Consider the following 55,784-nt stretch of genomic DNA (forward strand, 5'->3'; position numbering starts at 1 on the left):
ATCGATCTTGCGAAGCAGATGATCAGCCGGAACCAGCTGATCCAACGTCACCATCTCAAGCGCGGTCTGTTCGGGGGCGGGTCGCTTCAACATGACCCAGTGAATCAAAAACCCCCGGCTAACGCCAGGGGTTTGTCAGCAGTCTGAGCCCCGGCACGCCGGGGCTTTTCTTTTTCGGGCAAGGAGAAGCCACGAGGAGCCCGGCATAATCGTCGCGGCGAAAGGGAATAATCCCACCGCCGCGCCCGTTAACGTCCAGTGCAATTCCAGGAAAAGTGTCGAACGGTTTTCCGTCCGGAATTGCGCAAACAAGGAGATAGAGCAATTCGCTGTGAAACGGTGAAATGCTCTAGTCGCGAACTCTCTTCACCATGGAGCCAATTGAATGAGAAAGCTTGTCCTCGCCATCTCTATGCTCGCTCTTGCCGGTTCGGCCGCCTTCGCCGATCCGATCCAGGATCGCCAGGCCCTGATGAAGGAGCGCGGCAAGCTGGCCGGCCAGTTGTCGAAGGTCGTCAAAGGCGAGGAGGATTTCGACGCGGCCGCCGTGCTGACGACGCTGAAGGCCCTGCAGGCCAATGCCGAGAAGTTCGATACCGAAAAGCTTTTCCCGGCCGGCTCGGACCAGGGCGACACGACGGCCGCGCCGAAGATCTGGGAAGATATGGCCGGCTTCAAGGCTGCCGAGGACAAGTTCCTGACCAACGCCAAGGAAGCGGTAGCCTCCCCGCCGGGCGATGTCGATGGTCTGAAGGCGCAGCTCAACACCCTTGGCGGCGATTGCGGCGCCTGCCATCAAAGCTACAGGGTCAAGAAGGGCTGATCGCCCGAGATGGCCTGGCTGAAGAAGCTCGTCGGCGCCGTCATCGTGCTTGGCGGCGCCGCGGCGACGGCCGGCTGGGTCCTGTCGGCGCCGGCCAGGCTTGACGCTGCGGCCGTCGCCCAGCTCGGCCCCGGCGACGCCGCCAAAGGCAAGCGCATCTTCTACGCCGGGGGCTGCACCTCCTGCCATGCCAAGCCGGGCGCCCAGGGCGACGCCCGCCTTGAACTCGTCGGCGGCCTGGAGCTCAAGACGCCGTTCGGCACCTTCGTGCCGCCCAACATCTCACAGGATCGGAAGGACGGCATCGGCGCCTGGAGCGAGGAGGACTTCGCCAACGCCATGCTGAAAGGCGTGTCGCCTTCCGGCGAGCATTTCTACCCGGCCTTTCCCTATGCGTCCTACGCGCGCATGAAGCCGGCCGACATCGCCGATCTTTACGCCTTCATGAAGACGCTGCCGGCGGTTGCCGGCAAGGCGCCGGACCACAGGCTTTCCTTTCCCTTCACCATCCGCCGCGGGATCGGCCTGTGGAAGCGTCTCTATCTCAGCCCCGAGCCGGTGATAGCGCTGCCCGACGGCACGCCGGACAAGCTGCTGGCCGGGCGTTATCTGGTCGAGGGGCCCGGCCATTGCGGCGAATGCCACACGCCGCGCGATTTCGCCGGCGGTATCAAGAAGGGCGAGTGGCTGGCGGGCGCCGTGGCCGCCGAAGGCTCGGGCGTCGTGCCCAACGTCACCCCGGACGGGAAGAGCATCAAGGACTGGTCCGAGGCCGACATCGCCAACTATCTCGAGACCGGCTTCACGCCCGAGTTCGATTCCGTCGGCGGCGCCATGGTCGATGTGCAGAAAAACATGGCGCAGCTGACGGCCGACGACCGCGCCGCGATCGCCGCCTATCTCAAGGCCGTCCCGCCGCATCCGAATGGCTACCCGGCGCGCAAGCCGGCGAGTTGACCTCGCTTACGCTGCCGCTACCCCATTTTTACAGGTGGCGGTCGCCCAGGAAATCGAAGCCGTCTTCGAAGAAGTGGTTGTAGTTGCAGGTCAGTTCCTCGCCTGGCGCGATGTCGCGCAGCGCGTAGGTCTCCTCGGGCGAGGAGACGTCGCAGTTCGGATTGTCGTCGTGGTTCATGTAGCGCGCGTCGTCGGCCTCGAAGACGATGAAGCTCGGATCGTGCCGGTCCGGGTAGGAATAGCGGTCGAGATAGGATTTCACCGGGCCGATCTGGGCCTCGTAGGTGTCGACTGGGATCCGGCGGTCGAACCTTGGGTCGAGCTTCCAGACCAGCGTACCCTTGGCGATGTGGCTCCTGGCGAAGACGCCGATGCCCTGGATGGCGGATTTGTCGAGATACGTGTCGACGAGCAGCATGAGGATCCTTGCGAGTGAATGGTCGCGGCCGGGAGAAGCCATGTCGAAAAAGGGCGGCATTGGGTAGCGCGCGCCCTTGCCGATTGCGAGTGGAAAATCAGGCCTTGCCGGTCACTTTCAAGGCATAGGCGTAAATGTAGGCGATCTCCTCCAGCCGCGAGAAGCGGCCCGACGCGCCGGCATGGCCGGACTCCATGTTGATCTTGAACAGCACCGGATTGCCGCCTGCCTTGCGTTCACGCAGCCGCGCCACCCATTTCGCCGGCTCCCAATAGGTGACGCGCGGATCGGTCAGGCCCGCCAGCGCCAGGATGGGCGGGTAGTCGTGCCCCGCGACATTGTCATAGGGCGAATAGGCCGCGATCGTCTCGTAGTCGGCGGCTGACGCGATCGGGTTGCCCCATTCCGGCCATTCCGGCGGCGTCAGCGGCAGGCTGGCGTCGAGCATGGTGGTGAGCACGTCGACGAACGGCACCTCCGCCACGATGGCGCCGAAATGTTCCGGCGCCATGTTGGCGACCGCTCCCATCAGCATGCCGCCGGCGGAGCCGCCCTGCGCCACGATGCGGTCGTGTTTTGTGTAGCGCTCGGCGACGAGATGGCGGGCGCAGGCGATGAAATCGGTGAAGGTGTTCATCTTCTTCGCCCGCTTGCCGTCGTCGTACCAGCCATAGCCCTTGTCCTTGCCGCCGCGCACATGCGCGATGGCATAGACGAAGCCGCGGTCGACCAGCGACAGGCAGTTGGTGTTGAAGGCGGAAGGAACGGTGATGCCGTAGGAGCCGTAGCCGTAAAGAAGGCAGGGCGCCGAACCGTCCAGCGGCGTGTCGCGATGATAGAGCAGCGAGATCGGCACCAGCTCGCCATCGGCGGCGGGCGCCATCAGCCGGCGCGTGACATAGTGCTCGGGATCGTGGCCGGAGGGCACTTCCTGCGTCTTCAGGAGCACGCGCTCGCGGCTGCGCATGTTGTAGTCGAACACCTGCGCCGGGGTCGTCATCGACGAATAGGTGAAGCGCATCACGTCGGTGTCGTATTCGTAGGAGCCGGAAAGGCCGAGCGAGAAAGCCTCCTCGTCGAAGGAGATGAAATGCTCCTCGCCGCTGGCGCGCTCGCGCACGACGATGCGCGGCAGGCCGTCCTTGCGCTCGAGCCGCACCATATGATGCTTGAAGCCGAGCACCGAGAGGATCAGCCGTCCCGGCTCGTGCGGCACCAGTTCCTGCCAGTTGGCGCGCACCGGGTTGCCGACCGGCGCGGTCATGATCTTGAAGTCCTTGGCGCCGTCGGCATTGGTCAGGACGAAGAAGATGTCGCCGCCTTCTTCCAGGTCGTATTGCAGGCCGGTCTCGCGCACCGCCACCAGCTTCGGCTCGGCCGATGGATCATTGGCGGGCAGCAGGCGGTATTCCGACGTCTCATGGTCGTTGATGCCGATCATGATCCAGTCGTTGGCGCGCGTGCCGCCGACATCCATGAAGAAGCCCGGATCGGTCTCCTCGTAGATCAGGCGGTCGTTCTCGGGTCTGTCGCCGAGCGCGTGGAAGAACACTTTCGACGGGCGGTGGTTGTTGTCGAGACGGGTATAGAAGAAGCCGCCATCGCCGGCGTCCCATACCCCGCCGCCGCCCGTATCCGGGATCTGGTCGGCAAGTTCCGTGGCGCTGGCAAGATCGCGCACGCGCAGCGTAAAGAACTCCGAACCCTTGTCGTCGAAGGCCCACAGCAGCTTCCTGTGGTCGGCCGAATGGTCGACGCCGCCGAGCCTGAAATAGGCCTTGCCCTCGGCTTCCGCGTCGCCGTCGAGCAAGATCTCCTCGGCGCCGCCGTCGCGCGGCGTGCGGAAATAGCGCGGCTGCTCGCCGCCGAGCTTGAATGACGAGCCATAGGCATAGGGGCCGTCTTTCATGGGCACCGTCGAGTCATCCTCCTTGATGCGCCCCTTCATCTCGGCAAACAGCTTGCCGCGCAGGTCCGCGGTGCCGGCCATCAGCGCGGCCTGATAGGCGTTCTCGGCCTCGAGATGGGCGCGGATGCGGCCGTCGAGCAGGGAAGGGTCCCGGAACACGGCCTGCCAGTTGTCGGCCCGCATCCAGGCATAGTCGTCGCTGCGGGTGATGCCGTGATGCGTGTCGGAAACCGGGTTTTTCTCAGGGGTCGGCGGGTTGGCGGCCGGGAAGGCGGAAGTCAAGGCAGAAGCTGTGGTCATTACGTCTCGCTGCGGAATTTGCTTGAATGACGAATGAACACGCCGCTCGGCGGCGGTTCAAGGGGCGCGGTTCAAGGTGGTCTACGGAAGCTAAGCTGAAGGGGGAAAGATGAAATCCTGTGTTTCTACCGCAATGACTGTTGCCGTCGTCGCGGCAGGTCTGGCTTTTTCCAGCCAGTCTCATGCAACCGTCTTTGCCGCCTGGCAAGTGGCGGGCGTGCCGTTCGGCGATACGCTCACTGCGCGAAAGTATCCGTCCAACGCATCGCAGAAACAGGCGGCGTATCCGAAAGGCACCGTATTGCAGATGACCGGTCGCTGCACCGGCGGCGTAAACCTGCTCGATATCGCCCGCCAGCCGCAATGGAAGCAGCGCCAGGCGATCCGCTATCGCTGGTGCGAGATCTGGCACGACCCGGCGCAGAATGGCCATTTCGCCACTGGCTGGGTCTACGGCAAATATATCGCGCCTTACTGAGAGACCGGTCGCGCCGCCTTGTCGGGCCCGGCCGGCAAGGCTGCGTCCTTGGGCGCTGTGGCGCACAGGATTCATCGTGCCGGCGCAACAGGCATCCAAGCATTGGCCAAGCATTGAGTGCCGTGTCGAGTGGCCATCGGATGTCTAACATATGGATGACCCAACGTCACGCTATGCTGGTCCGGTCAGAAAAATCTCGCGAAGTTACACGGTGCACGAATTTTTGAAGCTGAATCAGCAATATTTGATGAATATCGGCGAATATAAGTCAACATTCGAATTGACTTACTTGCAATGCGGCGTCATTAAGATAAGGCGATGCGAATCGCAGGCTTTCCTGCATGAAATTCGCGCGATGCCCGATCCCAGAAAAAAAGGGCGCAGTTTTAGAAACAACTCTCGTTGGGGCCTTAGCACTATGGAAATCGTCGAAACACCTTCGAAAAACGGTGATGCGCTGATCGAGCTGACCGCCGATGTCGTCGCCGCCTATGTCAGCAACAACCCGGTGCCGGTTGGGGAACTGCCGAACCTCATCGCCGACGTCCATGCAGCGTTGGGCCGCGTCGGCGGCTCGCCGGAGCAGCCGTCGGCCGAGAAGCAGAAGCCGGCCGTCAATCCGAAGCGCTCCGTCCATGACGACTACATCGTCTGCCTTGAGGACGGCAAGAAGTTCAAGTCGCTGAAGCGGCACCTGATGACCCACTACAATCTCACGCCGGAAGAGTACCGCGAGAAGTGGGGCCTGGACGCCAACTATCCGATGGTCGCCCCCAATTACGCGGCCGCCCGCTCACAGCTCGCCAAGAAAATGGGCTTGGGGCGCAAGCGCAAGGGCCGTTGACAGGTCTCAGCTCGTCAAGCAGTTCGACGGCGCCCTCGCGGCGCCGTTTTGCTTTTTGGTGGGAGCGATATCGGCCGGATCAGGCCGTCTGCTTCAACGCCGCTTCGGCGTCGCGCTTGATGCGCTTGACCATCGAGCGCAGGCCGTTGGCGCGCTGCGGCGACAGATGCTCGTCGAGGCCGAGTTCCTTCAGCGTCGCTTCGGCGTCGGTGTTCTGGATTTCGCTTGCATGCCTGCCGGAAAACAGCGCCAGCATGATGGCGACGAGGCCGCGCACGATATGGGCATCCGAATCGCCCTGGAAGCTGATCACCGGGTCGGCGCCCACTCCCTGCTCGGTGGTGAGCCACACCTGGCTCACGCAGCCAGGCACCTTGTTCGCGGCCGTGCGCTCCTCCTCCGGGAAAGGCGGCAGGCCCTCGCCGAGCTCGATCACATAGCGATAGCGGTCCTCCCACTCGTCGAGCAGGGAAAAGTCGTCGCGGATGGTCTGCATCGGGGTGGTCATTGCCCCGCATATAGTGACCCGGCCCGGCCGCGTCACGGAAAAAGAAAGACGCCGCGGGCGTCGAGAGGTCGGACGGGCCCGCGGCGTTAGAGCAATTCCAGGAAAAGTGCGTAGCGGTTTTCCGTTCGGAATTGCGTCGAAACCAAACACGGCAATTCCAGGAAAAGTGCGTAAGCGGTTTTCCGCCCGGAATTGCGCCAAAACGAAAAGAGAGCAATTCCAGGAAAAGTGCGTAGCGGTTTTCCGTCGTTGGGAATTGCGCCAAAACTGAACAGTCGAGCGAACGGCTGAAGAAGGTCTCAGTTCTTTGCCGTCAACATCACCGGAATGTTGACCTTGGCGGGCAGCACGATGTCCTCGGAGACGCTGCCGGTGGTCGTGACGGAGCCATCCGCGACCTTCGCCTCGGCCGCGCCTGCCTGCCCGGACTGCTGGTCGTCGATCATGGCTGCGGCGATCTTGGCCGTTTCCTTGGCGCGAACGGTAATGGTGTACATGGCCGATTTGCCGGTTTCGCAGACATCGGGCTTGCGCTCGCAGAGCCCGGCAATGTCGCCGACTGCCTCGCGCGCCGCAAACAGCGCCTGGATCGGTCCGACGCTCTGCTGGCCGTCCTCGCCCGGGCCGACGCCGAGCGGCAGCGCCAGGAGCACCAGCGAGAACCAGAAAGCCATCCTGATCAGAAAGCCCATCTTACTTGCCTCTCATCCGGGATGGATGACGCATCCATCCGTGACGGATCATGCATCCATCGGCATGACCTCTTTTATGGGCACGATAATGGCACGGTCACGCAAAGGACGGCTTGCATCGAAGCCGCGAATTTTCCTCAAATTTTAGGCAAGTTCGAAAGGAATTGGTTTTGAAACGGACTTGTCTCGAATCTCATCGACTTCATTAACTTTACGATAACCATATATCTCATTGTTATTAAACGGTTTTATTCATGGTAGATGTTAGCCGGGTCGAGTTTCGGTCCGTTTTGGCACAGGCCTCGCGGCTAACCCGCCGTTTACCATGGCGCCAACTCGGCGTGCTTTGCCGGCCCGGCGTCACAATATTTGCCCCGAGGCGGTCGCCGGCTTCGCCAGCCTTATCCATTCCTTAAACGCTGGATGCCAGTTTCAAGCCAATTGATGAGTCACCTGCCAGGCAGGGCGTTTTTTACCACCGGGTACGCGTGCGTTGAGTTCTATTTCAGCCAGATACGTTCAATTGCCTGGCGCGGTTGCCGCCGGCTGCGAGCGCATGGTTCACCCGACCGTGACGGGTGAGGCCGAACGCCTGCGCCAGCGTCGCTTCATCGGCGTCATGCTCGCCGCGCCCTTTCTTGCCGCGGGTGCCGCGGTCACGCTCGTCACCGCGAGTCTTGGCGCCGCCGTCACGGTAGCGGCGATCTTTGCCGCTTTCGGCCTGTGCTGGTTCGCAGCGCTCCTGGTGGCGGCCACCGGCCACATGGCGCTCGCCGGCCGCATGGCGGTCGCGCTCGGCGGCCTCGCCCTTGCCGGTGCCATCGCGGCGGCGGGCGGATTGGCCTCGCCGGTCACGCTGCTTGCCGTCGCATTGCCGGTCGAAGCCTGGTGGGTCTCGGGGTCGCGGCGCGGCGCGCTGTCGGGAGCAGTGGCGGCGGTGGCCGCTATCGTGCTGCAGCCTTTTGCCGGGCAGTTCCTGCCGCTCGGCGAAATCGCCGCGTGGCATTGGCTGCTGCCGTTGGCCTGGGCGCTGATGCTGGTGCCGCGGGCCGCCGCCTTCACCAACCCGGCCGGCTTGCGGACGGCGGAGCCTGCCGGCGATCGTCTCGAGGACGTCATCGACGCTGTCGTGTTGCGCGCCGGCCGCCAGGGCGAAGTGCTCGACGCGTCCGCCAGGGCGCGTGCGACCCTCAAATTGGCGCCGGAGCTGCTGCTCGGCACCGGCCTTTTCGATCGCGTCCACCTTTCCGATCGCGTCGCCTATCTCACCGCTTTGGCCGACATGCGCGAGGGCGCGCCGAAGCGCCGGCTTGATCTGCGCATCCGCTTGCCGCGCGAGGGGTCTGGCGCGGCCGACAATTTCCGCCCGTTCAGCCTCGAGCTGCTGCGCGGCGAGGTCGACCGCGACGTCTTCACCCTGGTCCTGCGCGAAAACGACGATGTCGCGGCGCTGCGCGAGGAGCTTGCGGAAGCGCGGGACGCGGCCGCGGCCGCCGAAGTGGCCAAGGGCCGCTTCCTGGCGGTGGTTAGCCACGAGCTGCGCACGCCGCTCAACGCCATCATCGGCTTCTCCGACATGCTGCTGCATGAGATGTTCGGCGCCTTCAGGGATCCGCGCCAGAAGGAATATGTCGGCCTGGTGAGGGAATCCGGCCAGCATCTCCTGTCCGTCGTCACCTCGATCCTCGATGTCTCGCGCATCGAGGCTGGAGCCTACGCGACCGAGCTGGAGCCGTTCCGCTTCGTCGAGGCCGTCGACATGTGCCGTTCGATGATGCGGCCGCTGGCCGACGCCAAGAGCATAGTTCTTGCCACGCAGATCGCCCCGGATGCGGGCGAGATCAATGCCGACCGCCGCGCCATACAGCAAATCCTGATCAATCTCGCCTCGAACGCGGTGAAGTTCACGCCGGATGGCGGCTCAGTGGTGATCGGCGCCAAGCGCGTCGGCTCGCGCCTGCATTTCTGGGTGAGCGACACCGGCATCGGCATCGCCGAGGAGGACATGGCCAATCTCGGCAAGCCGTTCATGCAGATCCAGAACGACTACACGCGCCGTTTCGAGGGAACCGGGCTCGGCCTGTCGCTGGTCAAGGGTCTCGTGGCGCTGCACGAAGGCACGATGTCGATCGAGAGCGCGCCGGGAGAGGGCACCACGGTGACGATCGGCCTGCCGGTGAACGGGCCGAAGCGGCGTTCCGGCGCGCCATCCGGCGTGCTGGCCATGCCGGCGGCCAAGCCGAAGGGGGATGCAGATGGGGAGAGGAATGGCTCGCTCCGCAAAACGGCCTAAGGTGGTCGAACCCGAGCGCGGGGTCCTTGCCGAGGGCGCGGTGGCCGTCGGTCAGCTGATCGCGAGCAATCCGGTTCTGGTCGGCGGTTCGACCGCCTTCCTGGTGACGCTGTTCTATGTCTCGGCCAACGCGCTCTGGTATCAGCCTTTTCCGCACACCAGCGCTTTCTTCGCCACCCGAAGCATCGTGAATTTCCCGCATACCGTCTCCGACGAACCGGAAACCACCATCAACATCGTGCGTCAGGCGCCTGTGCAGCCTGCGCCCAAGCCGGATCCGGTCGTCCAGCAGGTGCAGGGCATTCTGAAGGACCTCAGCTTCTACGACGGCACGGTCGATGGTCTCACCGGGCCGGCCACGCGCAAAGCCATCCAGGCCTATCAGTTGAAAGTCGGGCTGCCGGGCTCGGGCGAGATCGACACGGCGCTGCTCGACCAGCTTGGCGCCCGCCAGACCACGGCTGCCATCCCGCACCCGGCGCCGCGCCCGACCGACACGGCGGCCGCAACGCCGTCGGCCAAGCCATCGGTCATTCCGGTCTCGGCGCCGGCCGGCGACCCCACATTGTCTCCCGACGCCCGCATCGTCAGGATCCAGGCCGGCCTTAAGGCTTTCGGCAACAATGACATGCAGCTCGACGGCAAGGTCGGCGCCCGCACCAAGTCCGCGATCAAGGAATTCCAGGCTCTCTTCGGTCTTCCCGAAACCGGCGAGCCGGACGAGGCCGTCTATGTCAAGATGCGCGAGATCGGCCTGACGAACTGAGCGTCGGCGTCCGAAAACTGGGTTACTCGAGCCAATGCTCGGGATCTCGCATCCCATGAACAATTGCTACTGCTAAGAGGCCGTAGTCCATGGGCTCGTAGATAACGACGTATCGACCCTCTAAGAGGACACGTGCAGTGGCGCTCAACTCTGGCCGGGCAACACCCATCTTTGGATGATTGCAGGCGAGTTCCAGCTTGTCGAAAATTCGCCCGATGAGGCTGTCCGCCGCCCGTTCGTTGTCGGTCGCAATACGGCGCCAGATGTTCTTGAGGTCTTGTTCCGCGCGAGGTGTAAGTCGGTAGCTAGCCACGTTCCGTGCGCTCGGCTTTCAGAGCGCGGAGGAAGGCGCGGCGATCGACTTCCTGGCCTTCGCCACTCGCCATTCCTTCGTCGTAGGCCTGCTTCATTTGTGCGAGTTCTAGCACGCGAAGCTCCTCGCGGTGCTCCCACAGCCTGAGGGCCTCTCTGACGATTTCGCTGTTCGAGGCATAGTCGCCACTCTCGACCGCATTCTGCAAACGGGCGGCCTGCTTCGGCGTTAGCGATATCGTGAGCGTGCGCATTGCTTGGCTTTTCATCACTCATTTATAGCGTTTCTCACAAATCCTAACAAGATTTGTTAAAAAAGCCTTCTCTCGCACCAAGCGCTCGCGTGCATAGCTGAATCTCGCTAGACAACCTGAATGCCATCCGGAACCTTGCCATGCGCGTGACCACCGATCTCTGGGTCTCGGCCCTTGTCCGCCGCGTCTTCGGCGCCGGCGGCTTTGCCGCTATCGTCAAGCGCGGCGCGACCGAAGCGGGCGCCGTCTTCGTGCTGTCGCGCGGGCGTCTGGGGGAGGTGACCTTCTACGGGCCAGCACCGCAGACCAGCTACGATTCGGCCAAGCCCGACGATCGCTTCTTCGCCGTGCTCGGCACGAGCGATGACAGCTCGGCCTTCGATGCGCGGCTGGAGCGGGAGAAGAAATTCGATCCCGACATCTGGGTGGTCGAGATCGAGTGCGGGACCGTTCCCGCCGAGGAGCTGCTTTCCGTGAAGGCGGAGTGACCGCGTCAGGACGCCTTGAGGCCGGCGCTCGCCCCGTCGCTGTTCGAGGCTTCGCGGCTCTCCATGTCCACCGCATCGGCAGCATTGCCGCGGATCGCCCGTGAAAGCGCCTCGGCCTTCCAGGCGCGCACCTTGTCGAGCGCCGCCTCACGATGCAGCAGCCGATAGCGGTCGAGGAACAGGCGGATCGCCTGCGGATGCGGGAACTCGCCGGGATAGACCGCGACCGCGATCAGGAATGCCCTGTCTTCGCTGAGGTCGAGGGCCCGCAACGCCGCAAGCAATGCGGCATAGCTCGACTGCGCGGTCACCGAGCGGGCCGTCGCGAAGTCGATCTCCAGAGCGTCGGCCAACGCGGTCTGGAAGAAGGCCGCGTTCCCTGTCAGCGCCGTCTCACGCAACTTCACGTAGGCCGGCTGGCCGAGGAAGGTGTTGATGTCTGCGGTGTCACCGGTCGGGCGCATCATCGAACGCAGGCGGCGCCGCGCGTTCTCCGTAGCTTCGCCGGGCGCTGGGCGGTCGGCGTCCGCCTTGGCTATGGGCTCCGGTTTCGGCGCAAGCCTGGTGACCGTCTCCGGCGGCCGCGTCTTGACCAGCGTCGGTCTTTCCAACGCGCGGATCAGGTCGGCGATCGTCGGGTTGAGCTCCTTGCGGCGCGCGATGGCGCGTGCGTGCGGCAGCCCATGCCGGCCGATCAGCGCGATCAGATCGATGTCGCTCAGTGCGTCGGAGCGGGTGAGCAGGGGCGCTGCGATCTCGACCGGCTCTTCAGCCAGCCGCCGCACCAGGGCTGTCGGCGCGTAGTCGCATTCGGAAAGGGCGGCGGCGACATAGCGGCGCGACTCGACCGAGACCTCGTCGAACAGCGGCAGCGTCAGGTCCTCGAGCTGGGCGATCTCGCGGCGCGAAGGGCGCGTCAGCGAGCAGAAGGCGGACACGGCGGCGCGGAACAGCCTTTCGGCCTTTCCCGCTTCGGTCCGGATAGCGATTTGCCTGAAATCCGAAGATGACACGGAGGATACGCCCGATACTCGACACCATCCCGAACCCACGCAATCCGGCCCGGCCGGTTTCGCAACTCCAGGAAAAACAAACATCAAATTAGCCGCGATCCGTTAGCGCTCCGTTAACCCTCTAGCCCCCTTAATCAACTTTGGAGGCGTTGCGTTGTTGCTCCGGTCAAACCGAGAGGGAATGCGCGAACCATGGGCATGGTCCTGTCTTTTGTGCCGCGAGCGGCACCTGTAAATCGAGCAAGTCACGACACCAATACGGCGGCGGCGGTCATCATTTTCCCCGGCGTCCGTTATGAGTTGCATCCGCAGGCCGATGAGGCGCGGCGCGGTGATGGCGGTTCCGACAGGCCGGGCTCTCCGCCACCTGCCAAGCCACATCACTGATCGGCTCGCCTTCCTCAGTAGTCCTGTAATTCGCAGGCGCTCTGCTCGAGGAAGCGTGACACGATCGGCTTCCAGCTCTCGTCCGGCACGAAGGCGCGGACGACGAAGATGCCTTCCTCGATCGGCGCCTCGACGAAGATCGCGCCCTGCAGATCCTCCGGAAGGTCGCGCCGCACGTCGATCATCTGCGCCGGCGTCAGCACCACGGCATCGAGCTTCTCGCCATTGGCGTTGTGATCGTTGAAGGAATAGATGTTGTGGCCGTTGCGGTCATAGACCGAGGCCGACCAGAACGGCACGTCGCCAGGCGCCCTGATCCGGACCAGCCCGTCCGTGAGATCGAATCGGCAGGCGGCGGCATAAAACAGGGGGTCGACCGATTTCACCACCGGCGCGCCGCCGGCCTCGGCGTCGAGCCGCGTCATCTTGTAGAGGTCCGAAGCCATCGCCAGCCGCGACCAGGCATCGCGTTCGGAAAATTCCGGCACCAGGAACAGCACGACGATGTGCACGATGCCGGCGCCGAGCAGGCCAAGGATCAGGGCGTGCAGCAGGCTACGCATTGCAGCCCGCCTTCAGGATGCGCGGCAGCGTGACGTCCGAGAGGCCGGTGCTCGAGGCGATCGGCGTGTCATAGAAGGTCAGCACGAAATACATCTTGCCGGAGCCGCCGGTCAGCAGCCAATTGCCGGGAGCCGGGCGATTGCCGACGGAGATGACGACGGAATTGTCGGGCCGGCGCAGCACTTCGTAGGATTGCAGCGCCGACCGCCTCGCCTTGCCCGTGTCGATCACGCCAAGCGACTGGTCGGCGGCGTAGAGCGTCCAGAAGCGGGCGGTGGGATAACCGCCTTCGATCGTGTAGGCGCATTCGCGCTTCAGCGGGTCGCCGGCATCGTCGCGCTCGGCGACGAAGGCAAGCCCCTCGGCCTGGCCGAGCGCCAGCACGCCCTCGCGTGCCACGCGCGCCTTGGAGTAGGGGTCGGCGGCTAAAGTCCCGACTTCGGGGAAAGCGGTCCATTGGCCGATGCGGATCGCGCCGACGCCGTCCTGCGCGTTGAGCGCATACCAGACGCTGTAGCCGCCGAGCCCGATGGCCATGGCAAGCGAAAGCAGCGTCAGGATGGCGTTCTTGAGCATGAGAGCCGCAAACAGAGGAGGTTGCCCGGGATATCGCGACGCGGGGTGCCGTGGCAAGCCGGCTTCACGACACGGCGGTCTTAAAGCGCCGAAAGCGTCTCCGGCAGAGCGGGCGCATTGAGCACCGGCGCGGCCTGGAAAGTCTTGGTCATGTCGCGCAGCGTCTGGCTGGTGCGGCTGGAAAGCACTGGCGGGCGTTCGGCTTCGGCCTGCGCCGCCGCCGCGTCGGCTTCCTTCTTGGCCGCTTCCTCGGCCTTGGCCGCGACCTCCGGATCGATGAATGGATGATCGAGGCCGGGGATCGGCTTCAGGTCGATATTCTGGTGCGCGTAGACCATCAGCCGCTGCCAGACCATCGCCGGCAGCGAACCGCCGGTCATCTTGTTGGTCGCGGTGAAGTCGTCATTGCCCAGCCAGACGGCGGCCGTGTAATTGCCGGTGAAGCCGACGAACCAGGCATCACGATAGGATTGCGTCGTGCCGGTCTTGCCGGCAACGACGATGTTGGGCAACTGCGCGCGCCGCGCCGTGCCGATCACCGGCACCGCCGCCAGCATCGTATTCATGTATTTCAGCGCCTTTTCCGACAGCACGCGGTGCGGCGGCGGCGCGTCCTTGGCCCAGTCATAGACCACCTCGCCGGTGCGGGTGACAAGCTGGGTGATGCCGTGGCGTGAGCCTACGAAGCCGTTCTGGGCAAAGACGCTGTAGCCCGTCGCCTGGTCCATCACCGTCATGCCCGATGTGCCGAGCACCATGGTCTTATGCGCTTCCAATGGTGATTCCACGCCCATCGATTCCGCCATCGCCTTGATCGGACCGATGCCCAGGTAATCCTTGGCGAGCCGCACCGGCACGGTGTTGATCGACTTGGCGATCGCCGTGAGCAGCGTGACATTGCCGGCTGACCCGCCGCTGTAATTGTGCGGCGACCAAGTGCCCCAGCTGACCGCGCCGCCCGAGACCACCGAATCCGGGGTGAAGCCGTGCTCCATGGCGGTGGCGTAGACATAGGGCTTGAACGACGACCCGGTCTGGCGCAGCGCCTTGGTGGCGCGGTTGAACTGGCTGGCGCCGTAATCGCGGCCGCCGACAATGGCCCGCACCGCGCCGTTGGTCTCGATCACCACCACCGCGCCTTCGGTGACGTTGTATTCCTTGCCGAACTGGCGAAGATGGAACTCGACCGACTCTTCCGCCGCCTTCTGGATGTTGGCGTCGAAAGTGGTGTGGGCGACCAGCGAGTGCTGGCCTGGCTTGGCGATCTTCTTGACCTCGTCGAACGCCCAGTCGAGGAAATAATCCGGGCTCTTCAGCTCGCCGCGGTCGACGACGTCGGCCGGATGCAGCCGCGCCTGCAGCACCTGGCCCTCGGTCATGAAACCGGCGTCGACAAGGTTGGACAGAACGACATTGGCGCGGGCGCGGGCCGCCGGCAGGTTGATGTGCGGGGCGTATTTGGTCGGCGCCTTGAACAGGCCGGCCAGCATCGCCGCCTCGGCAAGGCTCAGGTCCTTGACGCTCTTGCCGAAATAGAAATCCGCCGCCGCCTCGATGCCGAAGGTGCCGCCACCCATATAGGCGCGGTCGAGATAGAGTTGCAGGATCTCTTTCTTGGAAAGGTTCGCTTCCAGCCATAGCGACAGGAAAGCTTCCTTGATCTTGCGCTCGAAGGTGCGCTCGTTGGACAGGAACAGGTTCTTGGCCAGCTGCTGCGTGATGCTGGAGCCGCCCTGGACCACGGAATTGGCGCGCACATTCTCGAAGATCGCGCGCGACAGGCCAAGCACATCGATGCCGTAATGCTCGAAGAAGCGCCGGTCCTCGGTCGCCAGCACCGCCTTGATGACGATGTCCGGCATCTCGTCGACCGGCACGGAATCGCGCTGGATGATGCCGCGCTGGCCGATTTCGTTGCCGTAGCGGTCGAGGAAGGTCACGGCGAAGTCGCCCTGGCTGCGCCAGTCGCCGGCGGTGATATCGAAGGCGGGCATGGCGAGCGCGAGCAGCACCACGAAGCCGCCGGCGCCCATGGTGAAGCCTTCGCTCAGCACCTCGATGATGGCGCGGCGCCAGCCATGCACGCGGAAACGACGGGAAAAGATGGTCGCCGCTTCCCAGAATTCGCGCGCCTTGAAACCGATCTCGTACAGCGAGGAATCGAGCCAGGCGTCCACGGCGAGCAGCGCCGACGCGATCCGGCCTCTTCTCTTGCTTGGTTTCGAAGGACTCGCCATTCCAGACTTCCGCCCCAATGCACTTTCGCCCGGAAACTGCATGGGCAGTTCCGAGCGCCACCCCTGCAAGACTAATCGACCATTTTAGCACTGCTCACAAGGGCAGCGAAGCAACAGCACAAGCTTTGTTGATTGGTGGCGCCCTCGCCGCCGCGAACGGCCGACTATATCACCGCGCCGCGATGAAGCGCATGAAATGCGCCACATCCGCCTCGCTCGGCTCCTGGCCGGTGAAGGAGCGCAGATAGGCGGCAAGATGGCTGACGCGCGCCTCGACCGGTTCCTTGAGGTCTAGCACGTAGTAGCCGATCTGCATGTAATAGAGGACGCGGGCGCGGATGAAGGCATCCTCGCCGTCATAGCCGTGCCGGCGGTACATATCGCGGATGGCGCTGAGGCGCTCGTCGTCGGCCCGGTCGATCATGCGCCGCACGTCGTCCGAGCGCCTTGCCCATTCGCGGACGGCGAAATCGAGCCGCGGGTCGAACAGGCGCTCGTCGGCCCAGCATTCGAAGACGTTCATCACGCCCATGATGATGGTATCGGCCGGGCGGCGGGCACGCTCGACGATCGCGGTGGTGTTGGTTTCGTGCCAACGCGCAAGCAACTGGTCGAGCAGGTCCTGCCGGCTTTCGAAATACCAGTAGAAGCTCGAACGCGAGACGCCGAGCTTCTGTCCCAGCGTCAGCACGCGCACGCTCTCGCTGCCGTCGGAAATCAGCGTCTGCAGCGCGAGATTGATCCAGTCGGCTCGGGTCACCTTGATATTGCCGGACGCCGGCTCGTCCGGGGGAACGGTCATGGTCATGACCGAACAAGTGGCACGGCGCGGAGCGGTGCGCAAGCTCTGGACAGAAGTGTCTAGACACATGTGTACGGGGCATGTATCTTGAGAGCCTCCAACGAGAGGGAGAGGCTCGTGAAATCGCATTACCGGGCAGTCGTCATCGGGGGAGGCGTGGTCGGCGCCTCGGTGCTCTACCATCTCACGCGGTTCGGCTGGAGCGATGTGGCGCTCATCGAGCGCGCCGAGCTGACGGCGGGCTCGACCTGGCACGCGGCGGCCGGGTTCCACGCGCTCAATGCCGATCCCAATGTCGCGGCGCTGCAGGATTACACGATCAAGCTCTACCGCGAGATCGAGGCCGAGTCCGGCCAGAATGCCGGGCTGCACATGACCGGCGGCGTCAACATGGCGAGCGACCCGCAGCGTTGGGAATGGCTGAAATCGGCCTGGGCGGTGTTCCAGTCGGTCGGCATCGAGACGGCCAGGCTGGTGACGCCCGAGGAGATCAAGGAGATCTGCCCGATCGTCGATGTCAGCGACGTGCTCGGCGGCCTCTATGATTCCAACGAGGGCCATCTCGACCCTTACGGCACCACGCACGCCTATGCCGGTGCTGCGAAGAAGCGCGGTGCCGAAATCATCCTGCGCAACCGCGTCGTCGAGCTGAAGCAACGCGCCGATGGCGGCTGGGACGTGGTCACCGAGAAGGGCACGATCGTCGCCGAGCATGTCGTCAATGCCGGCGGCCTCTGGGCCAAGCAGGTGGGGCTGATGGCCGGCGTCGACCTGCCGGTGACGCCGATGGAGCACCATTATTTCGTCACCGAGGACATTCCCGAAGTCGCCGCCCTCGACAAGGAGCTCGGCCTCGCCGTCGATCTCGGCGGCTTCTCCTATCTTCGCCAGGAGCGCAAAGGCGTGCTGCTCGGTGTCTACGAGCAGAACCCGAAACACTGGAACATGGACGGCGCGCCCTGGGATTACGGCATCGAGCTCATTCCCGAGGACATCGACCGCATCAGCCCGGAGCTTTCCAGGGCCTATCAGCGCTTCCCCTGCCTGGCGAAGGCCGGCATCCGCAAATGGGTCAACGGCGCCTTCACCTTCACGCCGGACGGCAATCCGCTGGTCGGCCCGGTGCGCGGCTTGAAGAACTACTGGGTCGCCTGTGGCGTCATGGCCGGCTTCAGCCAGGGCGGTGGCGTCGGCAAGTCGCTGGCCGAGTGGATGATCTACGGCGAGCCGCAAGCCGACATCTTCGGCATGGACATCAGCCGTTATGGCGCTTTCGCCGCCAACCGCGAGTATCTCAAGCAAACCACGGGCCAGTTCTATGCCCGCCGCTTCGTCATGACCTTCCCCAACGAACGACTGCCTGCCGGCCGGCCGCTGAAGCGTCCCGGCGCCTATGAGGGCATGAGCGCCGCCGGCGCCGAATGGACAGCGTCCTGGGGCCTGGAGATCCCGGCCTATTTCGCGCCGATGGGGTTCCGCGAGGAAACGACGCTGAAGCGCTCCAACGCGTTCGAGATCGTCGGCGACGAGGTGCTGCAGGTCCGCAGCGCCGCCGGCCTCGTCGATACCACGGCCTTCTCGCGCTATGCCGTGTCAGGCTCCGGCGCCGAGGCCTGGCTCGACCGGCTGCTTGCCTGCCGGCTGCCGAAGCCCGGCCGCGCGAAGCTGGCGCCGATGCTCGGCCATGACGGACGGCTGAAGGGCGATCTCACCGTGCTCAACTGGGGCGGCGGCGAATACTGGATCATGGGCTCTTACTATTTGCGCGAATTCCACATGCGCTGGTTCGAGGCGCACATCGCCAAAGGCGTCTCCATCACCGACATCTCGGACGCCATGTCCGGCTTCCTCGTCACCGGTCCGAACGCGCGCCGGATCGTCGAACGCACCACCCATCAGGACATCTCCGCCAAAGCCCTGCCGTTCATGGCTTGCGGCGCGTTCGACATCGGCATGGTGCGCGCCCGGGTGGCCAGGCTGTCCATCGCCGGCGAGCTCGGCTTCGAGATCAACTGCCCGGCCACACTGCATTCGACCCTGCGTGAGACGCTGCTTGCCGCCGGCGAAGACCTCGGCCTGGCCGAGATCGGCTACTACGCGCTGAATTCGCTCAGGCTGGAAAAGAGTTTCGGCATCTGGTCGCGCGAATTCACGCAAGGTTACACGCCCGGCCAGACCGGACTCGACCGCTTCATCGCTTTCGACAAGGGCGATTTCATCGGCCAACAGGCCGTGATCAAGGAGCGCGAGGCCGGCGTCTCGCGACGGATCGTGACGCTTGAGGTCGACGCGGTCGACGCCGATGCCAGCGGCTTCGAGCCGGTCTGGTCCAAGGGCCGGCGCGTCGGCTTCGTCACCTCCGGCGGCTACGGCCACACACTCGGCAAGAGCGTCGCCCTGGCGTTGCTCGATGACGATTTCGCCGGGGAGGGGACGGAGCTTTCCGTACACATTGTCGGGGTCGAACGGCCGGCGCGCGTCATCGCCGCCTCGCCTTACGACGCCGAAGGCAAGGCAATGCGGCAATGAGGAGGAACGGTCATGGTTGAGCAGGCCGCACGCGATCTCAGGCGGGAACGCCGCCGCGGACGCACCGGCGAGGCCGGCAGCGAGTCGAGCCGTCGCCCGAATTACCATTCGCTGAAGAACTCGTTCGCGCCGCAGCCGGTCTTTTCCGCCGACCAGGTCGCCGCGATCCACGATACGGCGCTGCGCGTGCTGGAGGAACTCGGCATCAAGGTGCTGCTGCCCGAGGCGCGCGCCATCCTTGCCCGGGCCGGCGCGCTGGTCGACGAGGACAGCCAGATGGTCAGGATCGGCCGCGATATCGTGACGGCAGCGCTTGCCTCGGCGCCGCGATCGATCCCGGCGCGGGCCGGCGACCGTTCCCGCGATCTTGATCTCGAGCTCGGTACCATGACGTTCCTCGCCGGCTGCGGCGCCCCCAATGTCACCGATCTCGAGCGCGGCCGGCGGCCGGGCACGCTTCAGGCCTTCGAGGACTTCATTCGGCTGGTGCAGCATTTCGATGTGCTGCATATGCTCGGCCCCTGCGTCGAGCCGCAGGACGTCGACACGCGTTTTCGCCACTATGCCACCGGCCGCGCGCAACTGACGCTGTCAGACAAGGTACCCTTCGTCTTTGCTCGCGGTACGCTGCAGGTCGAGGACAGTTTCGAGATGATCCGGCTGGCGCGCGGCCTGTCAGAAGATGAGTTTGCCAGCGGCGCCCATAGCTACACCGTCATCAACACCAACTCGCCGCGGCAGCTCGACATCCCGATGGCGCAGGGCATCATCGACTTCGCCCGCGCCGGCCAGATATCGATCATCACGCCCTTCTGCCTGGCAGGCGCCATGGCGCCGATCACGGTCGCTGGCGCGCTGACGCTGCAGCACGCCGAAGCGCTGGCCGGCCTGACGCTCGCCCAGGTCGCGCGCCCCGGCGCGCCGGTGGTCTATGGCTCCTTCTCCTCCAATGTCGACATGAAGTCGGGCGCGCCTGCCTTCGGCACGCCGGAGCATGTCAAGGCCACGCTCGGCGCAGGCCAGCTTGCGCGTTTCACCGGCCTGCCATGGCGCTCCGGCGGCGGCAGCGCCGCCAATATCTCCGACGCGCAGGCAGCACACGAGACGCAGTTCGCGCTGTGGGGCTCGGTGCTGGCCGGCGCGACCGTCTGCATCCATGCCGCCGGCTGGCTGGAAGGCGGCTTGAGCGTTTCCTTCGAGAAGCTGATCACCGACATCGAGGCCTTGCAGACGGTCGCCGAGCTTTGTGCGAAGACCCCGGGTGACGAGGATGCGATCGGCTTCGAGGCCATCGCCGAGGTGCAGCCCGGCGGCCATTTCTTCTCGGCGGCGCATACCATGACGCGCTACCGCACCGCCTTCTATGAACCGCTGGTGGCTGACTGGTCGAATTTCGGCAATTGGACGCAATCGGGTTCGAAGACGGCCACGGAGCGCGCCACCGGCATCTGGAAGCGGGTCCTTTCCGATTTCCAGCCGCCGGCCTCCGCTGCCGCCACCGCGGGCGTGCTCGACGCGTTCATTGCCAGGCGCACCGAAGAGGGCGGCGCGGCTCCGGTCTCATGATTTGACGAAAACGTAATAAATTCGAGACCTTCGCCATTCACGTTATAGTCAAAACGATTCGCGATCTGGCATCGGATCGCGAGCGCGGCTACGGTATCGGGCCGCAGCGCGGAGACATGTTGGTGATGGACGGTAGATGACGGCGCCTGGGGATTTGATGCAGGCCTTGTTTATGAGGCTGAAGACCGATGCGTCGTTATCGGCGCTGCTCGGTGGCGCCGGCTTGCTCGAGCAGGCGAGCGACAAGGCGGCCTTTCCACACGTGACCTACGGCCGCACCAGTGCCTTCAACCTCGACACCGGCGCCGACAATGATGGCGATCAATTGATCACCTTGCATGTCTGGTCGAAAGCTCAAGGCGAGGCCGAGACACGCCTCATCATGGACAGCATCAAGGCGCGCCTCGATGGCGCAGCACTGTCCATCGGCCCGCGCGGCCAGACGCGGCTGTCGCTGGAATTCGCCGAGGCGCGTTATGACGAGGACCTTGCGGTCCATCATGGACTGCTGCGCTTCCGCGCCTTGACGCAGGAAGCCGCCTGATCCGAACATGATCCCGAACCGAAGGTCAGCGCAGCAAAAAGTGGGAACCGGTTTCCGGAAAAGATCAGGCGCCAACAAAGAATCAAAGCTGTGCCTGGATGGCGGCCTTGTCGATGACCGACCAGACCTCGCGAATCCGCCGGTCGTGGAATTCGTAGAAGACGTTCTCGGCGAAGCTGATCCGTTTGCCGTGGACCGGCAGGCCGAACAGCACACCCTTGGGCCGGCAGTCGAAATGCAGCCGCGCCGCCACGCGCGGCGGCTCCGAAATCAGAAACTCGATGTTGAAACGCAGGTCGGGAATGGCCTCGAAATCGCCTTCCAGCATGCGGCGATAACCTGAGAGCCTGATCGTCTCGCCGTTGTACTGCACCTCCCCGCCGACGAAGCGGCCGAGATTGTCCCAATCCTGGTCGTTCAGGCAGGCGATGTAGCCCCGGTAGAGATCGGCAATTTCCTCGCGCGTCATCGCGTGCTCCCATGGTCGTCCGTCGTCCCTACACTAGCTAGGGCTGGATGGAGAATCCGCACCCGAAAAGCGTAGCGGGCCGATTGATTTTCCGGCTATGAATTTGCACCCGGGGGCCGAGGGGCCCGGGCGCCCAAACTGGCGCCCACAGGGGTGTATTCATTTGTCTCGCGCAAGGGGAATGGCGGGCATGGATTTTCGAGTGTTCACCGTTCATTTCACGTTCAGCCCGTATGCGTTAGAACCGTGATCATGAAAAACCTTGCCTCCCATCTTCGCAAAGCAGTGCTGGCGCTCGCCGGAGCCGGCCTCTTTGCGTCGCAGACGACGGCAATGCCGGTCATCGACCCGTCGGTCGATCAGCCGGTGGTGCTCGCCGCCGGCGATTGCTACGCCATTGGCCAGCAAGTCGCCGCGCAGAATGGCGGCACGCTCGCCAAGGCCTCGCAGGCGACGCGGGGCGGCCAGCAGGTCTGCGTCATTGTCGTGCTGGTCCCCGGTAAGGACGGCCAGCGTCCGCGTCGCTCGGAAATCGTCGTCCCGTTGGGCTGACTACACTCGTTTCCCCGGCCGGCGGAATCGGCCTATAGGTCTATCCAGCAACAGGTTTCAACCCATGCGCGTGCTCGTCGTCGAGGATGACAAGGATCTCAACCGGCAGCTGGCCGACGCGCTGGTCGACGCCGGCTATGTGGTCGACCGCGCCTATGACGGCGAGGAGGGGCACTTCCTCGGCGACACCGAGCCTTACGATGCCGTGGTGCTCGATATCGGCTTGCCGCAGATGGACGGCATCAGCGTCGTCGAGCGCTGGCGCCGCGGCGACCGCAAGATGCCGGTGCTGATCCTGACTGCGCGCGACCGCTGGAGCGACAAGGTGGCCGGCATCGACGCCGGCGCCGACGACTATGTGACCAAACCCTTCCACATCGAGGAGGTGCTGGCGCGGGTGCGGGCGCTGATCCGCCGCGCGGCGGGTCATGCTTCGTCCGAGCTCACCTGCGGGCCGCTGCGGCTTGACACCAAGGCGTCCAAGGCCGACGTCAATGGCGTGCCGCTCAAACTCACCTCGCACGAGTTCCGGCTGCTCGCCTATCTGATGCATCATATGGGCGAGGTGGTGTCGCGCACCGAGCTGGTCGAGCATCTCTATGACCAGGATTTCGACCGCGATTCCAACACGATCGAAGTGTTTGTCGGCCGGCTTCGCAAGAAGATGGGCATCGACATGATCGAAACCGTGCGTGGCATGGGCTATCGCATGCGTGAGCCGGAGGCGTGAGGCGGAACCGCTGAGGCCAACGATGGGAACGTGGCTTTCAAGGCTGCGGCTTTGGCCGCGCTCGCTGACCTTCCGCGTCATCGCCTTGTCCACCATCTGGGCGATCCTGACGCTGGTCGTCATCTTCACCCTCATCACCACGCTTTACCGCCAGGCCAGCGAACGCGGCTTCGACAGCCTGCTTTCGGCGCATCTGTTCAACCTGATCGGCTCCGTCGGCATTTCCGACAATGGCGCGCTGACCGGCTCGCCCGACCTCGGCGACCTGCGCTTTTCCGAGCCCAATTCCGGCTGGTACTGGTCGGTGGAGCCCGCCTCCGAAGGCGTGCATGGCGAAATCCATTCCTCCTCGATGACGACTTCACTCCTGTCGCCGAGCGTCGCGGAAGTGCCCTTCAACGCGAACTTCCAGCGCAGCTACTCGATGGAAGGCATCAAGGGCGAAAAGCTCGAAGTGTTCGAGAGCGAGTTCGTGCTGGACGCCAAGAACCGCGCGGCCCGCTTCCGCGTCATGGGCAATCACAGCGAGCTCGAGCAGGAGATCGCCAGCTTCCAGCGCCGCCTGCTCACCTACCTCTCCCTGTTCGGCGTCGGCATGATCGCCATCAACGCCATCGCCATCCTCTTGGGTCTTCAGCCTTTGCGCCGGGTCCGCAATGCGCTGGCCATGGTGCGCGAAGGCACCGCGCAGAGGCTCGACGGCAGCTTCCCGGCCGAGATCGAGCCGCTCGCCAACGAGACCAATGCGCTGATCGAGAACAACCGGCGCATCGTCGAGCGCTCGCGCACCCAGGTCGGCAACCTTGCCCATTCGCTGAAGACGCCTTTGGCCGTGCTGATCAACGAGGGCAGGGCGCTTGGCGGCGCCAAGGGCCAGTTGATCGCCGAGCAGGCCGCCTCGATGCAGAAGCAGGTCGACCACTATCTGCAGCGCGCCCGCGTCGCCGCGCAGCGCGACAGCGTCGTCTTCCGCACGCCGGTCTCGCCGCTGGTCGAGCGCATGGTGCGCGTGCTGCGGAAACTCAACCCGCAAACCAGGCTGACGCTTTCGCCGCCGCCGGCGGAGATCGTCTTTGCCGGCGAGCGCGAGGATCTCGAGGAACTGCTCGGCAATCTGCTCGACAATGCGATGAAATGGGCGAAAGGCACCGTCGCCGTGACGATCGCCACTATTGCGGGAAGCGGCAACCTGTTTGAAATCGTTATAGAGGATGACGGCCCGGGCATTCCCGAGGACAGCGCGCGGGAGGTGTTGAAGCGTGGCAAGAGACTGGACGAGACGAAGCCGGGAACGGGGCTCGGGCTCGCCATTGTCGCCGACCTCGTCAACGAGTATGGAGGCTCGCTGGCGCTGGAACGGTCCGGCATGGGCGGCTTGAGGGCGGTGGTGAGATTGCGGAGCCTTCAATGATGTTCTTTATCGATTTGCGAGCAGGGGCTGGCGGCCAAATTTCCGACAAATATCAACACTATGGCCTCGATATCCTCCCCGATAACGCAGCCCCCAGCTCACCCCGCTCAAGAGAACCGGTTGTTGGCATGAAGATCCGCGTCGCGCTCGTTTCCGCCCTGCTCGCCGTTTCCGGCTGCACGACACTGAGCAGGGGCGGTCCAACCTCTCCTGTCACGCCAGTTTCCACACCGCCAACCGGCGGCAAGGTCTCGACCGGCATCGTTTCGGCCATGAATGGCGGACTTATCGGTGGATCGATCGGCTCGGGCCTCAGCGACGCCGAAAAGCGCAAGGGCCTGGAAGCGGAGTACAAGGCGCTGGAATACAACACCAGCGGCCAGAAGGTGACGTGGAAGAGCGACAATTCCTCGCATTATGGCGAGGTCGTCGCCGCCCAGCCCTACCGGGTCGGTTCGCAGGATTGCCGCCAGTACACCCATACCGTCTATACCAGCGGCGCGGGCGTCACCGCGCGCGGCACCGCCTGCCGCAACGCCGATGGCAGCTGGACGCCGCTGACCTGATTTAGGCAACAGCCGGCCCGTTTGATATAGATCAAGGTAGACCGGGCCGACTGCCGTCAAAGCGTCGCAGCAAGCCTGTGTTGGCAGGGCAGGGCTCTGCCTTTATTGGAAGAACCATGCTGTTCTGGGTCATAGCCGCAATCCTCACGCTGGGCGCCAGCCTGGCGGTGCTGTTGCCGCTTACCGGCGGCATGAAGGGCGCGTCGCCTGCCGGCGACCACGACCGTGAAGTCTATCGCGACCAGCTTTCCGAGCTCGACCGCGACATGGCGCGCGGCCTGATCCAGCCGGGCGAGGCCGAGGAGGCGCGCGCCGAGATCGGCCGCCGCATCCTGCGTCTCAGCGCGGCTATGCAGCCCGGCGCGGCAACGCCCAGGTCCGCGCGCGGCGCCAGATGGGTCGCCAGCGTGGCCGTGCTTGCGGTTCCCCTGCTGAGCTGGGGGCTTTACGGCATGCTCGGCTCTCCCGATCTGCCTTCACAGCCGCTGGCCGAACGTCTGGCCAAGAACCCGGCCGATTCTTCGGTCGACGAACTGGTCGCCCGCGCCGAGGCCCATCTCGCCGCCAACCCGTCGGACGGTAAGGGCTGGGACGTTCTGGCGCCGATCTATCTTCGCCTGCAGCGCTTTCCCGATGCGGTGACCGCCTATCGCAACGCCATCCGCCTCGACGGCGACAGCGCGGTGCGCCAGGCAGGCTTGGGCGAGGCGATCGCCAGTGCTGCCGGCGGTATTGTGTCGGCCGACGCGCAGAACGCGTTCGAGGCGGCCCTGAAGCTCGATCCGGCCAACGCCAAGGCGAATTTCTACTTGGGCGTCGGCCTCGCCCAGGAAGGCAAGAAGGCAGAGGCCGTCACCGCGTGGCAAAAGATGCTCGGCCAGCTCGCGCCGGATTCGCCCTGGCGCAGCGCGGTCCAGCAGGCGCTTGCCGAGGCGGGCGCGCCGGCAGTCGCCAGGGCCGCGCCGGCAAACGGGCCGGACGCACAACAGGTAGAAGCCGCGCAGCAGATGTCGCCGCAGGACCGGCAAGCGATGATCGAGACCATGGTTGCCGGCCTCGACGACAAATTGAAGCAGAATCCCCGCGACGAGGAAGGATGGATGCGCCTCATCCGTTCCTATGTCGTGCTTGGCAAGACCGACCAGGCGCGCGCCGCGCTCGGCCGCGCTGTCGCCGCCTTTGGAGCGGACAGTGAACAGGCCAGGAAATTCACCGCCTTCGCCGCCTCGCTCGGCGTGACGGCGACGGAGTAGGGCAATGACGCGCAAGCAGAAGCGATTGTCGGTGATCGTGGCGGGGCTGGCCTTCCTCGCCGCCGCCGCCGGACTCACCTTCTACGCGCTCGGCCAGAAGGCCTCCTATTTCTACATGCCGGCCGAGCTGGCCACGGCAAGTGTCCAGCCTGGACAGCGCATCCGACTTGGCGGTCTCGTCGAGAGCGGCACCGTCGTGCGCGGCAATGGCGCAACCGTGGCCTTCTCGGTTACCGACACGCAGAAAGCGGTCAAGGTGACCTATACCGGCATCCTGCCCGATCTCTTCCGCGAGGGGCAGGGTGTCATAACCGAGGGCGCATTCGGTCCGGATGGAGTTTTTGTCGCCGACAGCGTGCTCGCCAAGCATGACGAGCGCTATATGCCGAAGGAAGTCGCCGACGGCCTGAAGGCCAAGGGCGTCTGGGTGGAAAGCAAGAGCCAATGAGCGGGTTCCGCAAAAGTGCAACGCGGTTTTGCGACCAGAAACCTGCGGGAAACAGGTGATCCTTGGTTGAGACCGGACATTTCGCCCTCGTGCTTGCCTTCGCGCTGTCGCTGGTGCAGATGCTGGTGCCGCTCGTGGGCGCCCGCACCGGCAACCAGCGGCTGATGGCGGTCGGCGGTCCGGTGACCGTCACCGGCTTCGCGCTGACCGCGCTGTCCTTCGCCGCCCTTGCCAGCGCCTATGCCGGCTCGGACTTCTCGGTGGCGAACGTGTGGGAGAATTCCCATTCGCTGCAGCCGATGATCTACAAGATCACCGGCACCTGGGGAAACCACGAAGGCTCGATGCTGCTGTGGGTGCTGATCCTGACCTTCTTCGGCGCGCTCGTCGCTGTCTTCGGCAACAATCTGCCGGCAACGCTCAAGGCCAATGTGCTGGCCGTGCAGGGCATGATCGGCGCGGCGTTCTTCCTGTTCATCCTGACGACGTCCAACCCGTTCATCCGCCTCAATCCGGCGCCGGTCGAGGGGCGCGACCTCAACCCGGTCCTGCAGGACCTCGGCCTCGCCATCCATCCGCCGCTGCTCTACCTCGGCTATGTCGGCTTCTCGGTCTGCTTTTCCTTCTCGGTCGCGGCTCTGATCGAAGGCCGCATCGATGCCTCCTGGGCGCGCTGGGTGCGGCCATGGACGCTGGTCGCCTGGATGTTCCTCACCGGCGGGATCGCCATGGGGTCCTACTGGGCCTATTACGAGCTTGGCTGGGGCGGCTTCTGGTTCTGGGATCCGGTCGAGAACGCTTCCTTCATGCCCTGGCTTGCCGGCACCGCGCTGCTCCATTCGGCCATCGTCATGGAGAAGCGCTCGGCGCTGAAGATCTGGACGCTGCTGCTTGCCATCCTCACTTTCTCGCTGTCGCTGCTCGGCACTTTCCTGGTGCGTTCGGGTGTGCTGACTTCCGTGCACGCCTTCGCCACCGACCCGGCGCGCGGCGTCTTCATCTTGTGCATCCTGACGCTGTTCATCGGTGGCTCGCTGGCGCTGTTTGCGCTGCGTGCGTCGCGGCTGACGGCCGGCGGCCTGTTCCATCCGATCTCGCGTGAGGGCGCGCTGGTCCTCAACAACCTCTTTCTCACCACCGCCACCGCGACGGTGCTGGTCGGTACGCTCTACCCGTTGGCGCTCGAAGCGCTCACCGGCGGCAAGATCTCGGTCGGCGCGCCCTTCTTCGACCTGACCTTCGGTCCGCTGATGCTGCCGCTGCTGGCGATCGTGCCGTTCGGCCCACTGCTGGCCTGGAAGCGCGGTGACGTGATTGCCGCCTCGCAACGGCTGATGGCGGCCTTCGCCCTGGCGCTCGCCGCGATGCTGGTCACCGGTCTGTTCATCGACGGCGCCTCGGTGTTCGCCGCGCTTGGTGTCGGCCTCGCTGTCTGGCTGGTCGCCGGCGCGCTGACCGACCTCGCCGTCAAATCCGGCGCCGGTTCGGTGGCGCCGGCCATCATGCTTCGCCGCTTCGCCGGCCTGCCGCGCTCGGTCTTCGGCACGGCGCTTGCCCATCTCGGCCTCGGGCTGACCTTGCTCGGCATCGTCGCCACGCTCTGCTTCGGCACCGAGAGGATCCTCACCATGCGCGCCGGCGAGACGGTGGAGCTCTCCGGCCATACGCTGCGCTTCGAAGGGCTCTTTCCCCAGAAAGGCCCGAACTTCACCGAGGATCGCGCCCGCTTCCTGCTGATAGGAGCTGACGGCAATGCCAACGGCGAAATCTCTTCGGCAAAGCGCTTCTTTCAGGCTCGGCAGATGGCAACGACCGAGTCCGGCATCAGGACGATTGGGTTGAGCCAGCTCTATCTCTCACTCGGCGACGAGAACAATGACGGCTCCGTCGTCGTGCGCCTCTGGTGGAAGCCGCTGGTCACCCTGATCTGGGGCGGCGGACTGGTGATGATGGCGGGCGCGGCCATGTCGCTGGCCGACCGCCGCCTGCGTGTCGGCGCGCCGGCAAGGCGGCGAAAGCTGGCCGCGGCCCTGGCGACCCCGACATGAAAGCGAGATTTTCGCTCGCCCCGCTGATCCTGCTGCTGGCTCTGGTCTTCGCAGGCGCGGCGCAGGCGGTGAAGCCCGACGAGGTGTTGCAGGATCCGGCCTTGGAGGCGAGGGCCCGCGCGCTGTCGGAAGGCCTGCGCTGCATGGTCTGCCAGAACCAGTCGATCGACGAATCCGACGCCGACCTCGCCCGCGACCTGCGCATCCTCGTGCGCCAGCGCCTCGTCGCCGGCGACACCGACCAGCAGGTCATGGACTATATCGTCTCGCGCTATGGCGAATTCGTGCTGCTCAAGCCTCGCTTCAGCCTGCGCAACGCGCTTCTGTGGGGCACGCCGGTGCTCCTGCTGCTGGTCGGCGGCTTGTTCATCGTGGTGAGCGCCCGCTCGCGCCGCCCGGCATCGACCACGCTTTCGGCCGAGGAGCAGGCGGCACTGGATAAGATGCTTAGCGACTAGCTCCATCGCCGGCGTCGACAATTGGCTGCGACCGCTCGCGATTCGTCATTCCAGGGCGGAGCAAGGAGCGAAGCGACGCGCGCAGACCTGGAATGACGACGTCGCGGAGGTTTCAGCCAATTTCCAAAGGCGGCATGCCCTCACACTTTGCGTGTCCGCTCGGCCTCCACCCAAACATTACAAAATTTTCATGTACCGGAAATGGCGCCGTAATGTGCGGCTCTCTAATCCTCTTGCCCGAGGATGCTTCGCCTGAGCGCATCCGCGTCGATAGAGGACAAGAAACCCATGAATAATGCCCCCAATTCATTTTCGAGCACCCGCAAGCGCCTGATGGCCGCCGTCGCTTCCCTGGCCGTTGTCGGCACGGCTGGCGCCGGCATGCTCGCAACCGGCACCGCCCCCGTGCTGGCTGATGCCGTGCGCGTCGAAGCCCCGCAGATGCCGAGCTTCGCCGATGTCGTCGAACACGTCTCGCCGGCGGTCGTCAGCGTCAAGGTCAAGGCCAAGATCCAGCCGACGGCCGATGACGGCTCCGACGACCAGAACGGCTTCGACAACCTGCCCGACAATCCGCAGCTGCGCCGCTTCTTCAAGGAATTCCGCGGTTTCGGCGACCAGGGCCAGGGCGGCCAGTTCGGCATGCGCCGCTTCAACCACCGCGACCACGGCAATGGTGAGCCGCGTCCGGTCGCTCAGGGCTCGGGCTTCTTCATCTCGGAAGACGGCTATCTCGTCACCAACAACCATGTCGTCTCGGAAGGCTCGGATTTCAGCGTCGTCACCAATGACGGCAAGGAACTCGACGCCAAGCTGATCGGCACCGATCCGCGCACCGATCTTGCCGTGCTCAAGGTCGATGGCGGCGGCAACAAGTTCACCTATGTCGACTTTGCCGATGACTCCAAGGTTCGCATCGGTGACTGGGTGGTTGCGGTCGGCAATCCCTTCGGCCTCGGCGGCACAGTCACCGCGGGCATCGTCTCGGCTCGCGGCCGTGACATCGGCGCCGGCCCCTATGACGACTTCATCCAGATCGACGCTTCGGTCAACCGCGGCAATTCGGGCGGTCCGACCTTCAACCTCAACGGCCAGGTGATCGGGATCAACACCGCCATCTTCTCGCCGTCGGGTGGCAGCGTCGGCATTGCCTTCGACATCCCGGCCTCGACCGCCAAGCAGGTCGTCCAGGACCTGATGAAGAGCGGCTCCGTGCAGCGCGGCTGGCTCGGCGTCGAAATCCAGCCGGTCACCTCCGACATCGCCGAGTCGCTCGGCCTGAAGTCGGACAAGGGCGCGCTGGTCTCGAGCGCCCAGGATGCCGGTCCGGGCAAGAAGGCCGGCATCGCCGCCGGCGACGTCATCACCCAGGTCGACGGCAAGGATATCGACTCGCCGAAGGAACTCGCCCGCACCATCGGCGCCTATTCGCCGGGCAAGTCGGTCGACGTCACCGTCTGGCGTGACGGCAAGTCCCAGACGGTCAAGGTCGATCTCGGCACGCTGCCCGTGAGCGACAAGCAGGCCTCGAACGACGACAACAGCAAGCAGCCGGCCCCCGCCGCCAAGCCAGACACGCTTGCCGATCTCGGCCTGACCGTCACCAAGGCGGAAAACGGCAAGGGCCTCGTGGTGACCGACGTCGATCCCGACAGCAATGCGGCCGACCGCGGTATCCAGCCCGGCGACGTCATCACCTCGATCAACTCGAACGAGGTGAACACCACCGACGACGTCTCCAAGGCGATGGCCGATGCCACCAAGGCCGGCCGCAAGGCCGTGCTGATGCAGATCACCCGCGACGACTCGAACCGCTTCGTCGCGCTGCCGGTCGGCAAGGGCTGAGATATCAGCGTTCGGATTTTCCCTGCGGCGGTATCAACACCCCCGAGCCGCCGCCGGGAAAACATGGGGCCGAGCACGTAAGTCAGTCACCGTGTTTCGCGCCTGGCGGCAGCGGGTTTCCCATCACCCGCTGCCGCTTATCGCATGTCGCCCATAAGTGGGCACCGGTTTTGGGATCACGACATGCGAAACGGAATGCATGTCGCCCATAAGTGGGCACCGGTTTTGGGATCACGACATGCGGAACGGAATGTATGTCGCCCAAAAGTGGGTACCGGTTTTGGGATCACGACATGCGGAACGGAATGTATGTCGCCCAAAAGTGGTTGCCGGTTTTGGGAAGAAGACATGCGACTAATGAATGCAAGGCATGAACAATGGCTGCCTCTCAAACTTCAGGTGAAATCGCGTATAACGGCTCCATGAAGATTCTCGTCATGGAAGACGATCGCGAGGCAGCGGACTACTTGCAGAAAGCCTTTGCCGAAGCGGGCCACACCGCCCATGTTGCTGGCGACGGCGAGACCGGCTTCGCGCTCGCCGATGCCGGCGACTATGACGTGATGGTCGTCGACCGCCTGATGCCGCGCCGCGACGGCCTGTCCGTGATTGCCGCCCTTCGCTCGCGCGGCAACACCACGCCGGTGCTGATCCTGTCGGCGCTGGGCGAGGTCGATGACCGCGTCACGGGGTTGCGCGCCGGCGGCGACGATTACCTCACCAAGCCTTACGCCTTTTCCGAATTGCTTGCCCGCGTCGAAGTGCTGAACCGTCGCGCCAGCGCCCGCGAGTCCGAGACAGTCTACCGCGTCGGCGATCTGGAGCTCGACCGGCTATCGCATTCGGTCAAGCGCGCCGGCCGCGAGATCACGCTGCAGCCGCGCGAGTTCCGCCTGCTTGAATATCTGATGCGCCATGCCGGCCAGGTGGTGACGCGCACCATGCTTCTGGAAAATGTCTGGGACTATCATTTCGATCCGCAGACCAACGTCATCGACGTCCACGTCTCGCGCCTGCGCGGCAAGATCGAAAAAGGCTTCGACAAGCCGATCCTGCACACGATCCGCGGCGCCGGCTACATGCTGAAGGGCGGGTAGAGCATGATCCCGAACCGAAGGTCAGCGAACGCAAAAAGTGGGACCCGGTTTTCGGAAAAGATCATGCGTCAACAAAGGTTTAGATCAGGATGGACGATTCAACAAATCGTCATCCTGATCTAAGAGCCGACCATGGCTCTTTCCCTGCCGGCCATCATGAAGACGACGGCGGCCAGGCTTTCGGCGCTTTATCTTCTGCTTTTCGCGCTCTGCGCGGTGCTGCTCGTCCTGTACATGACGTCGCTGTCGGCGCGCATGCTGACCGCGCAGACGCAGGAGACCATCAATGACGAGGTGCTGGGCCTTGCCCGCGCCTATCAGCGCGGCGGCCTGCCGGTGCTGGTGCGCGTCGTCGAGGCTCGCTCGCGCCAGCCCGGCGCCAATCTCTATCTGATCGCCGACGCCAACGGCCAGATCCTGACCGGCAATGTGCAGAGCCTGGAGCCGGGGGTCATCGAGACCGAGGGCTGGACGACGGAACCGTTTTCCTATCAGCGCTTCGGCGAGGGCGAGCTCGATCGGCTGCGCAGCGGCGGTTCGGACCAGTCCGCGCCTCCGGCCAGCGAGGGCAACAATCCCCAGTCCACGGGGGAAAAGGGCCACAACGCCATCGCGCTGGTGTTGAGGCTGCCCAACCAGATGATCATGCTGGTCGGCCGCGATCTCGGCGAGCCGGAACGCTTCCGCGCCGTCATCAGCCGCGCGCTGACCCTGGCGCTCGGTATGATGGGCCTTGGCGGCATCCTGATCTGGTTCTTTGTCGGGCGCGCCGCGCTGAAGCGCATCGACAGCGTCTCGGACGCCAGCCGCCGCATCATGGGCGGCGATCTCAGTGGACGGCTGCCGGTCACCGGCGCCGGCGACGAATTCGACCGCCTGTCGGAAAACCTCAATTCGATGCTGGCCAGGATCGCCAAGTTGAACGAGGGGCTGAAGCAGGTCTCCGACAACATCGCCCATGATCTGAAGACGCCGCTGACGAGGCTGCGCAACCGCGCCGAGGCGACGCTCGCCGGCAGGCACAAGACGGAAGATTACCGCCAGGCGCTGGAAGGCACGATCGCGGAGTCCGACCAGCTCATCAAGACGTTCAACGCCATCCTGATGATCTCGCGCCTGGAGGCTGGCTATTCCTCGGAACAAACCGGTTCCGTCGACCTCGCCGCCACCGTGAGCGACGTCGTCGAGCTCTACGAGCCGGTGGCGGAAGAAGCGGGCGTAGCACTGGAAACGACCGTGCCCGAGGCCTTCACGATCAACGGCAACCGCGAGCTGATCGGCCAGGCGCTGTCCAACATCGTCGACAATGCCATCAAATACTCGACCGACGCCGCCGAGGCGCCGAAAGTACGAGTGGCGCTGGAGCGCCTCGGCAACGAGATCAAGCTTGCCGTCTCCGACAACGGCCACGGCATTCCGGACGACGCCGATCGCGCCCGGGCCACCGAACGCTTCGTTCGCCTGGAAAAGAGCCGCTCGCAGCCGGGTTCCGGCTTGGGTCTCAGCCTCGCCAAGGCAATTATGACTTTCCACAACGGCAGGCTTGATCTTTTACCCGCCAATCCCGGATTGTCCGTGGTCATGAGTTTCCCGTTGCGGGAGACGCATTAAAGAAGGTCGCGTGAAAAAGGATTCACGCGCCCTGCTTTAAGGTTTTGATTTTAAGCATGTCTTTGTCCCGAAACCGGGCCCACTTTCGGGAGACATGCCTTGATGGCGCGGATAAATGGCGAAGAAGAAAATCGAATCCGAATTCCGGCTTAGCCCGACACTGGCGCTCCGCCCCCTGGGCGCGAAGCACGCCCGGCGCGAATTGTCGGAAATCGCCGATGCCGCCGAGGAAGAAGGATTTTCCCGCCTCGCTGCATTCCTGGCGGGCGAGGGGCCGCTGCAAGATTTACTGGCGGCCGTCTTCGACCTCTCGCCCTTCCTGCGCGATGTCGCCCGTCGCCGGCCGGCGATCCTCGACACGCTGTTCGATCAAACGATCGAAGCGCGGCTCGATGCCATCGGCGTGGCGATCGGCGGCGCGGCCAAGGCGGAAGACGCTCCGGAAGGGAGCCTGATGATGGCGCTCAGGCAATGGAAGACCGAAGCGCATTTCCTGATCGCGCTGGCCGATCTGTCGGGCGAGGCGGAGGCTTCCGCGACGGTGCGCCGGCTCAGCGATCTTGCCGACGCCTGCACATGCGCCGCCGTCGATTTCCTGCTGCTCGACGCGAACCGGCAAGGCAAGCTCAAGCTGCCGCGTCCGGCGGAACCGGCAAGAGATTCTGGCTGGATCCTGCTCGGCATGGGCAAGCTCGGCGCGCATGAGCTGAATTTTTCCTCCGATATCGACCTCGTCGTCTTCTTCGATCCGGAGGCGCCGGCCGTCCTCGATCCGCTCGACGCGACCGAGCTGTTCTCTCGGCTCACCCGCCGTCTCGTGCGCATCCTGCAGGACCGCACCGAGCATGGCTATGTCTTTCGCACCGATCTGAGGCTTCGCCCCGATCCGGGCTCGACGCCGCTGGCGATCCCCGTCGAGGCCGCGCTTCGCTATTACGAGGCGCGCGGCCAGAACTGGGAGCGCGCGGCCATGATAAAGGCGCGGCCGGTTGCCGGCGACCTTGCCGCGGGCGCCGCCTTCCTCAAGGAATTGCAGCCCTATGTCTGGCGCAAATACATGGACTATGCGGCGATCGCCGACGTCCATTCGATCAAGCGCCAGATCCATGCTCATAAGGGCCATGGCGAGATCGCGGTGAAGGGCCACAACGTCAAGCTCGGCCGCGGTGGCATCCGCGAGATCGAGTTCTTCGTCCAGACCCAGCAGCTCATCGCCGGCGGCCGCTTCCCGGAGCTGCGCGGCCGCGAGACCGTGCCGATGCTCGCAGCGCTCGCCGCCCGCGGCTGGATCACAGCTGATGCGCGCGATGCGCTCACCGGGCAATACTGGTTTCTGCGCCGTGTCGAGCACGCCATCCAGATGGTGGCCGACGAGCAGACGCACATCCTGCCGGACAGCGACGAGGAGCTCAAACGCATCGCGCTGATGCTGGGATTTGCCGGCGAGGCGGAATTCACGGCGGCGTTCCGCGCTTCGCTGCAGCAGGTCGAGCGCCACTATGCGGCGCTGTTTGAAACCGCTCCCGAACTCTCGGCCGGCGTCGGCAATCTGGTCTTCACCGGCGATGTCGACGATCCCGATACGCTGCAGACACTGCATAGCCTGGGCTTCCAGCGGCCGAGTGACATCTGCCGCGTCATTCGCGGCTGGCATTTTGGCCGCTATCGCGTCACCCAGTCGGCGGAGGCGCGTGAGCGGCTGACCGAGCTGACTCCGGCGCTGTTGAAGGCCTTCGGCCAGACGCGGCGCGCCGACGAGGCATTGATGCGCTTCGACGAGTTCCTCGCCGGGCTGCCGGCCGGCATCCAGCTTTTCTCGCTGCTGCAATCGAATCCGGCGCTGCTCAAGCTGATGGCGACCGTCATGGGCGCGGCGCCACGGCTGGCGGCCATCATTACCCGACGCCCGCACGTCTTCGACGGCCTGCTCGACCCGGCGCTGCTCACCGAACTGCCGGACCGCGCCTATCTTTCGGCGCGGCTTGCCGCTTTCATCGAGGGCGACCGCGCCTATGAGGATGTGCTCGACCGCCTGCGCATCTTTGCCTCCGAGCAGAAATTTCTGATCGGCGTGCGCCTGCTTGCCGGCTCGATCGATCCCGCGCGCGCCGGCCGCGCTTTCTCCGATCTCGCCGATCTGACCATCGAGGCCGCGCTTAACGCGGTGATCGCCGAATTCGCGCTGCGCCATGGCAGGATCGGGGGCGGCAGGGTGGCCCTGCTCGGCATGGGCAAGCTCGGCAGCCGCGAGCTCACCGCGGGTTCCGATGTCGATCTCATCCTGCTCTACGATCATGACGGCGATGCCGAGGACTCCGACGGCGACAAACCGCTGGCGCCTTCGCACTACTACACCCGCATGACGCAGCGCCTGATCGCCGCCGTCTCGGCGCCGACCGCCGAAGGCGTGCTCTATGAGCTGGACCTGCGCCTACGTCCTTCCGGCAACAAGGGGCCGGTCGCCACCCATATCGACGCGTTCAAGAAATATCAGCGCCAGGACGCCTGGACCTGGGAGCACATGGCGCTGGCACGCGCCCGCGCCATCGGCGGCGACGTCGAGCTTTGCGCCGAACTCGAGACCGAAGTGGCGGCGGTTCTGGCGCAGCCGCGCGATGCCGCCAAGGTGAAAGCCGAGGCCTCGGACATGCGCGCGCTGATCGAGAAGGAGAAGCCGCCGCGCGACCTCTGGGACATCAAGCTGCTCCCCGGCGGGCTCATCGATCTCGAATTCATCGCCCAGGTCGCGGTCATCACCGGCAATGTCGAGCCCGGCCGCCGGGTGACGGCGACGGCGGACATTCTGGCGCGACTAGTCTCCGGTTTCGCGGGGGGCGATATCCGCGAAGAGCTTGGCGAAGCTTACAGGCTCTATCTGGCGCTGACCCAGATGATCAGGCTTTGCCTTACCGGCGAGTTCCAGCGCGACGATGTCCCGCCGGGGCTTTCGGACCTGCTTCTGGCGGTCACCGACCTGCCGGACTTCGCTGTGCTGGAAGCGCATCTCAAGGAGACGTCGCGGAAGGTCAGGAGAGATTTCGACCGTCTGCTTCGTGCGGGAGCGTCGACACCAACCGCATCGTCGCCATGAGATTCCCCGGGTGGCACATTAGCCACAGTTAATATTAATCGGCGATCCGGTCTTGCGCCATTGGCAGAGGTGTCCCGTAATGGGTCAATGGGTCTGGCACCGCAATTGCACGGTCAGCAATGCCGGGGTCAATCATCACCCCGACGAAGGGGGGCCTCGCCGCTTCGCAAATGGAGCGGCGGGTTCTTTTAACGGCTGACTTGAAAGCCCCCCAAATGGCCAAAACCTGGGGGCGCTGGGCAACTATGGATCTTCGGAAATTCTTGGTAGGCATGTTCGCAGCGTCATTCATGGTGGCGATCTGGGCTGACATGGAAACTGGTTCCGTCTGGACGGCGCTCGGGTGGGCAATGCTGGCCATGGTCATTCTGCAGGTCGGATATTTCGGTCTCGTCGTCGGCTTGGTCTATAGACGGCCATCGAAAGGCGCCGAGGCAAGCCCGGCGTCGGCAGCCGTAAACGATCTAAACCCCACTGGCTCAGTTTAGCGGCCCGACAGTTCGTTGGGGTGAGTTCGGTCGACCGCCGAGCCTGACCGGCGCGGCGGCAAGCCGGCTGAGTCAATCGTAATATTAGCAAATTTGCGATAGAACCCGGGAGCGGACGTTTTCTCGTGTTTTGGGCGGCACGGCGGGCGCTGGCCCGCCGGTGAACCGCTCTAACCTAATGCATGTCGCCCAAAAGTGCGCAGCGGTTTTGGGACAACGACATGCGTAAAAACAACAACCTAAAGCGCGCCGCATGAGGCCGTTCCGACGCGACGTGCTTTAGGCCGCCGCCTTCACCGTAGGCGGTGCTTTCTTCAGCGGAATGCGCACCGAAACGATGGTGCCGACGCCTTCGGTCGAGCGGATCTTCAGCGCGCCGCCCTGCAGCTCGGCCAGTGAGCGCGAGATGGCGAGCCCGAGGCCCGAACCGGTGTGGTTCTTGGAGAACTGGTTCTGCACCTGCTCGAACGGCCGGCCGAGCTTGCTCAGCGCCTGCTTGGGAATGCCGCAGCCATTGTCCTCGATGGTGAGCAGCAGGGCGCCCGACGTGTTGCGCGCCCTGACCGTGATCTTGCCGCCCTGTCCGGTGAACTTCACCGCGTTGGAGAGCAGGTTGATGGCGATCTGCTTGATCGCGCGGCGGTCGGCGTAGAGCCGCATGGTATCGGCGATGCGCGTCTCGACATTGATCGACTTTTCCGCCGCCTGCAGCGAGATCACCCGCACCGTCTCCTTGATGAGCGGGCAGAGGTCGATCTCCTCGCGGTCGAGCGAGAACTGGCCGGCTTCGATCTTCGACATGTCGAGTATGTCGTTGATGACGCCGAGCAAATATTTGCCGCTGCCGTTGATGTCGGTTGCATATTCCTCGTAGCGCTCCGAGCCGAGCGGTCCGAACAGGCCCTGCTGCATCAGCTCGGAAAAGCCGATGATGGCGTTGAGCGGCGTGCGCAGTTCATGCGACATGTTGGCGAGGAATTCCGACTTGGCGCGATTGGCCGCCTCGGCGCGCTCGGTTTCCTTCATGTATTTGCGGTTGAGCTCGACCAGTTCGCTGGCGCGTTCCTCTTCGGCGCGCCGCGCAAGGCTGAGATCGTGGATCGTCGCCATCAGCCGGCGCTCGCTGTCGACCAGCTTTTCCTGATGCAGCTTGATCTGGGTGATGTCGGAGCCGACCGAGACGATGCCGCCGTCGCGGGTCCTAAGCTCGTTCACCTGCAGCCAGCGGCCGTCGGCAAGCTGGCGCTCGAGGGTAATGCCGCCATGTGGCCCGTTGGCATTGGCGAGCCTGCGCTCCGAAGCGAAGGCCAGCATCCGCTCCTCCACCGCGTCGCGAACGATGCCCGGCACGACGTCGCGGTCCGACAGCCCGTTGTCCTTCTGGAACTTCGAATTGCACATGATCAGCCGCTCGGCGGCGTCCCACAGCACGAAGGATTCGTTGATGTTCTCGATCGCGGTCCTGAGCCGCATGTCGGCCGCTTCCGAGCGCAGCGCCAGGTGCCGCTGCTCGGTGACGTCGACGGCGATGCCGATCAGCTGGATCTCCGGCGCCTCCGGGTCGATCACCTGGGCGCGGGCGCGCATCCACACCCACTGCCCATCGGCATGGCGCATGCGAAAGACCTGGTCGATATGGTCTATCTCGCGTTCGACGATGCGGTTGGCAAGCTCGAACAGGTCGCCGTCTTCCGGGTGGATGATCTCGTCGACCTCGCCGAAGGAGAGCATCGCATCGCAGGGCTCGTAGCCCAGCATGTCGTACATCGAGCGCGACCAGTACATCTTGCCGCGCACCATGTCCCAGTCCCACAAGCCGCAGCGGCCGCGCACCAGCGCCATGTCGATGCGCTGATGCGCTTCGAGATAGATGCGGTCCGCCGCCTGGGCGCGCGCGGCCTGGCCGAAATAGGCGTAGAGGATGACGATCAGCACGCCCGCCGTCAGCACGAACAGCGTGACGTTGAGCGACATCGACTTGCGCCAGCTGTCGAACACCGCTTCCTGCGGTACCAGCACGGCGGCTGCATGTTTGCGGTCGCCGCTGAGGCTGACGGCCGCGAACCAATCCTGTCCGGCGATGCTGACGTCCATCACGCCGGCGCGGTCGCCGAACATGAACAGCGGCTGGCCGCCGAGCACCAGACTGTCCAGCGTGCGACCCTGCCAGCCCGTCGACAGCGGCGAGACGGCGATGACCTTGAAGTTGGCGTCGGTGATGGCCAGCACATGGGCGCGGCTCATGGCGCCCTGGCGGCTGGTGTTTTCCAGGAGGCTTACGGCATTGGCGCCGGCAGCGCTGGGGTCCGCGGTGATTGCCTGCGCCATCTGGCCGGTGGCCAGCGCCAGCACCGCCTTGGCGTCGCGCTCTATCTCGTCATGCTCGTTCATCAGCGACAGGAAGCGCAATGCCGCGATGACGATCAGGAAAATGACGATCAGCGCCGGGATCGACCGGCGCAGCAGCGGCTCGGCGGCCAGGAGCCGCTGATAAGTGGGTTCGGCGATGAGGCGCGTATTGCCGGCAAGTCCATCGCTCCTTGCCTTGCGCCGCGCAAAAGCCTTCCCTCCGGGCGCGCCCCACGCGTCCGCCTTGGCCATAAATGGCACTCCCCGATCTGCCGTATACTGGATGATCCGGTTACGCCGCACGCCCGAATCGCCATTAAAGAATCAAAGCTGATTCGCCTTGTCCAGTGGCGCGGTCGAAAAAGATTAAAAGTTGATTGAAATTTGCTCTTTTTCCCTTCTCCCCTTGTGGGAAAGGTGGATCGGCGCGCCAGCGCCGAGACGGATGAGGGGTGTTCCAGCGGAGTGAGACGCTGGCTTTCCCTGGAGCACCCCTCATCCGTCGCCTGCGGCGACACCTTCTCCCACAAGGGGAGAAGGAAGAGCGCCCTAGGCCAGCGTCCGTTCCACGATGTCGCGCAGATCCGCCGACAGGTTCTCGGCCTTGGCCATATCGAGCAGCGCCTGCCTGGCTTTGGCTTGCCGCCCGGGCTCCAGCGAGCGCCAGGACCGCAGCGCCGTCGCAAGCCGTGCCGCCACTTGAGGGTTACGCTTCTCGACCTCCAGCACCGTCTCGGCGAACAGGCGGTAGGCTTCGCCGTCGGGGCGGTGGAAGCCGGTCTGGTTGGCGCTGGAGAAGGTGCCGATCAGCGAACGCACCCGGTTCGGGTTGGCGATCGAGAAAGCCGGATGCCGCATGAGCTCGCGCACCTTCACGACGGTCTTCGAGCCGGGCACGCCGGCCTGGATCTGGAACCATTTGTCGAGCACCAGCGCGTCGCCGCGATAGCGGGCCTCGAAGGCGGCCAGCGCCTCTTCCGCCTCGGCCGTGCCAGAATGGCGATGCGCCAGCACGGCAAGCGCCGCGGCGCGGTCGGTCATGTTGGTGGCGGTATTGAAATGCCGCGCGGCGAGGGTGGCACCGCCCGGCAGCAGGGAAAGATAGTCGAGCAAGGTGTTGCGCAGCGCCCTGCGTCCGGCGCTCGCCGCGTCCGGGCTGAACGAACCCCTGTCGGCAAGCCTCTCATAGAGCGTCGCGAAGGTCTCGCGGTTTGCCTCGGCGATCGTCCGCGCCAACGCTTCGCGCGCGGCGAATATGGCGTCGGGGTCGATGCCCCTGCCGATGTCGCGGGCAATGTCGGCTTCGCCCGGCAGCGCCAGCGCGAGCGCCCGGTAGGCCGGCTCGAGCGCCTCGTCGCCGGCGATCCTGCCGGCAAGCTCGCCGAGCCGTGCTGCGAAGACCGGCTCCTTGCCGCCGAGGATCTGGCGGAAGGCGGCAATCAGCGCGTCGGTCAAGAGCGTGTTGAACGCCTGCCAGCGCGAGAAGGCGTCGCTGTCATGCGCCGCGAGGAAGAACTGGTCGTCTGCTTTCTGCTGCACGGAAAGCGTGATCGGCGCCGAGAAGCCGCGATTGAGCGACACCGAAGGCCGTTGCGAAACGCCGGAGAAGCGCACCGTGTGCCGCCGCTTGCGGATATGGATGACGCCGTCGTCCACTGCCGCGCCCTCGACCGAGTCCCAAGCGACAGGCTTGCCGTCGGCGCCGACAAGTCCGAACGCAAGGGGAATATGCATCAGCCGCTTGCGGCTTTCCGACGGCGTCGGCGGAACCGACTGCTCGATCTCCAGCGTGAACTCCTTGGCCGCCGCATTGTGCGCGGAGCTCACCGTCAGGTTCGGCGTGCCAGCCTGATGGTACCAGAGCGCGAATTGCGCCAGGTCGCGTCCCGAGACATCCTCGAACACTTTGAGGAAATCCTCAATCGTCGCTGCCTCGCCGTCATGCCGCTCGAAATAGAGGTCCATGCCAGCGCGGAAGGTCTCCGGCCCGAGAATGGTGCGGATCATGCGCACCACTTCCGAACCCTTCTCGTAGACGGTCGCCGTGTAGAAGTTGTTGATCTCGCGGTAGCGCCGCGGCCTGACCGGATGCGCCAGCGGCCCCTGGTCTTCCGGGAACTGGTGCGCGCGCAGCGTGCGCACCTCGGCGATGCGCTTCACCGCCCGCGAGCGCTGGTCGGCGGAGAACTCGTGGTCTCGGTAAACTGTCAGCCCTTCCTTCAGGCAGAGCTGGAACCAGTCGCGGCAAGTGATTCTGTTGCCAGTCCAATTGTGGAAATATTCATGCGCGATGATCGCCTCGATATTGGCGAAGTCGGCATCCGTCGCGGTCTCCTCGTCGGCCAGCACATATTTGTCGTTGAAGACGTTGAGGCCCTTGTTCTCCATCGCGCCCATGTTGAAGTCGGACACGGCCACGATGTTGAAGACGTCGAGGTCGTATTCGCGGCCGAAGGCTTCCTCGTCCCATTTCATCGAGCGCTTCAGCGCATCCATCGCATAGCCGGCGAGCCGCTCCTTGCCTGGCTCCACATAGATGCCGAGCTCGACCTCGCGGCCGGACATCGTGGTGAAGCTGCCCGCCACCTTACCCAGCGCGCCGGCCACCAGAGCGAAGAGGTAGGAGGGTTTGGGGAAAGGGTCGTGCCAGATCGCATAGTGCCGGCCATTGGCGAGCGCGCCGCGTTCGACGGGATTGCCGTTTGAAAGCAGCAACGGAGCCTCGTTGTGCGTTGCCTCGACGCGCACGGTGTAGACCGACAGGATATCCGGACGGTCGAGGAAATAGGTGATGCGGCGAAAGCCCTCGGCCTCGCATTGCGTGCAATAGACATTGTTGGAACGGTAGAGTCCCATCAGCGCCTCATTGCGCGAAGGTGCGATCTCCGTCTCCAGGCGAAGCTCGAAGCGCGCCGCCGCCGGGGGCTTCAGGATCGTCAACTTGTCCGGTGTCGCCTCGTAGTCGCCAGCCGCGAGCGCTCGCCCGTCTATCGCCACGCCGAGCAGCGTCAGCCCGTCGCCGTCGAGCACCAGCGGCGCCGAGGCGGCGACGCCCTCGCGCCGTTCGATGGTAAGCAGCGCTGTGACATGGGTCGCGTCCGGCGACAGGCGGAAGTCCAGGCTGGTCGTGGGGATGAGATAGTCGCTGGGGCGGTAGTCTTCGAGCTTGAAGACATGGCCGGTATCGGTGCGCATTCCTTGGACTTTTCCTGTCGATTGAGGGCGGACAGCCAGTCTGGCTGGTCCAAGAATTTTGAGGTGCGCGCTCTTTACACGAAACGGCCACTCGACAAAACTGCGCAGAGGCCTCATTTGCGGCTTCGTTTTCCGACCATCAACACGAGGCAAGATGACCGTCGATCACGCCGTCGGCCACGACACGCTGCGCGGCATCGCGCTGAAGATCGTCTCGGTGACGGTCTTCGTTGGCATGCAGACCTGCATCAAGGTGGCCGGCGACGTGCCCGCGGGGCAGATCGTCTTCTTCCGCTCCTTCTTCGCCATCTTCCCGATCATCGCCTTCCTGGCCTTCAAGAGAGAGCTCGCCACCGCATTCACCACGAAGCGGCCGTTCAACCACATCGCGCGCGGCGTGGTCGGCGTCGGCGCCATGGGGCTCGGCTTCTTCGCGCTGACCAGGTTGCCGCTGCCGGAGGCGATCACGCTGAACTACGCCCAGCCGCTGCTGGTCGTGGTTTTCTCCTCGATCTTCCTCGGCGAGACGATCCGCATCTATCGCTGGAGCGCGGTCGCGGTCGGCCTTGCCGGCGTGCTGATCATCTCCTGGCCCGAGCTGACTCTGCTCAACTCCGGCGAGGGCCTCGACGACCAGGAGGTGCTGGGCGTCATGGCCGCGCTCATCGCCGCGGCCATCTCGGCCGTCGCCATGCTTCTGGTGCGCAATCTCGTGCAGACGGAGAAGACGGCGACCATCGTGCTGTGGTTCTCCTCGACGGCGTCCGTGCTGTCGCTCTTCACGCTGCCCTTCGGCTGGCAGGCGCTGACGCCGATGCAGGCCGCGCTGCTTGTCTTCGCCGGCTTCTGCGGCGGGCTCGGCCAGATCCTGATGACGGCGGCCTACCGCCATGCCGAAGCCTCGGTCGTGGCGCCTTTCGAATACACCTCGATGATCCTCGGCGTCGTCGTCGGCTATCTGGTGTTCGGCGACGTGACGTCGCTCAACACCCTCGTCGGCGGCATGATCGTGGTCGCCGCCGGCATCTTCATCATCTGGCGCGAGCGGCAACTGGGCCTGGAGCGCACGCGCACCCGGACGGCCGCGCCGCCGCAGGGGTGATCTGTTTCCAAAAGAAAACCTCGAAGGCCGAGTTCCGGCACACCCCCCTCTGGCCTGCCGGCCATCTCCCCCGCAAGGGGGGAGATCGGATGTCGCCACTGCCTTCGCCAAACACCAACGGTGCAAAGATGTGCGAGGCGCGGAAGCTGCCAATCTCCCCCCTTGCGGGGGAGATGTCCGGCAGGACAGAGGGGGGTGCTGTCCCGCCGAGGCTACTGGTTAGCGCCCCGCTCTTTCGCCAACCGCACCAGAACCGTCCGCGTCTGCTCGTCGGCCGGGAAAAAAGATTCGATCGCCAGCTCGGACAGCGTGACATCGAGCGGCGTGCCGAACACGGTGATGGTGCTGATGAAGGACAGCACCTGATCGCCATGCGCGAGGTTGAGCGGATGCACGATGCCGCTCGGTTCGACCGGCGACGGCCGGCTGTTCTTCAGCCCGGACGGGTAGGTGCGCAGCTCGCGCTCCAGCTCGATCAGCACCGGGTCGCCGGTGGCGTCGTTCTGGTGCTTCAGCCGCTCCAGCAGATGTGCGCGCCACTCCGCCAGGTTGACGATGCGCGGCGCAACGCCGCCCGGATGGAGGCTGAGCCTGAGCACGTTGACAGGCGGCGCGAGCAGCGACGCTTCGGAGATGTCGGCGAGGAACGGCGCAATCGCGGTGTTCGCAGAAACGAGGTTCCAGTGCCGGTCCACCGCCAGCGCCGGAAAGGGTTCGTGGCCCTTGAGCACGGTCTCGACCGCGGCGAGCGCCGGCGCCAGCGTTGCATCGGTGAGCGGCTTCTCGCTGTAGCTCGGCGCGAAGCCCGCTGCGAGCAGGAGCTGGTTGCGCTGGCGGAGCGGAATCGCCAGTTGCTCGGCCAGATGCAGCACCATGTCGCGCGACGGCTGGGCGCGGCCGCTTTCGACGAAGGAGAGATGCCGCTGCGAGATGTCTGCTTCCATGGCAAGGTCGAGCTGGCTCATGCGCCGCCGCGTACGCCATTCGCGGATCAGGCTGCCGGCGGAAATGTCGGATGTGGTCATGGGGGATGAGTAGGGCGGCGAGGGGAGTAATTCAATTACCTGGGAGGTTATAGCTCCACCTTCTCCCGCAAGAGGAGAAGGGAAGAGCGCTCACGCCAACCCCCTCAGCTTCGCCTTCACCTCGAGAAAATCCCGCCACGCCAGCTTTTTGTGCGCCGGTGTCCTGAGCAGATACGCCGGGTGCAGTGTCGGCATCGCCGGAATGGCGATCCCCGAAGCGGTCGTGTGCGCCCGCCAATTGCCGCGCAGGCGCAGGATCCCCTCGGTCGTGTTGAGCAGCGTCTTGGCCGATGGGCCGCCGAGATTGACCAGCACTTTTGGATTGACCAGCTCGATCTGCCTTTCGATGAAGGGCCGGCAGATTTCGGTCTCGTGCGGCGTCGGCGTGCGGTTGCCCGGCGGCCGCCACGGAATGACATTGGCGATATAGGCCGAGTTGCGGTCGAGGCCGATCGCCGCCAGCATGCGGTCGAGCAGTCGGCCGGAGCGGCCGACAAAGGGCAGGCCTTCGAGGTCCTCGTCGCGGCCCGGCGCTTCGCCGACCAGCATCAGGTCGGCGTTCGGATTGCCGTCGGCAAAGACCAGGTTCTTGGCGGTGAATTTGAGGTTGCAGCCGTCGAAGGCGGCCATGTGCTGGCGCAACTCATCGAGCGTCGTCGCGCGGGCCGCAAGTTGCCGCGCCGCGGCCGCCTGTGCCTCGTCGGGGACGGCGGCGGCCGGCACGCGTGCCGGTGCGTCTGGAATATTGCTCGCGTCGAGGCCGGATAAGGGCGCCGGCGGGTTGGGTGTCTTAGCTGGTTCCGGAGCCCGCTCGGGTGTCGTTCGGCTCTCGGGCCTGGCTTCGCGGCGCGGCGCGGCTGGCGTCCGCTCGGCGGGCCTGCGTTCAGCCGACTTCGCCGCCGCTTCGGCAAACCGGTTGATCGGCGCGTCTTCAAGCGCCTCGTCGACGCCGGCGCTGGAATAGAAGGCAAGCAGTTCGGCGATCTCGAATGGTGTGCGGGGGGAGGCGGCAGTCATGGCGCCACCATCGTCCGCGCGGCGCCGATTTGCAACCGCGATCAGATCATCCCGTCGGTATGCGCGGATCCTGCACGATGTAAAACGTCCAGCGCGGCGTGTAGTCGGTGATCAGGAAATCGAACGTCGCCGTCTTCAGCGGGTCGACCTTGCCGTTCCTGAACAGAAGCTGGTCGTAAGGTTCGAACTTACGTTCGAAATCGGCGAAGTTGCTCGACCAGATGTTGTCCGGCGTCTTGTTGCGCTGATCGAAGGACAGGCCATCGCCGAACACGCTTGGCTGGTCGAGGATTTCCTGCAGCTCGAACTGGAACTCCACCCAGGGCAGGGCGCTGTTGTTGAGCACGTCGATGCGCATGTACATCACGCCGTTGGCGACCTCGCCTGCCTTGCCGAACGGCTCGATCGGCTTGGTCGCGCGGATCGTCAGCGTCACCGGGGTCGCTGTGTTCAGCTCCTCCTTGATGATCAGCGGGTCTTCCTTGGTGCCGATGCCGGAAGCGCCTGTGATGCGGAAGCCGCCCAACTCGTCGGAGAAGGAATAGGCGCCGGTGGTCCAGACCTTCACCGGATCCGCCTGCGCCTGCGCGGTCAAAAAGAGGAGCGGAAGAACCGCGCGCCAGGCCAAGCCTGGCGTGAAGAGTAAGCGCTTCGATGGAAAGCCGGACGGCTCTGGACTGCGCATGGCTTGAAGTATTGCCGATAACCAAGCCGCCGAACAATTAAAAACATGCGTTACCGCCTGGCCTTCCAACCAAATGGCGCTGGCCTATGCTTGGCCATGGCCTGCGCGGCAGCCTTTTCGTAGGGAAAACCGCGACTTTTTGTCGAAATCGGCGTTGTCACGTCCACGCCGGTTTCGCGTCGCGAATTGATGCGCTATGCAGCGCATGAGCCAGCACAATGCGAGAATGCGGCAAGCTATAGAGGGGTCGATGAGCGAAATCGAACGCGAGAGCATGGAATTCGACGTGGTGATCGTCGGCGCAGGTCCCGCCGGCCTTGCCGCGGCTATCCGTCTGAAGCAGCTCAACGCCGATCTTTCCGTGGTCGTCCTGGAGAAGGGCGGCGAGGTCGGCGCGCATATCCTGTCCGGCGCGGTTGTCGATCCGATCGGCATCGACCGACTGCTGCCAGGCTGGCGCGAGGAGGGCGATCACCCGTTCAAGACCCCGGTCACCGACGATCATTTCCTGGTGCTTGGCCCCGCCGGCTCTTTCCGCCTGCCGAACTTCCTGATGCCGCCGCTGATGAACAATCACGGCAACTACATCGTCTCGCTCGGCAATGTCTGCCGCTGGCTGGCGACCAAGGCCGAGGCGCTGGGCGTCGAGATCTATCCGGGTTTCGCGGCGGCAAGCCTCGTCTACAACGAGGCCGGCGCCGTCACCGGCGTCATCACCGGCGACATGGGCGTCGAGAAGGACGGCACGCATGGCGCGGCCTACGCTCCGGGCATGGCGCTGATGGGCAAATATGTGCTGATCGGCGAGGGCGCACGCGGCTCTTTAGCCAAGCAGCTCATCGCCAAATACAAACTCTCCGAAGGCCGCGAACCCGGCAAATATGGCATCGGCCTCAAGGAACTTTGGCAGGTCAAGCCCGAGAACCACAAGCCGGGCCTCGTGCAGCATTCCTTCGGCTGGCCGCTCGACATGAAGACCGGCGGCGGCTCCTTCCTCTACCATCTGGAAGACAACCAGGTGGCGGTCGGCTTCGTCGTCCACCTCAACTACAAGAACCCCTATCTGTCGCCCTTCGAGGAGTTCCAGCGCTTCAAGACCCATCCGGCGATCGCCGGCACCTTCCAGGGTGCCAAGCGCATCGGCTATGGCGCGCGCGCCATCACCGAGGGTGGCTGGCAGTCGGTGCCGAAGCTGTCCTTCCCGGGCGGCGTGCTGATGGGCTGTGCGGCGGGCTTCGTCAACGTTCCGCGCATCAAGGGTTCGCATAATGCGGTGCTGTCCGGCATGCTGGCGGCCGAGCATGTGGCCGAGGCGATCGCCGGCGGCCGCGCCAATGACGAGCTCGCTTCCTATGAAGACGCCTGGCGCGGCACCGACATCGGCAAGGACCTGAAGAAGGTCCGCAACGTCAAGCCGCTCTGGTCGCGCTTCGGCACCATCGTCGGCGTCGGCATCGGCGGCCTCGACATGTGGCTGAACACGCTGTTCGCCTTCTCGCCCTTCGGCACGCTGAAGCACGGCAAGGCCGACTACGCGACGCTCGAGCCAGCCTCCGAGCATCAGAAGATCGCCTATCCGAAGCCGGATGGCGTGCTGACCTTCGACCGGCTGTCCTCGGTGTTTTTGTCCAACACCAACCATGAGGAAAACGAGCCGACCCATCTGATCGTCGGCGACATGGCGCTGCAGCAGCGCTCCGAACACGATGTCTTCGCCGGTCCTTCGACCCGCTACTGCCCGGCCGGCGTCTATGAGTGGGTGGACAAGGACGGCAAAGCCGCAGCCGACCCGTCGGCCAAAGACGTGCGCTTCGTCATCAACGCGCAGAACTGCGTGCACTGCAAGACCTGCGACATCAAGGATCCGAACCAGAACATCAACTGGGTGCCGCCGCAGGGTGGCGAGGGACCGGTCTATCAGGGCATGTGAGCCGCGCTGCCGGCAGCGCCGTCTCGACCGCTGTTCGGCAACGTCCCGCGGTTCCGGCCGGCCCGTAACGGCGTTTCAAGCGCTCAAGCTTGAAATTGCACCCGGCTTATAGTTCCTTCTTTGCGGATAGGGAGCAAATGGGCCATGCGCCTGGCGGTTCTTACATGCCTCGTCATGCTCGGCGGGCTGTGCGGCATCGCACCGGAGGCCGTGGCCGGCACCAAGGTGCTGGTCACGACGCGCAGCTATGACATCGCCGGCGCGACGGGGGCTGCCCTGGTCGAGGCGATGAACAGCAAAGGTCCCAAGCACGGCTTTATGACCCGCGCCATCGCCGACACCAGCTATGTGGTGAACTGGAACTTGGACGTGCATCGCGACGACGGCGTCTGCAGGTTGCGGGGCGCCGACGGAACGATGGAACTCACCTACACTTTTCCCCGTCTGGCTTCGCCGCCGACAGCTAGGCTCGAGCGGCGCTGGCGGCGCTTCCTCGCCGGTGTCCATGCTCACGAGCACCACCATGGCCGCATCGCCAAGGCCATGATGCGCGCCACCGACAAGTCCATTGCCGGCCTCGCGCTTGCCGACAATTGGTTCTGCAGCGCCACCCATCGCGAGGCCAGGCGCCGGATCGACGCCGTCTATGTGCAATATGAGGCCAAGCAGAACGCCTTCGACGCGCGTGAGCATCGCGACGGCGGCCATGTCGACCGGATGGCCCATGCGCTGATGGGGAGGAACTGAACTCCAGCCCGCTCGCCTGCCAGGCGGGCGTCAGCCTCGCGGCTTGCCGGGCCCTTCATTCGCCGCCAGCGCCGACTTGTGCTCGTCATCGGGCGCCTCGGGCCGCAGCGTGAATTCGACCAGCACGGGCAGATGGTCGGAGCCGGTATCCTCCAGCCGGGCCGAGGAGAGGATCGCCACCCCACCCTTGCTGAACACCTGGTCGATCGGCAGGCCCGCGTAACGGCGCAGGAAATCAGGCAGCGTGCGGTGGATCCAGGTCGGGCCGGCCGACGGCATCAGCGTCATGCCGCCGAGCCGCGCCACCCGCCGCACCGCCGCGCTCCACGGCACGGCGTTGCAGTCGCCGGCCATGATGGCGGTTTCGCCGAGCGCGCCCAGCGGTTCCGCCAGTTCACCGATCTGCCAGTACTGCTCCTTCGGCCACGGCCAGCTCAGATGGATCGCTGCGACGTCGACCGGAACGCCGTTGAAATCGATCGTGGCGGTCGCCATCGCGCCGCGCGGCTCGCAACGCGGTCCGGTGCCGGCGGCGAAGGGACGGCGCGAAAGCAGCGCGACGCCGAATATGCCGTTGGGATAGTCGCAAAGGATGCGATAGGGATAAGCGCTGCCAATATAGCCAAGCTCCTTCGCCCACATGCCGGACACTTCGTCGAGCGTGATGACGTCGGGGTTGGTCCGGCCGATCAGCGACAGCACCTTCTTCGGCGTCGGGTTGTTGAAGCGCAGGTTCATCTGAAGCAGGCTGTAGGTGATCCGGTCGGCCGGCTTTGCGATTGCCTGCTGCGTCGACAATCTCGGCAGCGCGCTCGTCGTTGTCGCGAAGCAGGCGATGGCGAAGACCAGCGCCGCGACGGCTTGCAGCCGGTAGGAACCGGCAAGCAGCACCAGCGCGAGCAAGGCCGTCAGCAGGCTCAGATGCATGCGGAAATGCGAGAAGGAATCGAAGGCCGGGTGCAGCGTGCCGAAGAACCCGGCCAGCAGCGCGGCCGAGCATGCCATCATCGCAAGGAATGTCAGCTGAGCCATCATGCTCAAGCGCGCACCGCCCGTTGTCATTTGCTCCGACCGCCCCAGCCTTCCATCCGGACCGCTTATCGGCCAAATTGCGGCCCAAGCAAGACGACCGATTGCCTCGCCAGCGGTTGGCCGGTACGCGCCTACTGGAACGCCGTCTCGGAAAAGCTTCTGAGCTTGCGCGAATGCAGCCGCTCCATCGGCATTTCGGCCAGCTTCTCCATCGCCCTGATGCCGATGGTGAGATGCTGCGCCACCTGCCGCTTGTAGAACTCGGTCGCCATGCCGGGCAGCTTCAGCTCGCCATGCAGCGGCTTGTCGGAGACGCACAGCAGCGTCCCGTAAGGCACGCGGAAGCGGAAGCCGTTGGCGGCGATGGTGGCCGATTCCATGTCGAGCGCGATGGCGCGCGACTGCGACAGGCGCTGCACCGGTCCGCGCTGGTCGCGCAGCTCCCAGTTGCGGTTGTCGATGGTGGCGACGGTGCCGGTGCGCATGATGCGCTTGAGATCGTAGCCGGAAAGCCCGGTCACTTCGGCGACCGCTTCCTGCAGCGCCACCTGGATTTCGGCCAGCGGCGGGATCGGCACCCAGACCGGCAGGTCGTCGTCCAGCACATGGTCCTCGCGCACATAGGCGTGGGCCAGCACGTAGTCGCCCAGCGCCTGCGTGTTGCGCAGGCCCGCGCAATGGCCGAGCATCACCCAGGCATGCGGACGAAGCACTGCGATATGGTCGGTGATCGTCTTGGCGTTGGAAGGGCCGACGCCGATATTGACCATGGTGATGCCGCCATGGCCGGGCTTCTTCAGGTGGTAGGCCGGCATCTGCGGCAGACGCTGCGGCGGTGTGCCTTCGGAGGCCGTTGCTCCGTTGCGGGTCACGACATTGCCGGGCTCGACGAACTCGACATAACCGCTGTCGCCAGCGGCCATCAGCTCGCGGGCCCGCGCCACGAACTCGTCGATGTAGAACTGGTAGTTGGTGAACAGCACGAAGTTCTGGAAGTGCTGCGGGCTGGTCGCCGTGTAATGCGTCATGCGGTGCAGCGAATAATCGATCCGCTGCGCGGTGAACGGCGCCAGCGGCCTTGGCTCGCCGAACGCCACCTCGAAAGTGCCGTTGGCGATCTGGTCGTCGGTGCCGTCGAGATCCGGCACGTCGAACAGGTCGCGGATCGGCCGCTTTATGCGCTCGGCGTCTGCGCCGTCGACATAGGTGCCTTCCAGGAAGGCGAAATGCAGCGGGATGGGTGTCGTCGATTCCGCCACCGTCACCGTCACGCCGTGATTGCGCATGATGAGCCTCAACTGCTCGATGAGATAGTTCTCGAACAGTTGCGGCTGCGTGATCGTGGTGGCGAAGTGCCCCGGCGTCGGCATATGGCCATAGGCCTGGCGCGAGTCGACCTGGCTGAATGAGGTCGTGGTGACGCCGATCTGCGGATAGAAGGCCCGGTAGCGCTTGCTCTCGTCGCCGCCCGCGGCAAGCGCGGCGAAGGAATCGCGCAGGAATTTGGTGTTGCGGTCGTAGAGCGCCTGCAGCGCCGCGACGGCTCTTTTTGCGTCGTGGAAGCTCTGCTTGCCGAAGGGCTCCGGCATGACGACAGATTCGATGGCTTGGGGGTAGATTCGCTTTTCCATGGCTCAATATAGAGATTTGGAAGAGCGGTTGGGAGGGGTCGGCGGGGTGAACGGCAATCTAGGTCGAGATTTTTTGTCGCTCAGATTCAAGGTGTGTTGAGATTCAGGTCAGGCCGCGTTGAAAATGGTGGGTTCCGAGAACCGGCCTACGCCGGCCATAGCCTCCATAGAGCGGAGACACTTATGAGGGCTTCGGCCGGCGAAGGCCGGAGCGGAGCGTACTTTTCGTACGTGAGCACCGGAAGCGCAGGAAGCCGCCATTTGCAGACCGGCATCACCTGAATATCGGCACACCTTACCCGCGCTGCAGGCTGATCAGCAACACGAAGCCTAAGCCGGTGTTCTTTTGCGGCGGCGCTTCGATCGTGTTGCCCGTGCCGGCGCGCATCATCGGCACGGCCAGCACCGGGGCGGCGAGCAGCATCAGGATGAGCGTCGCCCGCGGCAGCAGCCTCAGGGTCTTCGTTGCGGTGGTGGTGAGGCGGTTCATTTTGGTGGTGTCCCGAATTTCAGCTTGGTCGCTTTCAGCTTTGTCGTTTCAGCGCTTCACTTGGTTCACGGAGCCGAGAATGAAGCCGTCGGCCGTTCCCACGAGCGGGTCGAGTGACCGGCCTCCGCCACCAGGATGGCGAAGAACATGCCGAACAGGCTCATCAGCAGGCAGACGATGGTGAAGCGGCGGGCAAGCATTTCTCTCTCCTTTAATGCGGGAGAGAATGCCGGAATGCCTCTGAACCGGTTCTGAGACCAGTATTCATCTGCGGTTCAAATTGATTGACGAGGTCTTGAACAGGTGTCGATGCCAGAGCGCGGCTCCGGGGGGCGCAGCCGCTCCAAAAGAAAACGGGGCCGTTCGGCCCCGTTTCGGATGGGTCTGGAATTGGCGATCAGAGCTTGTGCCAGGTCTGGCTCTTGCAGATCAAGCCGCCGAGCACGCAGCCGCTCATCTTGAGCGTCGTGCCCGTAAGCGTCGCCTTGCCGGAATAGGTCTTGTCGTTGGCCGGGTCGGTGATGTTGCCGGCATATTTGTTGTCGCCGGCCGCCTTCAGCGAGCCGATCGTCTTGCCGGCATATTTGCCCGTCTTGAGCGTGATGGAGAATGAGCCGCCGCCGCCGATCGTCGCCGTCTCGCCCGATTGCGTCTTCCAACTGCCTTCAATCGGGTCGGCCCACGCGGCACCCGCCATGATCAAGGTGGCCGCCAGGGCCAAGCTCATCTTTCGAAACATCTTGTCCACCTCCCTATGGGGTCGTGGCGGGCTCCGGTCCGCCTTCCTGCCCCTTACGCAAAGGTAAAGCTAATCCAGCTCCCGCCAAAACAAAAGCGGTGCCGCGACGGAAGGTTGCAAGGATTTTCGTGGCCGCCATGGCCCGGAATAAACGAAACTCGAAAAGCGCTTCGGTTTCCGTGGTTAGCGAAGTCTTGATTCCGGGCTCGGCAATTTTCATCGAATTTGAAGCAAAATGGCTGAAACGCTGGATTCCCATGCTTAACGATTTTCCGCGTTTACCTCTTGTTTTAGCTTTGTTTTCCTCAAATTAAGCAAGCCATTTAACGACGGATTCAAGGCCAGCCGTCATCCTCGAAAGCATCGAAAGAGCAGCCCGCCCCGAGGGACACCAAGGGAAAAAGGAGGCGGCTCTCGGGAGCCAGACAGGGGATTGAAATGGCACGCTTTGAAATGCTCGAAGACGGCTTCGGCGCCATGGGGGCAACTGCCCAGGCCGACATTCTTTTCGAACTGGGCATGATGTATGCGACCGGCCGCGATTGCGAGACCGATGTCGTTGCCGCCCACAAATGGTTCAACATCGCCGCGATCAAGGGCTCGGCCCGCGCCGCCGAACTGCGCTCCGAGCTGTCGGCCACGATGTCGAAGGCTGACATCGCCAAGGCGCTGCGCGAAGCGCGCGAATGGATGACGATGCACTGATCCTGAGGATCGGTGCGAAGGGTTCAGGGGACAAGGCCGCAACAAGACGGCTGTTAGACAAGACCAAGAACGCGGCAGGCCAACAAGCCAGAGCCGCGCCGACCATGATCCCGAAAAGTGGGTCCGGTTTTCGGATGAGATCATGGTCCACTAGATACAGGGAAGCGAGCGGGTTTCGGGCGCGGGGGCGTCTGGAGAGCTCGACTGCAAAAGCCGCGACCGACCGAAACAAGGTCGGCGCGGCTTTTTGCATTACGCTTGGTAATCGGCCGTGTGGCCCAAGAAATCCCCGCCTAAATGAACCAAAACCTTCCGCATTGTGCTCTCGACAGTTTCGGCGAAGGGTGAAATTGTCCCGGCTCTGTGGAAGAAGCGCGGCCGGAGCGGCGCGCGCAAGTGGAGGAGTTCTTATAGTCATGAAAAAATTGGGTATTTTGAGCGCGGCCGCATTTGGCCTGATGATGAGCGCCCCGGTTGCCTTCGCCGACGACATCACCATTTCGGTGGTCGGCCCGATGACCGGCCAGCTCGCCACCATCGGTGACCAGTTCAAGCAGGGCGCGAAGGCTGCCGCCGACGCGATCAATGCCGCCGGCGGCGTCAACGGCTCCCAGATCAAGCTCGACATCGAGGATGACCAGTGCGATCCGAAGCAGGCGGTCTCGGTGGCCAACCGCATCGTCGCCAACGGCGTCAAGTTCGTCGACGGCCATGCCTGCTCGGGCTCGAGCATTCCGGCCTCGGCCGTCTACGCCGAAGCCGGCACGCTGATGATGAGCCCGGCATCGTCCAACCCGGTGCTGACCGACGCCGCGGCCAAGTCCGGCTGGCCGACCATCATGCGCCTCTACACGCGCGACGATGCGCAGGGCGCCTTCATCGGCCCGTGGATCGCCAAGAAATACGCCGGCAAGAACGTTGTCGTCCTGCACGACAAGAGCGCCTACGGCCAGGGCGTTGCCGATGCCGTGAAGGCGACGATGAATGCCGGCGGCCTGAAGGAAGTCGATTATGAAGGCATCAACGCCGGCGAGAAGGACTATTCGGCCTTGGTCACCAAGCTGAAGGAACTGAAGGCCGACGTCGTCTATTTCGGCGGCTACCATCCCGAGGCTGGCCTGATCCTGCGCCAGGCGGCCGAGCAGAACGTCAAGTTCCAGCTGATCATGCCGGACTCGATCGCCTCGCCGGAATTCTGGCAGGTCGCCGGGCCGGCCGGTGAAGGCACCATGTTCGTCTTCCCGTCGGACCCGCAGGCTAAGCCCGAAGCGAAGGACGCCGTCGCCAAGATCAAGGCCGGCGGCTTCACGCCGGAAGGCTTCACGCTGTTCTCCTACGCCGTGATCCAGGCTGTCGCCGAGGGCGTCAAGCGCGCCGGCACGGACGATCCGGCCAAGGTCGCCGAGGCGCTCAAGGACGGCAAGCCGATCAGCACCGTCGTCGGCGACGTCATCTTCGACGAGAAGGGCGACCTGAAGAACGCCAGCTACGACATCAACCAGTGGCACGACGGCAAATACGCGCCGATCAAGCCGTAAATTCGGTTAGGTAATTTATGAAGATGGCCGGGCTCGTCCCGGCCATTTTCGTTTTGGCGCGCGGGCTTGAGCGTATGGGTCGGCTCTCTACGGCGCCCCCCTCTGTCCCGCCGACGCTTTGGTGCTAGAGCGGGATGGGATTACCACCGGTCATATCCAGAGTTTGCGAAGTAGTTTGAGCACTCGATCGGTGTGACACCGTTGAGGATCTGTCCGATCGCCTGGCAGACGGTTTCGACCGTGCGACTTGCGGCCTTTCTGAGCCAGTGCTT

General features: G+C 64.4%; 51 protein-coding genes. 28 read left to right on the forward strand and 23 right to left on the reverse strand.

From position 1 onward, the window contains the following. The first annotated feature begins 385 nt into the window (after positions 1-385). Positions 386-823 carry a c-type cytochrome gene (locus AC0YKC_RS29795; protein ID WP_488513631.1) on the forward strand — a complete coding sequence of 146 codons (438 nt, stop codon included), beginning with the start codon at positions 386-388 and terminating at the stop codon, positions 821-823. A gap of 9 nt (positions 824-832) precedes the next feature. Further along, entirely contained in the window at positions 833-1,780 is a 948-nt protein-coding gene (locus tag AC0YKC_RS29800) for a cytochrome c (protein WP_320294897.1), read from the forward strand. Positions 1,781-1,808: 28 nt separating this feature from the next. Here AC0YKC_RS29800 and AC0YKC_RS29805 read toward each other — a convergent pair whose 3' ends face one another. Continuing rightward, on the reverse strand, positions 1,809-2,198 hold the full coding sequence (locus tag AC0YKC_RS29805; RefSeq protein ID WP_320294898.1) for an SET domain-containing protein: 390 nt from the start codon (positions 2,196-2,198) through the stop codon (positions 1,809-1,811). 97 nt (positions 2,199-2,295) lie between these two features. Then, the gene (locus AC0YKC_RS29810) at positions 2,296-4,407 is read right to left on the reverse strand and encodes a S9 family peptidase (RefSeq protein WP_488513632.1); all 2,112 of its coding nucleotides are present in this window, start codon (positions 4,405-4,407) and stop codon (positions 2,296-2,298) included. 109 nt (positions 4,408-4,516) lie between these two features. On the opposite strand from AC0YKC_RS29810, the gene AC0YKC_RS29815 reads away from it, so the two are divergent. Together AC0YKC_RS29815 and AC0YKC_RS29820 are read left to right on the forward strand one after the other, a co-directional pair. Next, positions 4,517-4,885 (forward strand): SH3 domain-containing protein, encoded by a 369-nt coding sequence (locus AC0YKC_RS29815; RefSeq protein ID WP_488513633.1) that lies wholly within the window; start codon positions 4,517-4,519, stop codon positions 4,883-4,885. 418 nt (positions 4,886-5,303) lie between these two features. Next, positions 5,304-5,729, forward strand: a complete 426-nt coding sequence (locus tag AC0YKC_RS29820; protein WP_027164827.1) for a Ros/MucR family transcriptional regulator — start codon at positions 5,304-5,306, stop codon at positions 5,727-5,729. Between the two features lie 79 nt (positions 5,730-5,808). On the opposite strand, the gene AC0YKC_RS29825 is transcribed toward AC0YKC_RS29820, so the two are convergent. Then, complete coding sequence (locus AC0YKC_RS29825; RefSeq protein ID WP_488513634.1) at positions 5,809-6,237, reverse strand: SufE family protein; 429 nt, start codon at positions 6,235-6,237, stop codon at positions 5,809-5,811. Positions 6,238-6,536: 299 nt separating this feature from the next. Beyond that, positions 6,537-6,929: a DUF5330 domain-containing protein gene (locus tag AC0YKC_RS29830; RefSeq protein ID WP_488513635.1), complete on the reverse strand. Its 393-nt coding sequence runs from the start codon at positions 6,927-6,929 to the stop codon at positions 6,537-6,539. A gap of 556 nt (positions 6,930-7,485) precedes the next feature. Between AC0YKC_RS29830 and AC0YKC_RS29835 the strand changes: the two genes are divergently transcribed. Both AC0YKC_RS29835 and AC0YKC_RS29840 read left to right on the forward strand, forming a co-directional pair. Next, positions 7,486-9,222 (forward strand): sensor histidine kinase, encoded by a 1,737-nt coding sequence (locus tag AC0YKC_RS29835; protein ID WP_488513657.1) that lies wholly within the window; start codon positions 7,486-7,488, stop codon positions 9,220-9,222. Continuing rightward, positions 9,197-9,988 carry a peptidoglycan-binding domain-containing protein gene (locus AC0YKC_RS29840; RefSeq protein ID WP_320294904.1) on the forward strand — a complete coding sequence of 264 codons (792 nt, stop codon included), beginning with the start codon at positions 9,197-9,199 and terminating at the stop codon, positions 9,986-9,988. The genes AC0YKC_RS29835 and AC0YKC_RS29840 overlap by 26 nt, the downstream gene beginning before the upstream one ends. 22 nt (positions 9,989-10,010) lie before the next feature. On the opposite strand, the gene AC0YKC_RS29845 is transcribed toward AC0YKC_RS29840, so the two are convergent. Next, entirely contained in the window at positions 10,011-10,301 is a 291-nt protein-coding gene (locus AC0YKC_RS29845) for a type II toxin-antitoxin system RelE/ParE family toxin (protein ID WP_320294905.1), read from the reverse strand. Then, positions 10,294-10,554: a type II toxin-antitoxin system ParD family antitoxin gene (locus AC0YKC_RS29850; RefSeq protein ID WP_320294906.1), complete on the reverse strand. Its 261-nt coding sequence runs from the start codon at positions 10,552-10,554 to the stop codon at positions 10,294-10,296. The genes AC0YKC_RS29845 and AC0YKC_RS29850 overlap by 8 nt, the downstream gene beginning before the upstream one ends. A gap of 140 nt (positions 10,555-10,694) precedes the next feature. Here AC0YKC_RS29850 and AC0YKC_RS29855 point away from each other — a divergent pair, with 140 nt between their 5' ends. Next, a complete protein-coding gene (locus tag AC0YKC_RS29855) occupies positions 10,695-11,042 on the forward strand; it encodes a DUF1491 family protein (RefSeq protein WP_320294907.1) in 348 nt (115 codons plus the stop codon). A 5-nt stretch (positions 11,043-11,047) separates the two neighbouring features. On the opposite strand, the gene AC0YKC_RS29860 is transcribed toward AC0YKC_RS29855, so the two are convergent. From AC0YKC_RS29860 to AC0YKC_RS29880, 5 genes are all read right to left on the reverse strand, one after another. After that, complete coding sequence (locus AC0YKC_RS29860; protein WP_488513636.1) at positions 11,048-12,055, reverse strand: DUF2336 domain-containing protein; 1,008 nt, start codon at positions 12,053-12,055, stop codon at positions 11,048-11,050. A gap of 401 nt (positions 12,056-12,456) precedes the next feature. Further along, positions 12,457-13,005, reverse strand: a complete 549-nt coding sequence (locus AC0YKC_RS29865) for a DUF1254 domain-containing protein (protein ID WP_434721803.1) — start codon at positions 13,003-13,005, stop codon at positions 12,457-12,459. After that, positions 12,998-13,582 (reverse strand): DUF1214 domain-containing protein, encoded by a 585-nt coding sequence (locus AC0YKC_RS29870; RefSeq protein ID WP_488513638.1) that lies wholly within the window; start codon positions 13,580-13,582, stop codon positions 12,998-13,000. The genes AC0YKC_RS29865 and AC0YKC_RS29870 overlap by 8 nt, the downstream gene beginning before the upstream one ends. A gap of 80 nt (positions 13,583-13,662) precedes the next feature. Next, on the reverse strand, positions 13,663-15,819 hold the full coding sequence (locus tag AC0YKC_RS29875) for a transglycosylase domain-containing protein (RefSeq protein ID WP_488513639.1): 2,157 nt from the start codon (positions 15,817-15,819) through the stop codon (positions 13,663-13,665). A gap of 169 nt (positions 15,820-15,988) precedes the next feature. After that, complete coding sequence (locus tag AC0YKC_RS29880; RefSeq protein WP_488513640.1) at positions 15,989-16,627, reverse strand: TetR/AcrR family transcriptional regulator; 639 nt, start codon at positions 16,625-16,627, stop codon at positions 15,989-15,991. A gap of 111 nt (positions 16,628-16,738) precedes the next feature. Between AC0YKC_RS29880 and AC0YKC_RS29885 the strand changes: the two genes are divergently transcribed. The 3 genes from AC0YKC_RS29885 (at position 16,739) to AC0YKC_RS29895 (ending at position 21,260) form a co-directional block, all read left to right on the forward strand. Beyond that, positions 16,739-19,150, forward strand: coding sequence for a GcvT family protein (locus tag AC0YKC_RS29885; RefSeq protein WP_488513641.1), 2,412 nt, complete (start codon positions 16,739-16,741; stop codon positions 19,148-19,150). Between the two features lie 12 nt (positions 19,151-19,162). After that, positions 19,163-20,716, forward strand: coding sequence for a trimethylamine methyltransferase family protein (locus tag AC0YKC_RS29890; protein ID WP_488513642.1), 1,554 nt, complete (start codon positions 19,163-19,165; stop codon positions 20,714-20,716). A 157-nt stretch (positions 20,717-20,873) separates the two neighbouring features. Beyond that, complete coding sequence (locus AC0YKC_RS29895; RefSeq protein WP_320294915.1) at positions 20,874-21,260, forward strand: DUF3168 domain-containing protein; 387 nt, start codon at positions 20,874-20,876, stop codon at positions 21,258-21,260. 82 nt (positions 21,261-21,342) lie between these two features. Here the strand turns inward: AC0YKC_RS29895 and AC0YKC_RS29900 are convergent, their stop codons facing one another. Further along, positions 21,343-21,729, reverse strand: a complete 387-nt coding sequence (locus tag AC0YKC_RS29900) for an ester cyclase (RefSeq protein ID WP_488513643.1) — start codon at positions 21,727-21,729, stop codon at positions 21,343-21,345. A gap of 252 nt (positions 21,730-21,981) precedes the next feature. On the opposite strand from AC0YKC_RS29900, the gene AC0YKC_RS29905 reads away from it, so the two are divergent. The 13 genes from AC0YKC_RS29905 (at position 21,982) to AC0YKC_RS29965 (ending at position 37,327) form a co-directional block, all read left to right on the forward strand. Further along, positions 21,982-22,281, forward strand: a complete 300-nt coding sequence (locus AC0YKC_RS29905; protein WP_488513644.1) for a hypothetical protein — start codon at positions 21,982-21,984, stop codon at positions 22,279-22,281. Between the two features lie 64 nt (positions 22,282-22,345). Beyond that, positions 22,346-23,011 (forward strand): response regulator transcription factor, encoded by a 666-nt coding sequence (locus AC0YKC_RS29910; RefSeq protein ID WP_027164846.1) that lies wholly within the window; start codon positions 22,346-22,348, stop codon positions 23,009-23,011. Between the two features lie 22 nt (positions 23,012-23,033). After that, a complete protein-coding gene (locus AC0YKC_RS29915) occupies positions 23,034-24,422 on the forward strand; it encodes an ATP-binding protein (RefSeq protein WP_320294918.1) in 1,389 nt (462 codons plus the stop codon). Between the two features lie 128 nt (positions 24,423-24,550). Next, a complete protein-coding gene (locus AC0YKC_RS29920) occupies positions 24,551-24,988 on the forward strand; it encodes an RT0821/Lpp0805 family surface protein (RefSeq protein WP_320294919.1) in 438 nt (145 codons plus the stop codon). A 116-nt stretch (positions 24,989-25,104) separates the two neighbouring features. Further along, on the forward strand, positions 25,105-26,241 hold the full coding sequence (gene ccmI, locus AC0YKC_RS29925) for a c-type cytochrome biogenesis protein CcmI (protein WP_488513645.1): 1,137 nt from the start codon (positions 25,105-25,107) through the stop codon (positions 26,239-26,241). Between the two features lie 4 nt (positions 26,242-26,245). Then, on the forward strand, positions 26,246-26,689 hold the full coding sequence (gene ccmE, locus AC0YKC_RS29930; protein WP_320294921.1) for a cytochrome c maturation protein CcmE: 444 nt from the start codon (positions 26,246-26,248) through the stop codon (positions 26,687-26,689). A 62-nt stretch (positions 26,690-26,751) separates the two neighbouring features. Beyond that, complete coding sequence (locus tag AC0YKC_RS29935) at positions 26,752-28,737, forward strand: heme lyase CcmF/NrfE family subunit (RefSeq protein ID WP_488513646.1); 1,986 nt, start codon at positions 26,752-26,754, stop codon at positions 28,735-28,737. After that, positions 28,734-29,195: a cytochrome c-type biogenesis protein gene (locus AC0YKC_RS29940; RefSeq protein ID WP_488513647.1), complete on the forward strand. Its 462-nt coding sequence runs from the start codon at positions 28,734-28,736 to the stop codon at positions 29,193-29,195. Before AC0YKC_RS29935 ends, AC0YKC_RS29940 begins: the two co-directional genes overlap by 4 nt. A 288-nt stretch (positions 29,196-29,483) precedes the next feature. Next, positions 29,484-31,040, forward strand: coding sequence for a Do family serine endopeptidase (locus tag AC0YKC_RS29945; RefSeq protein ID WP_320294924.1), 1,557 nt, complete (start codon positions 29,484-29,486; stop codon positions 31,038-31,040). A gap of 422 nt (positions 31,041-31,462) precedes the next feature. After that, entirely contained in the window at positions 31,463-32,137 is a 675-nt protein-coding gene (locus AC0YKC_RS29950; protein ID WP_040991372.1) for a response regulator transcription factor, read from the forward strand. Between the two features lie 132 nt (positions 32,138-32,269). Further along, the gene (locus AC0YKC_RS29955; RefSeq protein WP_488513648.1) at positions 32,270-33,748 is read left to right on the forward strand and encodes a sensor histidine kinase; all 1,479 of its coding nucleotides are present in this window, start codon (positions 32,270-32,272) and stop codon (positions 33,746-33,748) included. A 115-nt stretch (positions 33,749-33,863) separates the two neighbouring features. After that, complete coding sequence (locus tag AC0YKC_RS29960; RefSeq protein WP_488513649.1) at positions 33,864-36,839, forward strand: bifunctional [glutamine synthetase] adenylyltransferase/[glutamine synthetase]-adenylyl-L-tyrosine phosphorylase; 2,976 nt, start codon at positions 33,864-33,866, stop codon at positions 36,837-36,839. 311 nt (positions 36,840-37,150) lie between these two features. Continuing rightward, positions 37,151-37,327 carry an exopolysaccharide production repressor protein gene (locus AC0YKC_RS29965; protein ID WP_488253812.1) on the forward strand — a complete coding sequence of 59 codons (177 nt, stop codon included), beginning with the start codon at positions 37,151-37,153 and terminating at the stop codon, positions 37,325-37,327. A gap of 279 nt (positions 37,328-37,606) precedes the next feature. Here AC0YKC_RS29965 and AC0YKC_RS29970 read toward each other — a convergent pair whose 3' ends face one another. Beyond that, on the reverse strand, positions 37,607-39,928 hold the full coding sequence (locus AC0YKC_RS29970; RefSeq protein WP_488513650.1) for a PAS domain-containing sensor histidine kinase: 2,322 nt from the start codon (positions 39,926-39,928) through the stop codon (positions 37,607-37,609). Between the two features lie 297 nt (positions 39,929-40,225). Further along, complete coding sequence (gene pepN / locus AC0YKC_RS29975) at positions 40,226-42,871, reverse strand: aminopeptidase N (RefSeq protein ID WP_488513651.1); 2,646 nt, start codon at positions 42,869-42,871, stop codon at positions 40,226-40,228. Positions 42,872-43,025: 154 nt separating this feature from the next. Between pepN and AC0YKC_RS29980 the strand changes: the two genes are divergently transcribed. Beyond that, complete coding sequence (locus AC0YKC_RS29980; RefSeq protein WP_320294929.1) at positions 43,026-43,973, forward strand: DMT family transporter; 948 nt, start codon at positions 43,026-43,028, stop codon at positions 43,971-43,973. A 212-nt stretch (positions 43,974-44,185) separates the two neighbouring features. Here AC0YKC_RS29980 and AC0YKC_RS29985 read toward each other — a convergent pair whose 3' ends face one another. The 3 genes from AC0YKC_RS29985 to AC0YKC_RS29995 form a co-directional block, all read right to left on the reverse strand. Beyond that, positions 44,186-44,998 (reverse strand): helix-turn-helix domain-containing protein, encoded by an 813-nt coding sequence (locus AC0YKC_RS29985; RefSeq protein ID WP_488513652.1) that lies wholly within the window; start codon positions 44,996-44,998, stop codon positions 44,186-44,188. Between the two features lie 90 nt (positions 44,999-45,088). Beyond that, positions 45,089-46,015 carry a uracil-DNA glycosylase gene (locus tag AC0YKC_RS29990; RefSeq protein WP_488513653.1) on the reverse strand — a complete coding sequence of 309 codons (927 nt, stop codon included), beginning with the start codon at positions 46,013-46,015 and terminating at the stop codon, positions 45,089-45,091. 46 nt (positions 46,016-46,061) lie between these two features. Beyond that, entirely contained in the window at positions 46,062-46,700 is a 639-nt protein-coding gene (locus AC0YKC_RS29995) for a hypothetical protein (RefSeq protein ID WP_320294932.1), read from the reverse strand. A 250-nt stretch (positions 46,701-46,950) separates the two neighbouring features. On the opposite strand from AC0YKC_RS29995, the gene AC0YKC_RS30000 reads away from it, so the two are divergent. Both AC0YKC_RS30000 and AC0YKC_RS30005 read left to right on the forward strand, forming a co-directional pair. Next, positions 46,951-48,630 (forward strand): electron transfer flavoprotein-ubiquinone oxidoreductase, encoded by a 1,680-nt coding sequence (locus tag AC0YKC_RS30000; protein ID WP_488513654.1) that lies wholly within the window; start codon positions 46,951-46,953, stop codon positions 48,628-48,630. Between the two features lie 144 nt (positions 48,631-48,774). Next, positions 48,775-49,377 carry a DUF922 domain-containing protein gene (locus AC0YKC_RS30005; RefSeq protein WP_488513655.1) on the forward strand — a complete coding sequence of 201 codons (603 nt, stop codon included), beginning with the start codon at positions 48,775-48,777 and terminating at the stop codon, positions 49,375-49,377. A 30-nt stretch (positions 49,378-49,407) separates the two neighbouring features. On the opposite strand, the gene AC0YKC_RS30010 is transcribed toward AC0YKC_RS30005, so the two are convergent. From AC0YKC_RS30010 to AC0YKC_RS30035, 6 genes are all read right to left on the reverse strand, one after another. Beyond that, positions 49,408-50,412, reverse strand: a complete 1,005-nt coding sequence (locus AC0YKC_RS30010; protein WP_434725684.1) for an endonuclease/exonuclease/phosphatase family protein — start codon at positions 50,410-50,412, stop codon at positions 49,408-49,410. A gap of 128 nt (positions 50,413-50,540) precedes the next feature. Then, positions 50,541-51,998: an AMP nucleosidase gene (locus AC0YKC_RS30015; RefSeq protein WP_434721827.1), complete on the reverse strand. Its 1,458-nt coding sequence runs from the start codon at positions 51,996-51,998 to the stop codon at positions 50,541-50,543. A 337-nt stretch (positions 51,999-52,335) separates the two neighbouring features. Further along, entirely contained in the window at positions 52,336-52,530 is a 195-nt protein-coding gene (locus tag AC0YKC_RS30020) for a hypothetical protein (RefSeq protein ID WP_320294936.1), read from the reverse strand. A gap of 65 nt (positions 52,531-52,595) precedes the next feature. Next, on the reverse strand, positions 52,596-52,730 hold the full coding sequence (locus AC0YKC_RS30025) for a hypothetical protein (protein ID WP_320294937.1): 135 nt from the start codon (positions 52,728-52,730) through the stop codon (positions 52,596-52,598). A 197-nt stretch (positions 52,731-52,927) separates the two neighbouring features. After that, positions 52,928-53,269: a DUF2147 domain-containing protein gene (locus AC0YKC_RS30030; RefSeq protein WP_140807574.1), complete on the reverse strand. Its 342-nt coding sequence runs from the start codon at positions 53,267-53,269 to the stop codon at positions 52,928-52,930. 13 nt (positions 53,270-53,282) lie between these two features. After that, positions 53,283-53,528 carry a hypothetical protein gene (locus tag AC0YKC_RS30035; protein ID WP_434721829.1) on the reverse strand — a complete coding sequence of 82 codons (246 nt, stop codon included), beginning with the start codon at positions 53,526-53,528 and terminating at the stop codon, positions 53,283-53,285. A gap of 179 nt (positions 53,529-53,707) precedes the next feature. Here AC0YKC_RS30035 and AC0YKC_RS30040 point away from each other — a divergent pair, with 179 nt between their 5' ends. Further along, entirely contained in the window at positions 53,708-53,974 is a 267-nt protein-coding gene (locus AC0YKC_RS30040) for an SEL1-like repeat protein (RefSeq protein ID WP_278077872.1), read from the forward strand. A gap of 416 nt (positions 53,975-54,390) precedes the next feature. Further along, positions 54,391-55,512 carry an ABC transporter substrate-binding protein gene (locus tag AC0YKC_RS30045; RefSeq protein WP_488513656.1) on the forward strand — a complete coding sequence of 374 codons (1,122 nt, stop codon included), beginning with the start codon at positions 54,391-54,393 and terminating at the stop codon, positions 55,510-55,512. The last annotated feature ends 272 nt before the right edge of the window (positions 55,513-55,784 follow it).

The organism is Mesorhizobium sp. CNPSo 4661 (genome assembly GCF_057784215.1).

What these genes read in the sequence shown, in the direction of transcription:
- AC0YKC_RS29795 (WP_488513631.1), top strand. Translation starts at nt 386, where the DNA reads ATGAGAAAGCTTGTCCTCGCCATCTCTATGCTCGCTCTTGCCGGTTCG.
- AC0YKC_RS29800 (WP_320294897.1), top strand. Translation starts at nt 833, where the DNA reads ATGGCCTGGCTGAAGAAGCTCGTCGGCGCCGTCATCGTGCTTGGCGGC.
- AC0YKC_RS29805 (WP_320294898.1), bottom strand. Translation starts at nt 2,198, where the DNA reads ATGCTGCTCGTCGACACGTATCTCGACAAATCCGCCATCCAGGGCATC.
- AC0YKC_RS29810 (WP_488513632.1), bottom strand. Translation starts at nt 4,407, where the DNA reads ATGACCACAGCTTCTGCCTTGACTTCCGCCTTCCCGGCCGCCAACCCG.
- AC0YKC_RS29815 (WP_488513633.1), top strand. Translation starts at nt 4,517, where the DNA reads ATGAAATCCTGTGTTTCTACCGCAATGACTGTTGCCGTCGTCGCGGCA.
- AC0YKC_RS29820 (WP_027164827.1), top strand. Translation starts at nt 5,304, where the DNA reads ATGGAAATCGTCGAAACACCTTCGAAAAACGGTGATGCGCTGATCGAG.
- AC0YKC_RS29825 (WP_488513634.1), bottom strand. Translation starts at nt 6,237, where the DNA reads ATGACCACCCCGATGCAGACCATCCGCGACGACTTTTCCCTGCTCGAC.
- AC0YKC_RS29830 (WP_488513635.1), bottom strand. Translation starts at nt 6,929, where the DNA reads ATGGGCTTTCTGATCAGGATGGCTTTCTGGTTCTCGCTGGTGCTCCTG.
- AC0YKC_RS29835 (WP_488513657.1), top strand. Translation starts at nt 7,486, where the DNA reads ATGGTTCACCCGACCGTGACGGGTGAGGCCGAACGCCTGCGCCAGCGT.
- AC0YKC_RS29840 (WP_320294904.1), top strand. Translation starts at nt 9,197, where the DNA reads ATGGCTCGCTCCGCAAAACGGCCTAAGGTGGTCGAACCCGAGCGCGGG.
- AC0YKC_RS29850 (WP_320294906.1), bottom strand. Translation starts at nt 10,554, where the DNA reads ATGCGCACGCTCACGATATCGCTAACGCCGAAGCAGGCCGCCCGTTTG.
- AC0YKC_RS29855 (WP_320294907.1), top strand. Translation starts at nt 10,695, where the DNA reads ATGCGCGTGACCACCGATCTCTGGGTCTCGGCCCTTGTCCGCCGCGTC.
- AC0YKC_RS29865 (WP_434721803.1), bottom strand. Translation starts at nt 13,005, where the DNA reads ATGCGTAGCCTGCTGCACGCCCTGATCCTTGGCCTGCTCGGCGCCGGC.
- AC0YKC_RS29870 (WP_488513638.1), bottom strand. Translation starts at nt 13,582, where the DNA reads ATGCTCAAGAACGCCATCCTGACGCTGCTTTCGCTTGCCATGGCCATC.
- AC0YKC_RS29875 (WP_488513639.1), bottom strand. Translation starts at nt 15,819, where the DNA reads ATGGCGAGTCCTTCGAAACCAAGCAAGAGAAGAGGCCGGATCGCGTCG.
- AC0YKC_RS29880 (WP_488513640.1), bottom strand. Translation starts at nt 16,627, where the DNA reads ATGACCATGACCGTTCCCCCGGACGAGCCGGCGTCCGGCAATATCAAG.
- AC0YKC_RS29890 (WP_488513642.1), top strand. Translation starts at nt 19,163, where the DNA reads ATGGTTGAGCAGGCCGCACGCGATCTCAGGCGGGAACGCCGCCGCGGA.
- AC0YKC_RS29895 (WP_320294915.1), top strand. Translation starts at nt 20,874, where the DNA reads ATGCAGGCCTTGTTTATGAGGCTGAAGACCGATGCGTCGTTATCGGCG.
- AC0YKC_RS29900 (WP_488513643.1), bottom strand. Translation starts at nt 21,729, where the DNA reads ATGACGCGCGAGGAAATTGCCGATCTCTACCGGGGCTACATCGCCTGC.
- AC0YKC_RS29905 (WP_488513644.1), top strand. Translation starts at nt 21,982, where the DNA reads ATGAAAAACCTTGCCTCCCATCTTCGCAAAGCAGTGCTGGCGCTCGCC.
- AC0YKC_RS29910 (WP_027164846.1), top strand. Translation starts at nt 22,346, where the DNA reads ATGCGCGTGCTCGTCGTCGAGGATGACAAGGATCTCAACCGGCAGCTG.
- AC0YKC_RS29915 (WP_320294918.1), top strand. Translation starts at nt 23,034, where the DNA reads ATGGGAACGTGGCTTTCAAGGCTGCGGCTTTGGCCGCGCTCGCTGACC.
- AC0YKC_RS29920 (WP_320294919.1), top strand. Translation starts at nt 24,551, where the DNA reads ATGAAGATCCGCGTCGCGCTCGTTTCCGCCCTGCTCGCCGTTTCCGGC.
- ccmI (WP_488513645.1), top strand. Translation starts at nt 25,105, where the DNA reads ATGCTGTTCTGGGTCATAGCCGCAATCCTCACGCTGGGCGCCAGCCTG.
- ccmE (WP_320294921.1), top strand. Translation starts at nt 26,246, where the DNA reads ATGACGCGCAAGCAGAAGCGATTGTCGGTGATCGTGGCGGGGCTGGCC.
- AC0YKC_RS29940 (WP_488513647.1), top strand. Translation starts at nt 28,734, where the DNA reads ATGAAAGCGAGATTTTCGCTCGCCCCGCTGATCCTGCTGCTGGCTCTG.
- AC0YKC_RS29945 (WP_320294924.1), top strand. Translation starts at nt 29,484, where the DNA reads ATGAATAATGCCCCCAATTCATTTTCGAGCACCCGCAAGCGCCTGATG.
- AC0YKC_RS29950 (WP_040991372.1), top strand. Translation starts at nt 31,463, where the DNA reads ATGAAGATTCTCGTCATGGAAGACGATCGCGAGGCAGCGGACTACTTG.
- AC0YKC_RS29955 (WP_488513648.1), top strand. Translation starts at nt 32,270, where the DNA reads ATGGCTCTTTCCCTGCCGGCCATCATGAAGACGACGGCGGCCAGGCTT.
- AC0YKC_RS29960 (WP_488513649.1), top strand. Translation starts at nt 33,864, where the DNA reads ATGGCGAAGAAGAAAATCGAATCCGAATTCCGGCTTAGCCCGACACTG.
- AC0YKC_RS29965 (WP_488253812.1), top strand. Translation starts at nt 37,151, where the DNA reads ATGGAAACTGGTTCCGTCTGGACGGCGCTCGGGTGGGCAATGCTGGCC.
- AC0YKC_RS29970 (WP_488513650.1), bottom strand. Translation starts at nt 39,928, where the DNA reads ATGGCCAAGGCGGACGCGTGGGGCGCGCCCGGAGGGAAGGCTTTTGCG.
- pepN (WP_488513651.1), bottom strand. Translation starts at nt 42,871, where the DNA reads ATGCGCACCGATACCGGCCATGTCTTCAAGCTCGAAGACTACCGCCCC.
- AC0YKC_RS29980 (WP_320294929.1), top strand. Translation starts at nt 43,026, where the DNA reads ATGACCGTCGATCACGCCGTCGGCCACGACACGCTGCGCGGCATCGCG.
- AC0YKC_RS29985 (WP_488513652.1), bottom strand. Translation starts at nt 44,998, where the DNA reads ATGACCACATCCGACATTTCCGCCGGCAGCCTGATCCGCGAATGGCGT.
- AC0YKC_RS29990 (WP_488513653.1), bottom strand. Translation starts at nt 46,015, where the DNA reads ATGACTGCCGCCTCCCCCCGCACACCATTCGAGATCGCCGAACTGCTT.
- AC0YKC_RS29995 (WP_320294932.1), bottom strand. Translation starts at nt 46,700, where the DNA reads ATGCGCAGTCCAGAGCCGTCCGGCTTTCCATCGAAGCGCTTACTCTTC.
- AC0YKC_RS30000 (WP_488513654.1), top strand. Translation starts at nt 46,951, where the DNA reads ATGAGCGAAATCGAACGCGAGAGCATGGAATTCGACGTGGTGATCGTC.
- AC0YKC_RS30005 (WP_488513655.1), top strand. Translation starts at nt 48,775, where the DNA reads ATGCGCCTGGCGGTTCTTACATGCCTCGTCATGCTCGGCGGGCTGTGC.
- AC0YKC_RS30010 (WP_434725684.1), bottom strand. Translation starts at nt 50,412, where the DNA reads ATGATGGCTCAGCTGACATTCCTTGCGATGATGGCATGCTCGGCCGCG.
- AC0YKC_RS30015 (WP_434721827.1), bottom strand. Translation starts at nt 51,998, where the DNA reads ATGCCGGAGCCCTTCGGCAAGCAGAGCTTCCACGACGCAAAAAGAGCC.
- AC0YKC_RS30020 (WP_320294936.1), bottom strand. Translation starts at nt 52,530, where the DNA reads ATGAACCGCCTCACCACCACCGCAACGAAGACCCTGAGGCTGCTGCCG.
- AC0YKC_RS30025 (WP_320294937.1), bottom strand. Translation starts at nt 52,730, where the DNA reads ATGCTTGCCCGCCGCTTCACCATCGTCTGCCTGCTGATGAGCCTGTTC.
- AC0YKC_RS30030 (WP_140807574.1), bottom strand. Translation starts at nt 53,269, where the DNA reads ATGTTTCGAAAGATGAGCTTGGCCCTGGCGGCCACCTTGATCATGGCG.
- AC0YKC_RS30035 (WP_434721829.1), bottom strand. Translation starts at nt 53,528, where the DNA reads ATGGGAATCCAGCGTTTCAGCCATTTTGCTTCAAATTCGATGAAAATT.
- AC0YKC_RS30040 (WP_278077872.1), top strand. Translation starts at nt 53,708, where the DNA reads ATGGCACGCTTTGAAATGCTCGAAGACGGCTTCGGCGCCATGGGGGCA.
- AC0YKC_RS30045 (WP_488513656.1), top strand. Translation starts at nt 54,391, where the DNA reads ATGAAAAAATTGGGTATTTTGAGCGCGGCCGCATTTGGCCTGATGATG.